A 57,671-nucleotide genomic window follows, 5' to 3' on the forward strand; every position below is an offset into this window, starting at 1 on the left:
TCTTTAGTAGGGTAAGCCCTGTTGAAACCATCAAGGTTATCACCATCAACATAGTTTTGAGTGTAACCCAAATCTAAGGCAACAGCGTCGCTTAAACGGAATTTAACACCTGCACCTACAGGGATAACCAATTCTTTTACGTAGTGGGTTCCATCAGTACCGTTGTTTTTAAAGKGAGCTGTAACGTTACCGCCACCGTTATTYCTTGTAATTGTTGGGTCATAGATAGCTAAACCACCACCTGCTTTGAAGTAGAAGTTAACAGCATTTTTACGACGGATGAAATCGATAGTAGCAACGTTAACAACCGCGCTTAAGCTTGCCTGCCAAAATTTGGTRTCGTAGCTAACATAAGTATCACGGTAAGTACCAGCATCCGAAACAGGGTTTTCACCTTTAATTTTACCACCGTTCAGGTCTAATTGTAAAGCAAATGAATGAGCTAATTGCTCTTTCAATGAAATACCGTAGCCAAGGCTGATCTTTTTCTTTTGGAAATCRGAAGAACCACCGGTTGCCAGCGACTGTGAAGTTGCGCCGCCATTGATACCGATGCTAAATTTCCTGTACTGGCCTAAACCACCAAATACCTTAGCGCTGCCGTTAGTTAAGGATTGTGTAGAATCGGTTATAGCTTTAGTGGTGCCGGGTTCACTTTGGGCATATGCTGTTCCAAAGTAAGCCAATGATAATATCACTGTGGTTAGGTAGGTTTTTATCATGATATGCCCGGGTTGTTTTTTAGCTAAGTTATTATTTTTTTATATATTTAAAAATCTGAAAATAAGGCAATTGTGTTTAATTGTGGCGATAAATAAATAATCTGTAGATAAAAAATATGATGAAGAATCCTTTCGGTTTCTTGAAAAGATTAAACTTTAAGAATAACAGTCTCGAGAAATTTAAACTCTTGAATCGGGCCGTTTTTATGCTGCTCATTTTAATGCTGGTTTTTTATTTTGTAAAGAGCGCTGTAAGTTACCGGTTCGATACAAAAAATGCCCAAAGCTACCTGGGCATCTTAAAACAGAATTATGTTGCAAAATCAGGCGCTGCTCCCGGCGATCCTCTGACAATAAGCTGGGCCGACCTGAAAAAGCTCGATACCGCAGTAAATAACCCATTAACAAAGGCAAAATATGCTCCTGTATCTGTAAGTAATATTATAGATAGCAGCGGCCGGGATTCGGCAAAAATCACATTTCCGGAAATCGCTAATGATAGTTTTGCAGGCCTTACAGGTGTTAGCAGTGTATCATACAAATGGCTGGCCGATACCGCGAGTCGGCAGGTGCAAGGCTATTATGCACTTAATTTTGATCAGTTCGTACTGCGCGGTGCTTTTGCCAGCGATGCCCAGGTTAGCATTATTTGGGCAATTACCTTCATGTTCATGCTGTTTTTAGTGATGAACAGTATTCATTACTATAACCATATTATTGATCAAAAGAAAATTCAAGCCGAGCAGGATAAATTAAGGTAAGATGTATTGGAAGGAACCCAGGCTTCGCCGGTTTGGGAGCTTGCGCAGATTACACTTAATAAATACTATCAGCGAAACCTGCTTCAAAACAATTGGATATTTTATGTAAGCGTAGTTGTAATGATAGCAGGCTTCGGGTTGATCATGTACGGGGTTGGCAATGCCTACGGTCCCAAAAATGATAAAACAGCCGAATTTATAGCAGCAGGATCAGGCGTTATAGTTCAGTTTATTGGGGCTACTTTTTTAGTGGTATACAATTCAACTATTACTCAGGCTGCCCAGTATACCACTTCGTTACAAAAACTGAGCACTATAGGTACATCAATTAAGATATTGGATAGTATCATATTAGATAATGCCAAGAAAATGGAAGGCGATATAGAATTTATAAAAACCATCACCAACGCAAAAATAGACCTGGCCAAATCTCTCATAGAACAATCGAAATCATAAAAAAATTTGATTGCGATAAGCAGCAGGTTTATTTATCCTGACATTTATTGCTTATCAAATTCAAATAATGGTATTGTTTGAAATAGAAATGATATTCTTAATCTATTGATTTTTAGCTAATTTTTAATCTGATGTTATTGACATTTGTTTATCATATTCAATAATCGGGCTGTTTTTGTTTTCGGTTTATAATTAGCTTTGTTAGTAAAGAGGTACGGCTATGAAAACAGTAACTGTTGAAGATTTTTATAAAAATGCTGCCAAACATTCAGATAGCGCGGTAGCAGATCTGCTTCCGGTTGATATCAATAAAGAAATAGGTCACTTTAACGTATTTAATGTTAGTGAGATATTTAATAAAGTGAAAAAAGATCCTTCATACGTGCCTTATAACAGGAGGCTATACTATAAGATAAACCTGGTGAGGGGCCGCAACGTTGCCGAATATGCAGATAAGGTGATCAATATCGAAAAAAATGCTTTGGTATTCGGTACGCCAAAAATTCCTTATGGCTGGAAACCGCAGGATATGGATCAGTCGGGGATGTTTTGCATTTTTACTGATGCTTTTTTAGTGCAATCGAAAAGCGGTGTGGTATTGGATGCGCTGCCAATCTTTAGCCCCGGCGGCTGCCCTGTGTTCGAGCTTACCGACGAGCAGGCAGATGAGTTATCTTCCATTTTTAAAAAGATGCAGCAGGAATTAGCATCAGATTATCTGTATAAATATGATCTGATCAGGAACTATCTACTGGAGTTGATTCATTATGGTCAAAAGTTGCAGCCCTTTACCAACTACAGTAATAGCCATAATGCATCGGCGAGGGTGTCATCGCTATTTATTGAGCTGCTGGAAAGGCAATTCCCCATAGCATCGCCCGATCAAAAGATCATCCTCCGTACTGCTAAAGACTATGCCGACAGGCTCGCTGTGCATAGTAACCATCTTAATAAGGTGTTAAAAGAAAGCACCGGGAAAACCACAACCGAGCACATAGCCGGCCGGCTTATCCAGGAGGCCCGAATCCTGCTCAAACAAACTAACTGGAATATCTCAGAAATAGCCTACAGCCTGGGCTTTGAACAGTTATCGCATTTTTCCAGCTTCTTTAAAAAGCAAACATCATTATCGCCAGTAGAAGTTAGGAATTTGGCGGGGTGAGGTTAGTTATTTTGTATATAGGCTTTTATTTGAAATTTGTATATTTACGTATATGACTACAATAACATTAGAGGTACCGGATAGTCTTGGAGAGCATCAGTATGATACTGTGCGGTTTATTGCGGCTAAATTGTACGAATCGGGGAAGTTATCTCTTGGGCAAGCAGCTGAAATGGTTAGTTTATCAAAGCGTACTTTTGCCGAGTTGTTACCTGATTATAATGTTGCATTATTAAACTACCCTGTATCTGAAATGCTAAGCGATGCAGATAACATATGAGATTGTTATAGCGGATACTACCTGTTTTATATTACTTGATAAAATTGGTGAATTAAATCTTTTAAAACTGTTATTTGGTTCCGTAGTGACTACAACAGTTATAGCTTCGGAGTTTGGGGAGCCATTGCCTGAGTGGGTTCGAATAAAAGAAGTTAAAGATGTTGTCTTTCAAGACACGCTCGATGTTGATAGGGGCTAAGCCAGTGCAATTGCTCTCGCTATTGAATCTCTTCCTTCATTAATTGTCCTGGACGATGACAAAGCACGAAAAAAAGCCAGAAAACTGCAATTGAATGTTACCGGTACATTAGGCCTTTTTTTGAAAGCAAAACGAGAAGGAATTATCCCAGACGTAAGATCAATGCTCAATAAAGTTCAGGAAACAAATTTTCATTATTCTGAAAATGTTTTTAATGAGATCCTAAAATTGGCTGGGGAGTAATTATTGCTATTGCTGCGTTAAAACTAAGTTCATCACTTTACAAATCATCATCCTGCGTTAAAAGAAAAAGCTTGTCATTGTTGATAATGCTGATCTTTTTGCCATTGGTACTGATCAGTTGTTCCTGTATCAGCTCATTAACCACCCTGAAAACAGTTTCGTAGGTAGCGCCGGCGTATGAGGCCAGGTCCTGGCGGGTAAGTTCTACATCAATATGGCCATCGGGATTTGTACCAAACTGGTCCTTCAGGCTTATGAGGGCCTGGGCTACGCGGCCCTTTACCGGCATGTGGGCAAGGTTGCGCATTTTACGTTCGGCTTCCTGTAGTTCATCGGCAAAAAATAACATTAACTGGTAGGTGAACTGAGGGTTTACTTTTAAAGTAGCCTCAAAAAACTCCATATCAATGTAACATATAATGCCTGCTTCTAAAGCCGTAGCCGAAATAGGGTAGTGGGTGGCATGTTTACCCAATACGCGATGGCCAAAAATAGCTCCCTTGTTGGCAAAGCGGATAATAAGCTCTTTATCAGCCCCCCATTTTTTATGAACTTTTACATTGCCTTCATAAACAAAGTAAATCCCTTTCACCGGGTCGCCTTCACTGAAAATAACCTGCCCCTTTTTTACGCTAAAGTTTTTTTTGTTGGCTGCAATTGCCGGCAGCCATTCTTTTATACAACCCTTACATAAAAAACAGGTGTTATTATCGCACTGGATATTTCTTTTCATTCAAATCTTTGTCAATCAGTCAACGTCTGTTGTAAAAATATCAATGAAAATTGTATTTTTTGTTAAAATATTGAAATTTCTATAATTTTTTTTGATGATTGTTAATTTTTTGTGTTTTTGTTATGTTTTGTTGGAGGGTAAAACGCGTGTAAGTTGATTTTTTTATTCGTTATGTATTTATGAAATGCTTTTTTTTAGATAGGGATAAATTTTTTCTGTTTAAATTGATTTTTAATTAGGTAGTTATAGCTGTTTGGCTGTTTTTAATGAAAACTAAAAATAGAATGTACGGGGCTTAAACCGGATTGCCTTATATTATCCCATTCTTTACAGCAAACATTACCAGGCCTGCGGTATTGCGTACCCCCACTTTATCAATCAGCCGTTGCCTGATGCCTTCAACCGAACGTGGGCTAAGAAAAAGTTGTTGTCCCATTTCGTTGGCTGTTTTTTCGGCACAAATCAGTTTCAACACATCCTGTTCCCGTTCGGTAAGTTCAACCCCCTCTTTAAATGATGGCTTGATGTTGCCCTTCATTACCAGTTTTTTTAACAATGCGTTACTTACAATATTGTTAAAGTAGTAGCCTGTTTCGTGTACCGAATATATTGCTTTCCTGATCTCTTCAGCTTCGGCATTTTTTAACAGGTATCCGTTGGCGCCAATCTCCATTAAGTGGATCACAAACTTTTCGTCGTCGTACATGGTTACCACTAAAATTTTCATATCGGGATATTTTTTTTTAATGACCTTGGTGGCCTCCATGCCATCCATAACAGGCATTTTAAGGTCCATGATAATCACATCGGGCATATCGGTTTCTATACCCTTTATCAGGTCTTCACCATCCGCTGCCTCAAGCATTACTTCCAGGTTCTCATCCTGGGTAAGGCCTATTTTAAGGCCGTCTCTGTATATGGTGTAGTCATCGGCTATGGCAATTTTTATAGGTTTCATCGCCTTGTTTTTGAAGTGTTATAATGGTTAAATAGTTGTTGCCCGCGGAATACTGATGTTAATGTAATATCCTTCGGGTTTGTAATTAAATGATACTTCGCCTTTCAATAAAATGATACGGGTTTGGATAGCTTTCAGGCCAAGGCCTTGTTTATTAAATTTCAGTTCTTCATACTGGGCATGGCTTAATCCTTTTCCGTTATGAAAAATACTGATGTTCAATGCATCCTGATTGTAGACGGATGTAATATGTATTTTTTGTGGCCTGGCGTGCTTAAGTATATTGTTCATTAGCTCCTGCACCATGCGATATATGCTGATATCATTTTCATTGGTTTGGGTTGTATATGAATTATCAAGATCTGTGGTAATAAATATGAGGTCGTTGTTGGCAATTTTTTCGGTAAAATGCCTGATCGCTTCATTTAGCCCAAACTCCTTCAGGATACTTGAATGCAAGTTGTGCGAAATGCCGCGCACCTGTTTGATAGCCATATCAAGCAGTTCCTGCCCTTTTTCATACCTTGGCTCGTTGTTTTTATCAATAACGTTGATCTTTACCCCCTGTAAATGCAGTTTTGAGGCCGATAAAATAGCGCCCACCTCATCATGCAGCTCTTCGGCAATACGATGGCGTTCGGTTTCCTCGCTGCGTACGGCTGCCTCAATAAGCTGGTTTTGCTGGGTTTGATGCAGTTTTTGTATTTTTTGCTGGTACTGGTATTTCTTACGCTGAAAAAATATAAAGATGAGTAAAATACTTGCGAATAAGGAAAGCATAACCGCAATGCCCATAAAGAGCAGGAGCCTGATGTCGTCATTCGTTTGTTTCATACAACCCCTTCGCTATAAATACACATAAAATGGTATACGTGAAATTGTGGATGTTCCACAGGTTTATGGCAAAATTGTGCAGGCGTATCGTAAATTCGTTATACAGCAAAAAAATGAAAAAATTTACCGTGTAGTAAATACCCAGGCCGGTAACTATCCAAAAGTCGGGCTGTTTTTTGCCTGGCTCTTCATCTTCAGTTATTTTAAACAAGTAATACTGCATACAATAAAACATCATAATTATTGCCTCAAATGATAGTAGCCTGCTGCTCAATTGCCCGTAATCAAAAAAGTTTTGATAAAGGCTAAAATTGATGAGCACAAACCCTAAGAAAATATATGGCGCTACCCTTTTTGTTTTGGATAAAAACTGTTGGTTTAGCTTTATAAAAAATGAGCTGAACAATAACAGCCTGATTACAGAATGTACATTATACAAATAATTATTGGTGTTATATGGACGCGGCAGAACCGTTTTTAACTTCCATATTACATCAATAATTATATTGATTGCCAATGCAGCCCATAAATAAGTAATAACAGGTTTATTAAAAACAGGCTGTTTTTTTTTAAAACAGAGAATGGCCAAAGGAATGAGCAGTGCCCAAACCTCCGACCAGTCAGATATGCCTTTAATTAGCTGTTCCATTTGCAACAGTTTTTTGGCTGTAATTACATTTTTGCCGGGGGGGATGGGTTCGAATCGATATCCTTTGTATCCGCATCAGCATAATTGATCAGTTTATCATCCTTTACCAAACCTATGGCATATACAAGGTGCTGATTTGAGGCCAGTATCTTGGGTGTAAAAACAAGGTAATCATAATCCCGCTTCCCGCCACTATCTGTAGATATTACGGCAATTATAGCTTTTTTGGTAAGATACGTATTGCCTAAAACTACGGGGCCGGTTAAGTTAACCAGCGTATCTTTTGCAACAGCAAGTGTATCGGGATGCAGCGGGTTAAGATAGTTGCCGGCGGTATCAAGAATGTACGATACAAGCTGATATGATTTTTTAACATCATCAACCTGCGGGCTGTAAAACTGGAAAATGAAGCTGTCAGTTGTTGATGAATCAAGCCAGTGATTAACCTGCGCGGCGGTATATTTTACCTGGGCAAATTTGGTAGACTGCTTGCATGATGTCATAGCAAAAAATAGGCAAATGACGCTTGCCACCGCAATTGGTCGCAAAAAGTTAAGGGGTCGTTTTTTCATGATATTATAGGTTTAATATTCAGGTAATATAGTAGTATTATTTGTACTTTGTATTGATAATAATAAATTATATAAGTGAGAAATTATTTATACTACTGTGAAAAAATTTCTCACTAATTATTTAATGTTCGCTTTGATTTTTGCATGATTTCTTATGAAGCAAAGTTAGTAGGTGTGAAATTGTGTGAAAGGGTGTTTTTATGGTTTGTATACGTATAAATACTTATTTTTTTTAATCGGTATTTATTCGCTAATAAGCCTGTTTAAATAAGCGGAGGTTTGTATTGTGATAAGCGGAGAAGAAAAACCGGTTAAGAGGCGCTCGGTCTTTTTTGCTTTAACACAAGGAGCTAACCCGAAAATCCTTTAAAGAGTAGGGGCATTTATTTATCCTATAACCCTTTTAGTCATGGCAATTAACAGTGAATTTCTCTCCACCTCGCAGGAGATCATCAACATCCAGGTAGTTATCGATACTGATGCTATCACTACCGATTATCCAAAGCCAAGCCAGGATCCTAATAATCCTACTGGCCTGCCTCACAGCTACATGTATATGGTGGCTACCCGCGGCAATACCATTACCGGTTCGGGTGGCGCTGACTTAAATATCAAGGCTGACGTAGGCGATGTTATACGCTGGTATGCGGTATCAGAGTATGGTAACTTTGATTCGGCTGTAGTTATTTACAAATTAGCATGGTATGCACAAGATGTTGTATTTGATGGCGAAACGTTCAATGTATACAATCGTACAGGTATTTTACCAACCAATGGTACTGCGCTTCCTGTTGGTTTTTCGGATCAAAACTTTTGGTTTAACCAGGCCAACGTTGTTAAAAAAGGTACTGAACAATACAACGTTCAGTTTGCTCTTTATGTGCGCCAAAGAGGGATTGCTAACCCGGTATTATTTGGTTACTACTACTGGGATCCAACCGTTACCGTACAAAGCTAATCCTTTGCAAACCTGAATTTAAAAAAGGAACAGGCATAGATCCGGTTTATCATGAAATGGTAACGGGTTTGTGCCTGTTTAGCGTTTTACAGAATTGATTATAGAGTAATTTACCATGAGTGGTATAAATCATAATAAATGCTGTTATATTAGTTTGGCCAAAATCAAGCTGATATGGAAGATACAGTACAAATTATAGAGGTTAAAAACCCAATACGGGTTATTGGAAAAGCATTTACAGGAAGCTATGCAGACGCTTCATTGTACGTTACATCTGTGCAAAATGAATTGGCGTCGGCCGGGGTTCCTTTTATTCCGTATAAAATTTGTGGCATTTATTATGATGATCCGCAGGTTATACCAGCTGCCGAGCAAAGGAGTTTTCAAGGAGTAGTATCAGAAGGGAATACGGATCTTTCAGCAACATCACTTACCGCTATAGATATAGCCGGGTTATTTGTATACACTAAAGTTACCGGCGACCCAATGCAATCTATTATGAAAGGCTACAGCGATTTGTTTGCTTATATCCAGGCGCACCAAACCCAATTAAAATCAACCGCAGGCTATCAGATCCTGACCTTTGCAGAAGGACAGGTAGTTACTGAGATCTACATGGCAATTTAGTAAGATGTCGGAGAACTAAGTTCCTTATTTGGTTTTATCCTCTGCGCCTTTACTGTCATCTCCGTTGTTGTTTTCATTTCCAGCGGTGGTTGAATCATGCTGCTCTGTTTGTTGGTCTTTGGTGGGTTCGGTAGCTTTTAAGCCTGCGTAAGTACCTGCGCTTATACCCATCATCAACAGAATATTATTGTCAAAATCGGCCAACAGGTTTGATGATACTGTTCTTTGGATAAAGATTAACCCAAACAAAACATTGAACATCACATTTTGAAGACGCTGAATGTTGATGCTACTCCTATCAGACAGGATATCGTGAAAAAAGCCTTCGCTGTGTGCTTTGGGATCAATTTCTGTTTTGGGCTTCTGATCGTTTTCTATAACCTTGCCCGCGGCCATAGTTGCGGCACTGATACCCAGGATAGCCAGCAATGAACCCGGAATATCGGGTAGCGCCCCGGTTTCGTTGCAGATGTACAGATAAGCCCCGGAAAAAATCACCGTCCAGTACAAAAGTTGTGTGCGACTGAGGCTGTAGTACATATTGGCATCGTCTTTTAAAATGTTATTCTTCAGGCCCATCGCCAGGAAACCGGCCATAACAACGGCCATTATCCACACCCAAACCCGGTTTATTTTTTGTTTAACCTCAAGCTGGGTTTTGATCAGGCCTTTGGTAATATAACCATGCGAATCACCTACCGAAAAATATACAGGGATACGCGCTTTGTCGATAGATTTACTGGCCAAAAACTGAACGGCAAGGTTTTGTACTGATTCATCTATCTTAAAATAAATTATCTTTTCATACTCATTACTGCTCCAAAAAGCTGTTTCCCCAACTTTTATATCGTCTACATAAAGAGTTTTGAATGAATCAATAGGAAGCTTGGTTTTTATCCTGATAGCAATGATCTCATTGAGTCGGGCGGAGTCTTTTCGTCCGCTCAAATTGGTGATACTTATAATTGAATCGGGAAGGTGGGTAGTTTTAGCAACAGAATCAGTTTTCGGGATGTCTTTTTTTATACTATCGCCTGCTCCCGTCTGAGCATAAACCCATATAGGAGCTATAAATATAGAGGCACTTGCCAATAATTTAAAAAGATGCTTTTTAAAAGAAGGGGGCAGCAACAGCAGTGAAACCATTACCGCAAAAAGTAGAAACAAGGCCATGGGTTTAAGATTTGTTGCCTACTCTTTGATCCCTTTTTCGGCACACAGGTATTAATTGGAAATCAAATTTAATTATTAAATGAATAAAATGAATACCTGATGGTAGGTATTTTTAGTTTTAATTAATTGACAGTTAGTTTATTGTGCTGCTGATTATTGGTGTTAAGCAATAGTATTAATGTAAAATCCATGTTATAGTATAGAATCGGCAACAAAAGGTTAATATATCATTATACCATGCCCTTGCCGCAGCGTTATTTTTAGCCATGCAAGTATAGTATTGCGTATTACCGGTTAACCACTATCCTGATGAGATCTAAATTTAACTTCGCTGCGTTTATCGCCGCCTGCTGTTTATTACCATGCTTTTTGTATGCCCAGGTTAAACCTGCCGCTAATTTAATGAAGCTTAACGCGCAGGAATATCTTGAATATAAAGGTGTAAATGTGATGCTTGCCCATGATTTTTATCCCGAAGGGCACCAGGGCGGGGTAGGTATTATTCAAAACGGGCAGCGTGTTGGTACCAATGGCGATATAAGGTTGGAACCTACGCCGGGCCAATGGTCGCCCATACCCAAGGTAGGTAAACGGGTAATTAATAAAACTACTGGCGAGGTAAGCGTACGCATGGAATTTCCCAACCCGGATATGAACCGTCACGGCTTCAACCCCATTATTTATCCCGATCTCAACTTTGCTTACAATATCAGGGTAATCCCAGCAGGTAAAGCATTTAAAATTATAGTTGATTTAGATAAACCCTTACCCGATAACTGGATTGGTAAAGTAGGTTTTAACCTGGAATTATTCCCGGGGATCCTGTTTGGCAAATCGTACTATATGGATAAGCAGTTCGGCATTTTCCCACAGCAGGCAGATGGACAAACTTATATCGATAAAGAAGGCGAAACCCAGGTAACACCCATGGCAGAAGGTAAAAAGCTTACCATCGTCCCTGAAACCGATTTGCAACGCATGACCATCGAAAACCTTTCGGGCGGTAACCTGCAACTGCTCGATGGCAGGGCCAAACACAACAACGGCTGGTTTGTGGTACGCTCATTAGTAGCTAAAAGCGCTTCAAAAAATGCGATAGAATGGCTGGTAACACCAAATGCAGTAGACGGCTGGCAATCACAGCCGGTAGTACAGGTATCGCAGGTTGGTTATCACCCCGCCCAGCAAAAAATAGCTGTAATTGAACTGGATAAAAACGATAAAAAAGTATTGCCGATTTCTTTGATGAGGGTAGATGAAAACGGCGGACTGGTAACCGCTTTAAAAACCACACCCAACAATTGGGGGAATTTTTTGAGATACCATTACCTTCAATTTGATTTTACAAAGATCACCAAACCCGGTATGTATGTGGTAAAGTATGGCAGCTATCAAACTGAACCATTCCAGATCAGTACCGATGTATTTAAGAACGACGTGTGGCAGCCAACACTTTCCTACTTTTTGCCGATACAAATGTGCCACATGCGCGTTAACGAAAAGTACCGCGTATGGCATGGCCTGTGCCATATGGATGATGCCCGCATGGCGCCCATTGATTCTAACCATTTCGACGGATATATCCAGGGTCACAGTACACTTAATAAATATAAACCGGGAGATAATGTACCTTTCCTTGACCGTGGTGCCTGGCACGATGCCGGTGATTTTGACCTGAGGGTTGAATCGCAGGCCGAAACGGTGCATGGACTTACATTAGCTTACGAGGCTTTTGACGTAAAATATGATAATACCACTATCGACCAAAAGAATCACATTGTTGAGATCCATCAGCCCGACGGCAAGCCGGATATGCTGCAACAGATTGAACATGGCTTGCTCGCCATTACAGGTGGTTACCAGGCTATGGGTCGGTTTTACCGCGGTGTTATTGAGCCAACTATCAGGCAATATACCATTTTGGGCGATGCCGCTAACATTACTGATAACAAGCCTTTTGTAACCAACGCTTCAAATACCGATCCGGTACTGAAAACCCCTGCCGCTGCTGATGACCGCTGGGTATTTACGGAGGATAATCCCGGTCGTTCATTAGAAACTGCCGCAGCGTTGGCCGCAGCCAGCCGTGTAATGAAAGGTTATAATGATACGCTTGCCACTCAGTGCCTGCAAATAGCACAGGAGGTATGGAAAAACACGGCCGATCAAAAGCTATCTCACCGCATAGCATTAGCAGTTGAGCTGTTCATTACCACAAAAGATAAAACCTATGCCGACTATTTGGTTAACAATACCGATGCAATAGCTAACAGCATTGATAACACAGGCTGGCTGGTTGGCCGTACCATGGGACTGATCAGTGATGCAAACTATCGCAGCAAAATAACTGAAGCTGTAAAAAAACTGTATACCAAAATTCAACAGCAGGGAACCAAAACCCCTTATGGCGTTCCGTACGAACCTAATATTTGGGGCGCGGGCTGGGGCATTCAAAACTTTGGCTATAAACAATACTTTTTATATGCCGGTTTCCCTTCGGTTTTTAGCGATACCTATATGCTGCATGCTATTGATTTTGTGCTGGGCTGCCATCCGGGTTCAAACACGGCTTCGTTTGTATCGGGCGTGGGCGCGAGATCAATGACCACGGCCTACGGATTTAACCGGGCCGACCGCTCGTATATTCCCGGCGGTATCACCTCCGGTACAGCGCTTATTCGTCCCGATTTTCCTGAATTGCTTAACTGGCCTTACCTATGGCAGCAAGGCGAATACGTTTTAGGCGGGGGCACAACCGATTACCTGTTTTTGGTTTTGGCGGCCGATCATGTATTAAATAAAAAGTAAGCTTATGAAATTGAAGATCACTTTGCTTTCGGTTTTAATAAGTATTGCGTCTGTTGTGTTGGCGCAAAACAGTAAGAGCGAAAAGCAGAAGATAGCCCATGAAATGCAAAAATCCATGGTTGATGAGCTGCTTAAGCCCTGGTATCCTGCCGCTATTGATACTGCCGATGGTGGTTTTTTGAGTGCGTTTACCTATGATTTTAAACCCACCGGTAACCAGGATAAAATGATAGTGACCCAGGCGCGCCATATTTGGAGCAACAGTAAGGCCGCCGAGCTTTTCCCCGGCAAAAAATATTACATAGCAGGGGCCCGCCATGGCTATGAATTTTTGCGGGATAAACTTTGGGATAAGCAGTACGGAGGCTTTTACATTTTTACGGATAAACAAGGCAACCCGAAGCAAGGCGGCTTTGCGCCTAAGGAAGCATATGGCAATTCCTTTGCTATCTACGCGCTTGCTGCGTATTACCAGGCCTCGGGCGATACCAGCGCGTTAAACCTGGCTAAACAAGGTTTTTGGTGGCTGGAGAAACATGCCCACGACCCCATGTATAAAGGTTACTATCAGCACATGCAACGTGACGGTACGCCTATTGTTAGGGATGCAAGCATAAACTCCACTGCCGAAACGGGTTATAAAGATCAAAACTCGTCCATTCACCTGCTGGAATCGTTTACCGAGCTTTATGGTGTATGGCCTGATAAACTGCTAAAAGAACGTTTGGAAGAAATGCTGCTGCTGGTGCGTGATAAGATCACCAATGACAAGGGTAACCTCATCCTGTTTTTTCAACCAGACTGGACGCCGGTTTCCTACCGCGATTCGAGCCTGGCGGTTTATAAACAGCATCATAGTCTTGATCATATCTCTTATGGCCACAATGTAGAAACGGCTTACCTGATGCTTGAAGCCTCACATGCTTTAGGCATAGAGAATGACGCCAAAACTCTACAGGTCGGCAAAAAAATGGTCGACGATGCGTTGGACAACGGCTGGGATAATAAAGTAGGTGGCTTTTATGACGAGGGTTATTACTTTAAAGATAAGCCCGGACTTATCATTACCGAAGATACCAAAAACTGGTGGGCACAGGCCGAGGGACTTAACACGCTGCTCATCATGGCTGCTAAATATCCGCAGGATAAGCACCAATACTTTGACAAGTTTAAAACCCTGTGGCAATATACCCAAACCTATCTCATTGACCACGAGCATGGCGACTGGTATCAGGGCGGTATTGATAAGCAACCTCAATATAAAACAGCCCTCAAAGGTCAGATCTGGAAAGGCACTTACCACACTTTCCGCGCGTTGATGAACTGCGTTATGCAGCTCGATCCGGATAAAGCTCTGCCCACTGCACCGAAACAAGTTAAATTGGTTAAAGCTACCGGTACTTTAAAATGGCAGGCTTCAACTGATAATAAGCGGGTGCTGGGTTATAATATTTACAGAAACGGGAAGCGAATAGGTTTTACACCGCTTAATCATTTTGAGGTGGATAAAGGCTTAACGAGTGGGCTAACAGTGAGGTCGGTTGATTTGGCTGGGAATCGGTCTGTTTTGGGTAAATGATCTAAATTAAAAGCTACAACACTTCAATAATGGTACAGATAAATAAATCGATTATTAGTTATAAAACCCTGTTATTGGTTTTGCTTTTTCTGGGGATGTTTGCCCGTGAGGCATCCGCCCAAACAGAGGTTGAGCCCTGGGGTAATATCACCGGTATCAGGGTACAAGGGCAGTTATTTGAGTTTGAAACCAGTTTGAGGGTTGTCGGCAAAGATTGGACAAAGCTGCACGCTACAGCCAAAGAAGAACAAAGCCCCAAATACCATCGGGAGGGTAAAACACAATTGGTTACAACCCGGATAGATAGCCTTTATTTTAATGAGCAGGTAGCCGATGGTGAACGTGGCAGTGCCATTGTGACCATTAATTTTATGCCCCATGCCGATACTACGCTTGCGGGTGTTTATTTTGTAGTGCGGATTCCCAAAGGGGATTATACCGGCGCTTCGATAAAGGTAAATACCGGTTGGGTTAGCCTGAGTACCTTGAAAGCCAACTCCGAAAACGAATACCTTAACGGCAATACACAGGCTGTCGAAATAAAATCGTTAAACCGCTGGCTTAAACTCACCTTAGATGAAGCTACGGAAGTATCGTTGCGGGCAGATACCGGCAAATTACATAAGGGGGATTACCTGCTGTACCTGCCCATTGTATCGGGCGATATTAAAAAAGGGCAGGGTATTGTTAAAACATATAATCTGACTGCATCAGGCAAAATTGATAACGCGCCGGTTACTTTAAAGCTCAACACGCTGCAAAGCGGCAGGCTTTTTGCCGGTTTCGGTGGTAATTTCAGGATCCAGAACCCCAAAACCGACCCGCAGGTGATTGACTACAGTCTTAATAACTTACGTGTAGCCTGGGGCCGGGTAGAAATGCCATGGCGCTTCTGGCAGCCGGAAAAAGATAGTGATCCAACTGAAAACTCGAAACACAACAAGCTGCACCCGGCAGTTCAAAAAGCCATGGAAATGGCGCAGCGTTTAAGTAAAATGAATATCCCGGTGATCCTGACGGCGTGGTCGGCGCCGGACTGGGCCATTGAGGGTAAAGCCCGGTTCAGGCACCAGCCCGGTGAGCCCTGGGGTAACTCGTTAAATTACAGTAATATCGATGCGGCTTATAAATCCATTGCCGATTATATCGTTTACCTGCACGATGCCTATGGTGTTGATGTAAAACTTTTTTCGTTTAATGAATCAGATCTGGGTATCAACATCCGTCAAACCGGTCTGCAACATGCCGATCTGATCAAGGGCCTCGGCGCTTATTTTGTATCAAGAGGATTAAAGACCAAATTGTTGCTGGGTGATAACTCTGATGCCACTACTTACGAATTTATTTACCCGGCCATGGCCGACCCGGCTGCACGGCAGTATATCGGCGCTATTTCTTTCCATTCGTGGCGGGGATGGGAAACGCCGATATTGCAGAAATGGGCTGATGCTGCCAAAAAAATGAACCTGCCGTTAATAGTAGGTGAGGGGAGTATTGACGCCGCCGCCTGGAACTACCCCGCCATTTTTGAAGAGCAAACCTACGCCCTTGAAGAAATTAACCTTTACACCCGCCTGCTGGCTATCTGTCAGCCACTCACCATACTGCAATGGCAACTCACTGCTGATTATTCGCCGCTTGTTGGCGGCGGTATTTTCGGCAATAATGCACCTTTAGCACCAACCCAACGCTTTTGGAACCTGAAACAATTAGCTTCAACACCTGCGGATGTTTACGCCATGCCTATCAGTACCAACGGTAAATACCTTTCGGTAGCAGCCCAAGGCAACAACGGTAAACATACCTATGTTGTGCATATGGTAAATAATGGTGCAACAAGGCAGGTTACCCTTAGCGGTTTGCCTCAAACGGTAAAGAAAGGTGTATTGTATTTAACGGATAAAGGGCATCAAATGGAGAAAACCCCGGTTGCGATAAGTAATGGCATAGCTAAGTTTAAGGTGGAGGCTACAAGTTATGTGACTTTGGTAGTGGGAAAATAGGATCCGGTTTCTGAAATCCCCGTCGTGCCGAATTTATCTTGGCATCTGGTATACCGAGTAATTGTGAAGCAGGTCGTTTCTTGTGGGCTCCTGAAACAAGTTACCTATAAGATAATTAAAAATGGGGTCATGCTGAGCTTGTCGAAGCATGGTGGGCAGGCCTCTGCGCGCGACCCTTCGACAGGCTCAGGGTGATCTTTTTATTTACTTTATTTATATTTCAATATTTTTTGAAAATTCAATAAAATAAGTACATTTGTTCATCATGAACATTCAAGTATTCATTCGTCTTGCAGGCCTTGCCCAGATTGCGTTGGTGATAGGCAGTCTCGCTATCCCGCGCATCCTTAACTGGCAGGGCGAATTAGCAAAAGTCCAAACCCTCATCAGACAAATGTTTTGGACGTATGCGGCATATATACTGGTCATTAACCTATGTTTCGGTGTGGTTTCAGTATTCTGTTACAGAGAATTAAGTGACGGTTCAAGGCTGGCCACGCTGCTTGATGCTTTTATTGCCTTGTACTGGATCTCAAGGGTATTAATTCAGTTTTTTTATTTCGATAGGGCAGCTTTTCCTAAGGGTTTGCGACATAAATTGGGCGAGGTGGTGCTGGTTATCCTTTTTATTTTTCTGAGTATAGTATACAGCTGGGCTGCATATATTAATTATATTAAAAGCTGAGCCATGCAAAACACATTGATCCACATTGTTTACTTCGCGGTTATAAACCTTGCATTGGTGCTATTGGGATATGTTTTTGTAAAACGTGAACTGGTTTGGCCGGCCTGGTTATTAATGCTGCTGGTTATCCCTGTAGTGTATTGCATTTTTAACCACGAGCACCCGGTACTTAAAATGCTTGGCATTATTGCTACAACTTTTACAGGTATTAAGGTGATCACTGTCACAGTTGATTACAGCGGTAAAAAAGTAAAACTTAAATTTATACCCTGGCTGGCCTTTGCCGGGGGCTGGGCAGGCATGCGGGCACAACCCTTTGAAACACTCGGGCAACAGGCTTTGCCAAATGCCTGGCCCATGATCAGGTTTGGCATCAGCAGGATTATGGCTGGTTTACTGCTTATTATACTGGCACACGGTATTGTGGCTTTATATTTTGATAAAGGTTTAACTTATTTTTTGGTAAGCCCCGTACTGCTGGTGGCTTTGAGCCTGATATTGCATTTCGGATTACTGAGCATAGGGGCAGGGCAGTGGCGCTTAATGGGGGTTAATACTTATTACCTGTTCAGGCAGCCGGCAAAGGCCATGAGCCTCACTGAATTTTGGGGCAAACGCTGGAACCTTGCTTTTATTGAAATGACCACCGTAGGTATTTTTCGCCCGCTTAGGGGTGAAATTGGGAAGGCTGGGGCCTTGGCTGCAGCGTTTTTGTTTTCGGGTTTACTACACGAGCTGGCATTGAGTGTTCCGGTAAACAGCGGCTACGGTTTGCCGATGCTATACTTTGTTATCCAAGGTGTTGTGTTACTGGTTGAAAAGAAACTGATCAGCCGCAATACAGCGTTTTTGAAGCATCCGGTAATGGCAAGGCTATGGGTTTTCTTTTGGCTGGTAGTGCCGATGCCTTTATTGTTTCATGCGCAGTTTATTAAATTGGTGGTATGGCCGTTGACTGGCTTTTAATTTATTTCTGAACCCAGGATTAAACGAATTAGAGAAGTTATTGAATTGGCTTTCAATTCTGTAATTCCTAAACCCTGTTAATTTTGATTCAGACAGCGTTAGTGATAGTAGCGGATACCGGCCAAGAGCGTAATGCCTGCAGGCGTATGAGCGAATATCCCGGGCCGCAGGTAACGCCATCGTCTTAGAGTTTGTTTAAAAATAGAGTCATAAAAATATTATAACAAAAAAGCGTCATTGCTGTAGGGGTACGAAGCAATCCCAAACTATACAGGGCGGCTCTGTAAGCAGAGGATTGCTTTGTCGTTCGTCCTCGCAATGACGCTATTTTTAATCGTTTTTTAAACAGCTTGTTAGTTTTAGATAAATCATATCGAGATTGAAACCTCCTCCACAAGATATATTACAATAAACTATACCATTTCTGTTTCGCCAATAACGGTATTTTAACCCATTCAGCAGCAAAAAAACTTATTTTGTGTCAATTTACAGTCAATATAAATCTGCATAAAATTGAAAGAACCCAGGATAAAATCCCGCTCTTTATACTGTAAAATCAACATTACTGCTTGATTATCTCATTGTGTCAAAGCAACATAATAAAGGTTTATGTTAAAAGTATTACAATTGGCGGCTTGTTAGTTGCCTTAATTATTTTCAGTTTTGCCAATCATTTAACATTAATTGCCACGTTATTTAACAAATGACCGATTTTACCAAGCTGACTGAGGATGATTTGATGGGGTTGCTACAGCAGGATAAGCTTAGTGCGTTCAGGGAGATCTACCAGCGGTATTGGAAAAAGCTATACAGCGATGCTTACAGGCGATTAAAAAACAAGGAGCTGTGTGAGGAAGTTGTTCAGGAGATATTTTCAAATCTTTGGCATAAACGTCACACGCTGCAAATTAATACTACCATTGGCGGTTACCTGCACCTGGCCGTTTTAAACCAGGTGGTTGACCAATACCGCAAGCAAACCATCCGCGCAAAACACACCGAAGCACTTAAGTTGTTAACTACCGAGACCGATACCGGTACTGAAGACACAATCATGCTGCGTGATCTCACCCACACGCTTGAAACCGAAATAAGTCACCTTCCTGATAAATGCCGGTCGGTTTTTGAACTGAGCCGTAAGGAATACAAATCCAACAAGGAGATAGCCCAGATGCTGGGTATCTCCGAAAAAACGGTTGAAAACCAGATTACTAAAGCAATTAAACGGCTGCGTTTAAGCCTGAGCCATCACCTGCTGATCACGGTGGCGATGTACCTGCATAAATTTTTTTAAAAAAGTTCATATGTGTGTAGGGGGTACACTATCTCTCATACGTCATCTCATTTATAAACCGGAATTATTTTCTTTTCATGAAAGAACCTATACGTATTGATTTGCTTGAAAAATACATTAAAGGCAATTGCACCGAAGCCGAGATCGCTTTGGTAAAGCAATGGTATTTGAGCTTTGAGCATGAAAACGATCATGTTTCCGATCTGTCGCCCGCGGAGGAGAAGCAACTGGAAGAGAGGATCTATTTCAATATTATCAGTAATCTTGATCTTATACAGCTGCAAACACCTCTGGAGCAGCCGAGAGTTGTGCTGTTTCGTAAATGGTATGCTGTAGCAGCAGCTGTTGCAGTTTTTGCATTATCGACAGTTGCAATTTTTTATACCCAAAAATCAAAAGATCAGCACCTTGTAGTATCAGCAACAAGCAATGTGCGCTTGTTTAACGTTACCAATAATACCGGTCATATTTATAAAGTTACCCTGCCCGATAGCAGCGCTGTTTGGCTTAACCCATCAGCAAAGATCAGCTACCCTAATGCATTTGCTGCCGATTCGAGGCAGGTGAGCATATCGGGCGAATGCTTTTTTGAAGTGACCAAAAATCCTCAGCGTCCTTTTATTATCAGCAGCCGTTCCATCGTTACCAAGGTTTGGGGCACCAGTTTCCTGGTACGCGATAATGAGCAAAGCAACATGGCCGATGTTTCTGTATTAACCGGTAAAGTTTCGGTAAGTGCCAAGGTTAACGGTAACAACGCCATTACAACAAAGCTTACCAAAGATGAGGTGATGATCTATCCGCATCAAAAGGCGGTTTATCTGAATGATAAGCATACACTTACATCGCAGGCGGTTGAAGTAAAATCAACTGTGAAAAAATATCAGCGCACACACCTTGTTTTTGATAATAAACCGCTAAAGGATATCATCCCGGTGCTCGACTCCAGCTTTAATGTAAATATCAAAGTAACCAGCGAGAAGCTGAACCACTATATCCTGAATGCCGATTTTGAAGGGTTTAACTTACCTGATGTGCTTGACGCGCTGAAGAAATCGCTTAACATTGATTACGCTATTGTCAATAACCATATAGAACTAAAATAACCAACCATATTAAACACTCAAAAATTATAAGATGTACAAAAAACTACAAACCTAAAAGAAGAAAGCAAAGCAACCTCCGAAAATGATCTGCATAAAAAAAACTTAGAAGTGTTGCGAGCACCCCTAAGTTTTAAGGATCAAAAAGCCCGTTCCGCTAAGAACACCTCTGGGAGGTGTGCGGGCTATTAATTGTCTCATTTTTAACAAAGAAACATAACAAATATATGAATTTTCGTTTACGAAGGCCCATACCATGGGGTAAAATCATGAAGATCACTTTTAGCCAGATCCTGATAGCAATAATGGTAAGCAGCATAGCTTATTCAAGCCCAATTAAAGCACAGGGTATACTTAACAAAAAGGTAAATGTTACACTCAGCAATATAACTATGCTTGAGGCTTTACAGTACCTTCAAAAAAATAACAATGTAAAGTTTATTTACAGCGCCAGCTCACTGGATGCCGATAAACACTTTTCATTAAACGTTAATAATCAAACATTAAAAATCGTACTTGACCAGGTGTTTAAAGATAATGGCATCAATTACGATGTAATGAACGATAGGGTAGTACTTGAAAAAAAGGCACCTGCCGCACCATCTGTTAATAATACTGCTGAAGCGGGTGTTGTAATTGAAGAGCAGCCGGCAGCTAATGTTACTATTACCGGTAAGGTAACGGATAATACAGGCCAGGCGGTTCCGGGAGCTACGGTTACCGAAAAAGGTACTACTAACGGTATTACTACTGGTGTTGATGGCGGCTACAAATTATCGGTTGCCGGTCCGGCTTCGGTTATAGTAGTGCAGTTTATTGGTTATGCTAAACAAGAAATTGTTGTTGGCAGCCAAACAGTTATCAATGTTGTATTAGCTGAAGATATAAAGGCAATTAACGAAGTTGTGGTTGTAGGTTACGGTACGCAGAAACGCACCACGGTTACCGGTGCTATCAGCAGCGTTAAAGCAAACGATCTGCAGGATCAGCAGGTTACCCGCATTGATGATGCCCTGAAAGGCCGCGTTACCGGTGTTAGTGTTGTACAAAGCTCTGGCTTACCTGGCTCTACACCACAGATCAGGGTGAGGGGTATTACCTCGAGGCAAAACAGCGATCCGTTGTATGTAATTGACGGTATTGTGGTTGATAACGGTGGTTTGGATAACGTTAACCCTAATGATGTTGAATCAATAGATGTGTTGAAGGATGCATCTGCAGCTATTTACGGTTCACGTTCATCAAACGGTGTAATTATCGTTACTACTAAAAAAGGTAAAAAAGGTGATGCCCAAATTACTTACAATGGTTATGTTGGTATCCAGTCGCCGGTGAGCAAGCCTAAACTGACTGATGCATCTCAATATGCTACGTTGAGGAACGAGTCATTAACCAATGACGGTAAAGCTGCCCCTTTTTCCAATCCGGCATCATATGGTACAGGTACTAACTGGCAAAATGAGATTTTTGAAGGTAACGCTATTATCCAAAACCATAACCTGAGCATCAGTGGTGCTTCTGATAAAGCTAACTACTATACTTCATTTGGCTACCTTGATCAACAGGGTGTGGTTATGCCTTCAATTTCGGGTTATAAGAAATTTAACTTTACAGTTAATACTTCATACAAGGTTAAAAAATGGCTTACTGTAGGCGAAAACTTTACTTATACGTATAGCAAAAACAAAGCTTTCGGTAATACCAACAGCGTATTCGGCGGCCCGTTAAGTTCTGCTTTAAACCTTGACCCTATTACTCCGGTTACTGTAAACAATGTTAGCGGTCAGCCAAACCAGAGTGATTACAACAATGCCAATATCATTCGCAACGCCCAGGGTTTACCTTATGGTATTTCGGGCTATGTGGGCCAGGAAATAACTAACCCGCTTGCTTATGCGCAAACAATTACGGGTAACTACAATGATGCTACCAACCTTTTAGGTAGCGCTTTCGTTGAGGTTGAACCTATCCCCGGTTTAAAGATTCGTTCACAGATCAGCGCTAAACAGGCTTATTACGGTTCAGATGCTTTTACACCATTGTACTACCTTAATTCAAGTAGCTCAAATACCACTACATCGCAGGTAACCGCTTATAACAGGAACCTTAGCTGGAACTGGGATAACACCGCTACATACACGCGTTCATTTGGTAAAAACAACCTTACCGCTTTAGTAGGTACCAGTGCACAGAAAACTACTGCATCTGGTTTACAGGGAACATTTTTGGGCGAGCCTGTAAATTCACTTGATGATGCTTCTATTAACTTTGCGTTACCCGCAGCTAACAGAATAGCAGCAAGCGCACTTGCTTTAGATGCCGTACAGCCGCATACCTTAGCTTCATACTTTGGCAGGGTAACTTATGATTACGATCAGAAATACCTTTTCTCTGGTATTATCCGTCGTGATGGTTCATCAAAGTTTGGTAGCAACAATGTTTATGGTGTTTTCCCGGCCGGTCAGGTTGGTTACGTAATGAGCCGTGAAGACTGGTTCCCTAAAAACTCATTTGTTGATTTCTTTAAACTGCGTGCTTCATATGGTTCGGTAGGTAACGAAATGGCGCTTCAGCCGTTCAGGTATGCAGCAACAATCGGCAGCGGTCGTAACGCGATATTTGGCGATCAATTGATTGTTGGTTATAGCCCTAACGCACCAGCTAACCCTAACCTTAAATGGGAAGAAACCCACACTACCGATATTGGTTTTGATGCAACCCTGTTAAACAACCTGAGTGTAACTGTTGATGTGTACCGCAAGCTTACTAAAGGTATGTTACAGCAGGTATCCCTGCCTGCATACGCGGGTTTCTCTGACCAGCCTTTTGATAACGTAGGTAACATGGAGAATAAAGGTATTGAGTTAAGCCTTGGTTACAATAACAAAATAGGTGATTTTAGTTATAATGTAGGTGGTAATATCTCTTATAACAAAAATACTGTATTGAGCTTAGGTAACCAGATTGATCATTTTGTACTCGGTACCGTACAAAGTACTACTTATGAAATTGGCCGTATCACTCCGGGACAACCTTTGGGCGAATTTTATGGTTTCAAAGAATTAGGTGTATTCCACTCGCAGGCCGAAATTGATGCTTATTCAAAAAATGGCCAGTTGATCCAGCCAAATGCTAAGCCTGGCGATTTCAAATGGCAGGACACTGATGGCGATGGTAAAATAACCCAGGCCGACCGCCAGTTTTTAGGTAACCCACTGCCTACTTTTACTTACGGTGTTAACTTTAGCGCCAACTACAAAAACTTTGACCTCAAATTGTTTGGACAGGGTGTTTGGGGCAACAAAATTTACCAGGCTTACCGCAGGTTAGATATCCCGGCTGCCAACTATCCAATTGATGCGCTTAACGCCTGGACAACTGCTAATGCAGGCAGTAACTATCCGCGTTTAAGTGATGCCGACCCGAACAACAACTTCAAAAATCCATCAAACTTTTACCTGCAAAGCGGTGCATACTTCCGCATTAAAACTTTGCAGTTGGGTTACAGCTTACCGGCAGCATGGTTAAAAGCGGCCGATGTTAAAAGGGTTAGGGTATTCCTGAGCAGCAACAACCTGGTAACTATTACAGGTTACAAAGGATATGATCCTGAAATAAGCGGTGGTATTGATATGGGTATTTACCCTCAGGCACGCACATTTATGGCAGGTTTGGATATTACTTTATAACAGAAATTACAATTATCATGAAATCGAAATATTATCTATATACAGGGATTGTTTTATTGGGGATAGGTACGATAGTATCTTGTAAAAAATCATTCCTGGAGCTTAACCCTAAAGGGCAATTCTTAGAGTCAAACTATTACGCTACTCCTGATGAGGCGCTTACCGCTGTTGTAGCAGCGTATGATCCCCTGGTTACCGAAACCGGTGGTATCGATAACACTTACTCTGATCCGCTTGGTGCCCTTAACTCAGCATCTGATGATTGTTATGCAGGCGGCGGCAGCTCGTCTGACGTACCACAGTGGCAGGCCATCAACAACTATACGCTTACGCCGGCATTAGGTCCGCAAAACCAGTTTTGGGCAATTAATTTTCAAGGTGTTAACCGTGCCGACGTGTTACTGGAAAACTTGCCTAAAGTACCAGGCATGAGTGCAGACCTCTTAAAACGTTATACCGCCGAAGGTCAGTTTTTACGTGCACACTATTACTTTGATCTGGTTAGGTTATTTAAAAATGTGCCGTTGATCCTTAATTCATTAAATTTAACCAACGTTTACAGTCAGCCGCAGGCAACGCCCGAAGCTGTTTATGCACAGATTGAAACCGACCTTAAAGCTGCAATAACAGGCTTGCCAACTACTGTTCCGGCAACCGAAGGCGGTCGTGTAACACAAGGTGCAGCTAAAGCTTTGTTAGGTAAAGTTTACCTGTACGAAAAGAAATGGGCCGATGCTGCAACTACGTTACAGGATGTGAACACTAACTACGGGTATAAACTGTTAAGCAATTATGGTGCTATTTTCAGCCCAACAAACAAGTTTAACAGCGAGTCGATATTTGAATTAGTACACTCTGGTACACAAAGTTATACCTGGAATAACTGGGATCAGTTTAAATCAAATATCTACACACAAATGATTGGCCCGCGTAGCTATACCGGTCCGGTATATTATAGTGGTGGTTATGGTTTTAACCCGGTTACAACAGAACTGGCTACGGCTTTAAAAGGCGATCCACGTTATGGCTATACCGTTGTGAATATCGATAGCCTAACAAAAGCTACAAAAACTTCTTATTCGCCAAGCTACCAAAATACAGGTTACTTTATTCAGAAATATGCGCCTGTATTAGCTAATAAAGTAACTACAGGTACTACCGATCTGAACTGGCCTAATGATTACATCGAGATTCGTTTGGCAGATACCTACCTGATGGAAGCCGAAGCTGAATTGAACGGCGGCGGTGATCAGGGCCGTGCGCAAACTTTACTTAATGCAGTACGTGCCCGTGTTGGTTTGGCTTCAAAACCTGCTACACTTCAAAACATCTATGATGAAAGAAGGCTTGAGCTGGCTACTGAAGGCCACCGCTGGTTCGATCTTGTACGCTGGGGCCAGGCTCCATCTGTATTGGCATCTAAAGGCTTTAAAGCTGGTGTTAATGAGATTTTGCCTATCCCGTTAAATGAAACGCTTAACGGCACAAAGCTTAAACAAAATCCAGGTTATTAATTTAACCCAGATAGTTAATAAAAAGGCTGTCATGTTACATGGCAGCCTTTTTATCTTTATATGGAGGGGCATTACATTGGCTCCTCAAATTTAGCAGGTAATATTATGCTTAAGCAGCGCACATTTTTTTTGGCTTTATTGCTATTGATACCTTTGAGCTTTTTACTGGTACAGTGCCTGAGTGATAAGCCGCAGGACCCAAGGGCAGAGATCTTTGCCGGATCGGCCAGTTGCGAAAAATGCCATAAGGATGTATATGACAGCTACCTGCACACGGCACATTATCTTTCATCGCGACCAACCACTCCCGAAATTGTACATGGAAGCTTCGACCCTCATAATAACACCCTGCAATATGCCGATGGCGCGGCGGTTAAAATGGAAAAGCGCAACGGCGAACTTTACCAGGTAAGTTATACCAATGGCAAAGAAAATCTTGCCCATAAAATGGATATTACTTTTGGTGTAAGCAAAGCTCAAACTTATATGTACTGGCAGGATAAGCAACTGTTTGAATTACCTGTATCTTATTTTAGCGCCGTACATGGCTGGGCAAACAGTCCGGGTTATGATGGCGGGAAACCGGATTTTAACAGGCCAATTTTGCAAAGATGTTTTGAGTGCCATGCATCATTCATTAAAAAGGCTTCGCAGCAAAATGTAGACATGCAAAACCGCAAGGTTGAGTTTGAGCCTGCATCCATTATTTACGGGATTGATTGCGAACGCTGCCATGGCCCTGCTGCAAACCACGTAAACTATCACGAGGCGTATCCCGAAGAAAAACAGCCGAAATACATCACCCGTTTTGCATCGCTTAGCCGTGCCCAAAAAATGGATGCCTGTGGGGTTTGTCATTCAAGCAGCAAGCAGGCTTTCCAGGTATCAACGTTTAAATTTAAAATGGGGGATACCCTGGCACGCTTCAAGGAGCCGGATTATTTAAACATACAAACCAATGCGGCTTCGCTTGACGTCCATGGCAACCAGAACGGCCTCCTTACTGCCAGCAAATGTTTTATGATGAGCAATATGGATTGCAGCACCTGTCATAACACCCATGTAAATAATGGCGGCAACCTTACCCTGTACTCCAAAAAATGTATGAGTTGCCATACCGAAGCTAATCACAACCTTTGCAAAGTAGCGCCAAAACTAAGCGCGTTAATGCAAAATAATTGTATCGACTGCCACATGCCGCTTAAGCCTTCAAATACGATTGCCGTAAATGATACTTTGGGTAAAAAGTCCTCGCCATATTTGGTGCGTACACATCGCATTGCCATTTATCCAAATGAAACTAAAAAGATCCTGGCTTTTTTAAGAGCTAAAAGCCGATAAAGCTAAAAGCTCAAGGCTTAACGCGTAAAGCTAAATAGAGCGCCTTTTTTCATGATAACCGCGTATGGGCTTTGAGCTTTTGGCTTTAGGCTCAAATAAATGTGACCACAATCACTTTTTTTACGTGCCATAGTCATGGTACAGGTAAGCCGTACTAGCCATCTTTGTATCATTAAAAGATAACAATCATGGCAACTTTAAAAATAAATGCTCCTGAATGGACCGCTGCAAATACCAATACTGTTAATACTGCCAATACTAAAACAGGTAACAATATCTGGAATAAATTAATAGCCTTTGCCGATACCCAGGCTCCTAACAGAACTGTTTGGTTCATGTTTTCATTGATATCACAGGGTGTACTTTTTTTACCGGTGCCTGCTTTTCTGCTTTACTATTATAATGCCCCTATAGCCATATTGGCAGTAACCCTTGTATTATTCTTTGCCAACATCATAGCGGGTATGGGCGGCTTAGGTATCCGTACACTGCTTGGCCTTTTTGCATTCAGCGTTCTGGTACATATCACCATGCTGCTTGTATTCATGTTATAAAACAGCTTATTTAACCCCTAATTTAATAATGTGCTGAAAGGCCGCCGGGAGCGAAACCGGCGGCTTTGTTTTGTTAGGATAAACAAAAAATAGATTGTGTTTTTTCACAATCCATTTTTGTTTTAATGTTGTTAAGTGTAATTAAGCGTAAGTAACTTCTAAGGTAATTGGCACGCTTAGGGCTTTTGAGATGATGCAATTAGCTTTAGCACCTTCTGCAATTTCTTTAAACTGTTCTTCAGATACACCGTCAATTAATGCCCCTTTTAATTGTAAAAGGATGCCTGTCACCTCTAATGCCTGCATGTCAAGGTCAAGGATAGCATCGGTGGTTAAATCATTTGGAGTAAAACCTGCCTGGGTTAAAGCAGCGCCAACAGCCATAGTAAAGCAGCCTGCGTGAGCAGCGGCTAATAACTCTTCCGGGTTGGTGCCAATGCCATCGGCAAAGCGGGTTTTAAATGAATACTGGGTTTTGTTTAATACTGTGCTCTGGGTAGTGATCTCTCCCTGACCAGCCTGTAATGTACCATTCCAATGGGCGTTTGCTGTACGTTTCATAGTTTGCGGTTTTTGTTTTATAGTTGTTTAGTCCATAGACCATAGTCAATGGTCCATAGTTTTATTTGTTTTGATTTAAGTGCAGCATCTATGGACTATCGACCATAGACTATCGACCGCGCCAATTAATGCCATTTAGCGCGCTCGTACTGTACAGGCCATTTTATTTCCTCGCCAAGCTCATGTGCTGCGCGTAAAGCAAAATGTGGGTCGCGGAGCATTTCTCTTGCGAAAAATACCAGATCTGCGCGTTCGTTTTTTATAATTTCGTTAGCCTGGTCGGCTTTGGTGATCAAGCCTACCGTACCTGTAAGTATACCGCTTTCTTTTTTAACTTTCTCAGCAAATTCAACTTGATAACCTGGCGTTAATGGAATTTTAACATTTGGTATGTTGCCGCCGGTTGAGCAATCAATAAGGTCAACGCCTTTACTTTTTAAAATGTTGGCTAAGGCCACTGAATCGTCAGCAGTCCAGCCGCCTTCTACCCATTCTGTAGCTGAGATCCGTACAAACAGCAAATTTTCTTCAGGCCAAACTTCTTTAACACTTTCAATCACCTCAAGCAATAAACGAATGCGGTTCTCAAAGCTGCCGCCATATTCATCCGTACGCTTGTTGCTGAAAGGCGACAGAAACTGGTTGATCAGGTAGCCATGTGCACCATGTAATTCTATCACCTGAAAACCAGCGGCGATAGCTCGTACGGTCGCTGACTTAAAATCCGCTTTTACTTTTTCAATCCCTGCCTTATCCAAAGCTACGGGTGGCTCTTCATTTTCAGAAAAAGGAACTGCACTTGCCGAGAAAGTTTGCCAGCTGTTAGGCTGATCTGCAGGGATCTGTTTACCTCCTCCAGTCCATGGTTTCTGGTGACTTGCTTTGCGGCCTGCATGTGCCAGCTGCGTACCCGGAACAGCGCCCTGTGCCTTTATAAAATCGGTGATCTGTTTTAGCTTTTCAATGTGTTCGTCTTTGTATAAACCCAGATCGGCAAAAGTAATACGGCCTTCGGGAGATACTGCTGTGGCTTCGGTAATGATCATTGCTGCACCACCTGTAGCAAAGCTGCCAAGATGTACGAGGTGCCAGTCATTAGCGAAACCGTCCTCGCTCGAATATTCGCACATAGGTGATACTACAATACGGTTTTTTAGTTCAATATTTTTTATTTTAAGGGGAGAAAATAGTGTAGACATATTTTTTGTTTTTACAAATATGCTCAGTAACAAGCAGTGCGCAAATACTGTTTTTGTAAAATAACAGGTACGATAATAAAATGATATTACGGTGAGTTTGGCGGCGGAAAACTCGTCTGAAATCAGAATTTGCAGCATTACTGAATTTTTAGAATAAAGTCATTCTTAAGTGCCGAATTTTGCGGGATGCGGTAAAATATTACTTTTACCGCCATGTCTACTATAACAACACGCTTAGCAATTTTTAATGATATCCCCGAATTGCAGGAACTGATAGCACTTTCTGTTCGCGGTTTGAGTACCAATTATTATGATCAGCAGCAAATTGAAAGTGCCATCAAATATATTTTTGGTGTGGATACACAATTGGTTACGGATGGTACCTATTACGTGGCCGAAATAGATGGTGTTACTGTTGGCTGCGGAGGCTGGAGCAAACGCAACACCCTTTATGGAGGCGATCAGCACAAAGAAATGGAAGATCCATTGCTTGATCCGGAACATGAAGCCGCAAGGATCAGGGCATTTTTTGTCCATCCTGATTATGCCCGCCGGGGTATAGGAAGTTATATCATGAAGGTTTGTGAAACCGCTGCACAAGATAACGGTTTTAAAAGCCTGCAATTAGGGGCAACATTGCCCGGTGTACCGCTTTATGAGGCTATGGGGTATAAAGCAATGGAAAACATAGATCAGCCGATGCCCGATGGTGTGATATTGCCTTTGGTTAAAATGTTCAAGGTTTTATAGCTCAGGGACTGATTCAGGTTAATATTAAAGTGTCCTTTTCGGCGTTATAGCTAAAACTAAGCCCGCAATCATGTTCAGGAAAATACTGGTATCCATGATTTTATTGATAACCGTAACATCGGCATACGCCCAAACTGCCGAAGATACTTACAATAAATACCTCGATTTTAATTTGGCACGCTTACAGGGGGAACAGGATAAGGCAATGGACCTGTCCCGGCAGATTATGCAGGATACAGCCAAGTTAGTTGCCAAAGTGAAGATCAATTTTTTTAATTCGCTGGCTAAGCTTTATGAAGATGATAATCAAAGTGTAAATGCAATACCTCTATACGAGCGCGTTGTTGCTGCCGAACCTGATTATTATGTAGCTCACCGGGCTTTGGGATATTTGTATCTCAAGAACTTCCCGGATGGTGATAAGTCTTTGAATAATCCATCCACAGACACTGAATATATTAAGGCTGTAAAGAAAGCTTTGCCCCAGCTGGAGAAAGCCCAGGCCTGTGATGCTGATGACAGTACGCTTTCGCTGATCAAAACGCTCTATAAAAATATTGGAGATGATACCGGCTTAAGCGGGCTGGATAAACGTTTGAAAGTTTTGAAAGGGAGGTGTGAGGATATTTTGAGTGATTGAAAATTATCGAGCGTCATTGCGAGGTACGAAGCAATCCCCTACCAACAGAGCGGCTATTCAAATCCCCCTGTACAGTTCGCGATTGCTTCGTGCCTCGCAATGACGTTTGTTTAGCATTAGTTACGTACCTACTTCTGCCTGAAACTATCACCAATAAATGCCAATGCATCGGTAATGCCGGTGCGCCAGTAGGTCCAGGTGTGGGCACCATCGCGGATGCGGAATTCATGGGGCACTTTCTTTTCTGTAAGGGCAATATGCAGCAGGCTGTTGCCTTTGCTCAGGGCATCATCGTCACCGCAATCTATCCAGTAACGTACATCATTTAAATCTGTTGTTTTGCTTTGAACCAATCCCAGTATGGAGTTGGCTTGCCAGGTACTATTAAGGCGCTCCTTACCTTTAAGATCGGGGCCAAATACTTTGCTATAAACTTCTTTCCAACGTTCATCAGTCACGGCCATAAAATCATCGTCACTGCGTACCGCGGCGCTCAAGGCTGCCGCTGCCGAAAACATATTGGGGTGTTTAAGGCTGTATACCAACGTGCCAAAGCCGCCCATGGATAAGCCGGCTACACCGCGATATTGTTTAGTGCCTTTTATGCGGTATTCCCTTTCTATAGCCGGTATAAACTCCTGAAAAAAGAAATCTTCATAGTTTAATTTGCCATTGTAGGCATTGATATAAAAGCTGGTGCCCCCATCGGGCATAACAATGATCATCGGGGGGATGGTGCCATCGGTAATGGCTTTATCAGCATAGCGATTAATTTCACCAAATTGTAGCCAGCCGGTATGGTCATCGCCGTAACCATGCAGCAGGTACACTACAGGGTAGCTGCGGTTTGAGGTTTCATAATCGGCAGGCAGGTAAACCGTGTATTTTACGTTATGATTTAAAATATCGCTTTTTACGTATTGCTCTTCAATTACCTTACCGTTAGTTTGCGCAAACGTATTTGCAGAAAATAACAATAAGCAAACCAGCAAAATTCTTTTTATAATACTCATATTCTAATTTATTCAATCAAATTATCATTTGCATATCTGCACATCTGAAATCTGCACATCCAAAAACTACTTCTGCCTGAAACTGTCGCCAATAAATTGCAGGGCATTGGTAATACCGGTGCGCCAGTAAGTCCAGGTGTGTGCCCCGTCACGCACGCGGAACTCATGCGGTACATTTTTTTCGGTAAGGGCGATGTGCAGGAGGCAGTTGCCTTTACTCAGAAAATCGTCGTCACCGCAATCTATCCAGTACCTTACAGATTTTAGCTCATCGGTAGTTTTGGTTTGTACCAGGTTTAAAACCGAATTGCTTTGCCATGCACTGTTCACCCTGTCTTTACCCTTTAAACCACGTCCGTAAAGCTGCGCGAATATCTTGTCATAGGTGTCATCAGGAGTGCCAATAAGCTGATCGTCAGGAAATACAGCAGCGCTTAAAGCCGCGCCGGCTGCAAACAGGTCGGGGTGTTTAAGCGTGTAGACCAGCGTTCCATAACCACCCATTGAAAGGCCTGCTATACCGCGGTATTTTTTTTCGGCCTTAATGCGATAGGCCTTTTCAATATGTGGCATAAACTCTTTAATAAAAAAATCTTCATATTTCTCCTTGTCATCGTACGAGTTGATGTACCAGCTTGAATCAGCATTGGGCATTACAATGATCATGGGGGGGATAGTTCCATCTGCAATGGCTTTATCTGCATAGCGGTTAACTTCTCCAAATTGCAGCCAGCCGGTATGATTGTCGGAGTAACCGTGCAGCAGGTAAACAACAGGGTAAGTGCGATTGGCTGTTTCATAATCGGCAGGGAGGTAAACAGCGTAGTTTACGTAACGCTTTAAAATTTTGCTTTTTACATTTTGCTCTTCAAGCACCTTGCCTTGCAATTGTGCAAACGAGCTGAAACTGCTTATCAGCAGCAGGAATAAAAAAACAGGTTTTAATATTTTCATAGTGCAGATTTTTCAGGTTTAAAAATTAAGTGCTTTGCCCTGTTGCGGGTAAATTAGGTTTAACTGTAATTTATTAGCTTTCTTTAACTGAACTTTAATTTTGCTGATACTGGTTGCAGGAGGCTTCAAATGTGTTACTACAATGTTTAAGCCTTTAACAGCATCGGTACCGGTAAAAGAAGCCAGTTTGTCCATTTCGGTCATTAGCCATTTCGGTGTAAGATGACCAAACAGCGTTTTGTCCGGTTGCTCATTAGGGAAGGATACCTCTATTAAAATAGCTTTCAGCTTTTTGCCTTTTACCAACGGAGCAACAGCCTGCCACAGGTTTTGCATATTGCTGCTTTTTTCTATTTCATCCGGCCCGGTATCGCCCAGGTAAAGCAAATAGTTATCATTACTGTTCACCAAAAAGGCAGTACTCGTTAAATTGGAATGACTAAGCGGGAAAGCCTTTACTTTAAGTTCGGTATTTTCGATAGCGGTTTCAGCGCCGGGGTCCAATACTTTATAGTGATACTTTTTTAGGGCCGGTGTCTCGCCCTGATCGGCAAAGTTGGCCCAGCTTTTCCAGGTAAAATAATGGGTTTTTATGGTTTCGATGCAATCATTAAGCGCATAGATGTTTTTGGTACTATCTTCCGGCGAGTTGATAATAAGCCCTGCGATATGGTCAAGGTGCGAGTGTGATATGAAATAACCTTTAATATATTGCCTGAGTACAACGCTTGCGGGCACATTAACGCTTTTATTGGCCACTGCTTTTTCAATACCGTAATGTAGTGTGCCCGCGTCAAGGCAAATATAATTATTGCTGCCGGCGGGAGCAAGCATATAGGCCGATAGGTTACTTTCATCAATGCCGCCCAATACACCTAAAGGCACCAATCTGAAAGCCGTGCCCTTTGAGCCTTGCGCTAAAGCAATTAAAGGAAACAGGAAAATATATAAAAACGGCAGTAATTTACGCTGGAGGTTCATTTTAGGCAGACTTAGCTTTAATATGCTACGGTACTAAATTAAGGATATGCCTAAATAATCAAAGTAAAATGCTGCCTGTTTTTATAAACACTTACATTACGTAACGTGTTTTAAGGCACCGTTCACAGAAGAATTTCCTGATCGGAAGCCAAAATAGAGTGGCTTTTAATAACAGGCTGCGCTTACGCCTGGTTTTTAAGGGCTCATTACATTTTTTACACCGGTGAACAGCGCGTGGTGTGTCTCTTACAATTTCCATTGTTAGGGGGTATCAATAGTTTTCTGTAAAATTAAAAGTTTAGTTTACTTAAACGAAAGTTTACAGATTTTGGTTAGCCCCTTTTTGAAAAAATTATTCGGTTTTCATAGCCTTAGCAGCCGATTTTTTATACTCGTAATCTCCGCCTAACAAATACCCCCATGGTTTAAGCGTTTCAATGCGGTCAAATATGATCTTGAATATGGCAATAACAGGAATAGAAAGAAACATGCCCGAAAGCCCCCAGATCATTTCGCCCAAAATTATGCCTATAAACGAGATGAGTGCATTGAGCCTAACCTTCGAACCAACTATGGTAGGCAGCAAAAAGTTAGCGTCGACAGCGTGGATGCCGATAACGCTCACGGCTACTGCAATGGTATTGCTGATACTGCCGGTAGCAAAAGTTATCACAGTACTTAATAGCAATGCAGTGAAAATGCCGATGTACGGAATGATGTTGAAAAGTCCCACGATAATGCCCAGCAATGCAGCATATTTAATACCGATCATCCAAAAAACAGTAATGGCTACACCGGCGACTATGACCATCTCCAGCAGCAGACCTAATATGTATTGCCTTAAGATGCTTTGAATATTTTCAACAATATCCATTACCACATGCTCATTTTCATCTCTGAAAACCCATACTATAAAACGGATAAGTAAACGCCTGTATAGCAGGATGAAAAAGGTAAAGATCAATATAAACACGTAAAACAACATAAGCGACGAAATCGCGCCGAAAGTTGTGCCCAACACATCTGTACCTGATTCCATCAGTTTTTTTGCTGTATCGTCAACATAGGCCATTTGTTTGGCTGCGTTAACATGAAAAGCATGCTGGATCCATTGCTGCAAATCCTGTATTGATTGCTTAACCTGTTTTTGAAGCATAGGCCAGTCATTAGCCATGTTCGAGATCTGTGACCCTACCAGATACAGGATTCCCCCAATAACACCAATCAATAATAATATGGAAACCAGCGATGCCATGCTGCGGGGCAGCCTTAGCTTGCTTTCAAGAAAATTACAAACAGGCAGCAGCAGAATAGCGAATATGAAACCGAAGATCATTGGATCAAGAAGGTCTTTACCCAAGATAATCAGGTACCCGAGGGCTATAAAGCCAATAAGTACTAAAGCAAGACGTTCGTAAAAAGGAGCTATGAGTTTTTTTGTTGGCATATGGGCAAGTGTTGGGGTATTTTATGATGGCTTAACACGTAATGATTTCAGATGTTTTGAAGATAAGTAATAATTGGAAACAGATCGGGTGAAAAATACGAAACATTTAGTTTATCGATACTGCCAGATTTAGCAGCGGCTGCAGTTTTAAGTAGAATAAATTGACAACAAACTGCCGCTCGCTCCTGCCACTGTGCCTATTAAAACTGCCGCTTGTTTATGTTTGGCAAATATTTTGCATTGTAATAATATCATTTACTTTGAAAGTAACATTATGGCAAAGTATTCAGAAAAAGCCGGTGAAAAGGTTGAGAAAACCATTCACGAAATGAAAGAAGGGAAGCTGAAAAGCGGCAGCGGTAAAAAAGTAACCAGTAAAAAGCAGGCAATAGCAATAGGGCTTTCCGAAGCACGGAAAGAAGGGGCCAAAGTACCCAAAAAGAAAGGCTGATAAATTGTGACCAGAAAAAATCGCCCCTTGTAGAAACTCAATACATGTGCTTCGACAGGGGCGAATTTGATATCTTATTTTTTTAACGTGAATGCGTCGATGATATCCATCAGCGTTACTGCTTCCTCAATTGGGCAGGGGTTTGGCCCTTCGCCTTTAAAGTAAGCCACTATTTTGGTTATAAAAGGCTGCTGGATATGTTCGGGGTGTGTAAACGTTATAGTTTCTTCTTCTGTATCAGTTTTCCAGGTTATGTAATTGCCAAAAAAGGGAAAAGTTATTTTTCCTTTTGTACCGATGATCTCGCAGGTATCGATCGTTTCGCTTTCGGCTACATTGAAGCACCAGGAGCCATTAACTACTACCTTGTTTTTAAACAGGATCTGCCCGCAAACGTGATCGTCGGCAGGTGTTGTGTTTGATTGGTTGAGCGAAAACCCATGGCACATTTTGGGCTCACCGAAATAATAAAGCATCAGATCAAGCTGATGAGGTGCAAGATCATGAAAATAACCGCCGCCTGATAGCTCGGGCAGTACACGCCAGTTGGTTTCCACATCGGCAATAAGGGCAGGTTTACGGCTTTGCCACATCCTGATCTGTACGGTTCGGATCTCGCCTATCAGTTCGGTATCAATCAACTCTTTAACCTTCAAAAACATCGGTAACGCCCGGCGATAATGAGCAACCGTAAGTTTTGAAGTGCCTGCCTTTACAGCTGCTGCCATAGCTTTTGCCTCGGCCGAATTGCGGGTTACCGGTTTTTCAACGTAAACATTGAGCCCCTTTTTTAAGGCTGCAATCGCGTAATCGAGGTGAGAAGCCGGAGGGGTAGCTATATAAACGGCGTTGAGCTCGGGATCGCCCAGCAGTTCATCGGCATCGCTGTACCATTTGCCTACGCCATGGCGGGCAGCATAATCGGCCGCCTTTTCTGCATCGCGGCGCATAACGGCCACAAGGTTACTTCCTGTTACTTTTTTAAATGCCGGTCCGCTTTTTTTTTCTGTTACGTTGCCGCAGCCTATAATACCCCAGTTTATTGTGCTCATATTAGCTTTTTTTCCGTGAAATCAGTCGTTCCCTCAGGGTCTCTCGCAGAGGGCCCTTAGGTATCCGCCATATTTTATAGTTGAATTAAATTCGAGTTAAAGTTGATCATAAGATAATTATCAGCATCAGGGTCCTCTGCGAGAGACCTTGATGGGGACAAGATAGGCACAGTTAAGGGGCCAAAATTTCCTCAACCCTCGCTAACTCTTCTGCCGAAAACTGCAGATTATCTAGCGCTTTTAGTGAATCAGATAATTGTTCCGGTCTGCTGGCGCCTATCAATACCGATGTTACGCGTTCATCTTTCAGGATCCAGGCCAGTGCCATTTGCGCCAGCGACTGACCGCGCTGTACGGCCAGGCTGTTCAGGTCCCTGATCTGGCTCAGGCGTTCATCAGTGATGTGGCTTTTTTGCAGAAAGCCGGTTGGCCTTGCCGCTCTTGAATCTTCGGGGATGCCATGCAGGTATTTATCAGTCAGCAAACCCTGGGCTAAGGGAGAAAAGGGGATGCAACCAACACCTTCATTACCTAAAACATTCAGTAAACCGCCTTCAACCCAGCGCTCAAACATGGAATACTTGGGCTGATGAATTAGACAAGGGGTGCCGAGATCTTTAAGTATCTTGATAGCTTTTGAAGCCAGTTCGGCGGGATAGTTGGAAATCCCAACATATAACGCTTTTCCCTGGCGAACGATAAGATCCAAGGCAGCCATCGTTTCTTCGAGCGGCGTGTTTGGATCAGGGCGATGGTGATAAAAGATATCTACGTACTCAAGTCCCATACGTTTAAGGCTTTGATCAAGGCTGGATACCAGGTATTTCTTTGACCCCCAGTCGCCATAAGGGCCCGGCCACATGGTATAGCCGGCCTTGCTTGATATGATGAGCTCGTTACGGTAATCGCGAAAATCCTCTCTCAGGATCTTTCCAAAGTTTTCCTCAGCCGAGCCCGGAGGCGGACCGTAGTTATTTGCCAAATCAAAGTGGGTGATCCCGCTGTCAAATGCGAGATGTAATATCTTGCGGTAATTATCGGCAACGTCAACGTGACCGAAATTGTGCCAAAGGCCCAGTGAAATAGCCGGAAGTTTGATGCCACTGTTGCCACAGCGACGGTATTGCATAGTTTGATACCTGTTGGCAGATGCGGTGTATGTCATATTTTAAGGTAGGGATTGGGGAAGTAAAAATAGATCAGAATTTACAGAATTTAAGAATTTACAGAATGTTTTTATTGTAAAAAAGATGACTCAATATTTGTAAAGTGTCTATAAAATTCTGAAAATCATAAAATTCTATAAATTCTGATTCAGACAACCTCTGCCACCACAAAAGTACTCCCGCCAACAAATACAAGATCATCGCTGCCTGCGTTTTTTTGTGCCGAGAGCAGCGCTTCTTTTACCGATGAATAAGCTTCACCAATTAAACCATGAGCTTCTGCCTGGGCTTTCATGACCTCCGCGTCAAGCCCTCGGGGGATATCAGGTTTGCAGAAGTAGTATGTAGCATCTTTCGGAAACATCGGTAATACCTTTCCGGTATCCTTGTCGTTCACCATCCCGATCACCATATGCAGGTGCTTGTATTTGACAGATTCGATGTTTTTCATTACTTCCTCAATCCCATCCGGATTATGCCCTGTATCGCAAATAGTAAGTGGATCATGGCTTAAAGTTTCCCAGCGACCATGTAAGCCGGTGAGGGTTTTTACCTGTTTGAGGGCTGTTTGAATATGATCATCAGAAATTATAAAAGCCTGTTCCCGTAGTTCATCAACGGCAGATAGTATAGTTTTTACATTTTTAAGCTGATAGGTTCCTGTTAAGTCAAGTCCGTAAGTCCGTAAGTCCGTAAGTCCGGGTGAGATTCTTTGTACAACAATATCAAGTAATCCTGCTTTTTTTTTCGGACTTTCGGACTTTCCGTCCTCCGGACTTGAAACAATCCACTCTTCAGATGCAAACCGGAGCTTACTATTAGTTTCGTTTGCTTTTTCAATAAAAACATCAGCAACTAATGTCTGTTTCTCTCCGATAACAACAGGAATGCCCGGTTTAATAATTCCTGCTTTTTCGCCGGCAATAAGCGGGAGGGTGTTACCCAGCATATTCATATGGTCCCAGCCTATGTTTGTAATTACTGAAAGGAGCGGGGTGATCACATTGGTTGAATCCAGCCTGCCACCTAAACCTACCTCAATTATGGCTATATCTACCTTTTCCTTTGCAAAAACATCAAAGGCCAGCGCTACGGTCATCTCAAAAAAGGAGGGAGCTATTTCATCAAAATCTGCCTTATGATCCTCAACAAAATCAATTACCGTTTGCTCGCTAATCATTTGCCCGTTAACGCGGATGCGCTCGCGGAAATCTTTAAGATGGGGAGAAGTATAAAGCCCTGTTTTATAACCAGCTGTTTGCAAAACAGCAGCCAGCATGTGCGATGTTGATCCTTTACCATTGGTGCCACCTACATGTACACTTTTAAATTTATGCTGAGGATTATCCAGTCGCCTGCAAAGTTCAAGCGTATTAGTAAGATCTTTTTTAAATGCCGAAGCCCCGTCACGCGTAAACATGGGGAGCTGAGTGTATAGGTATTGGAGGGTTTCGTTGTAGTTCATTTAGCAGTTTGCAGTTGCCTGTTTGCAGTAGGCAGTCGCCTATGCAAAGCTATCAATTTGGGTATGCTAACTGCAAACCTAAAAACTGCAAACTGAACTTAATTTACCTTAAATACAAAAACTACCGTTCCCTGCTGTTGATCAGGTGCGTTATCGAGCGGGTTTAATTTGGAATTGCGTACAGCATCCTCACATTTCTGAAGCAATGCATCATCGGATATGGTGGTACCGCGGGCACCGGCACGTGCATAAGTTACGTTACCATCTTTATCAACCCTGATGTCAACTACAATTTTACCGCTTTGACGGTTGGCATCAGTTACCGACGGACGGCTTACAAAGTTACGCTGTGCCATGTTCAGGCTACCGCCGTTGCCTGATCCTGTTCCGTTATAGTTATTGGTAAGCGTAGTACCTGTAGTTTTACCCTGGTTACCCGGAACTTTGCCTGTGCCATCGCCTTCACCGGTACCGGTTGAGGCTTTGCCTTTGTACAACGCGTTTTGGTTGACACTGGGTTTGGCCGGCGGTGTTTTCACGGGCGGGGTAGGAGCTACATTTTGACTTGGCTTTTTTGTTGGGGCTGCCACTTCAGGGGCGTCTTCGGTATTTTGCGTAACGACCGTTTTTTCGCTGCTTTCGGGCGTGGGCTTTTCTTCAGTAGGTTTGGCTTCGGTAACTTTATCTGGTTTGGTGTGGTTGGCTTTTTCGGCTACAGATGGTTCTTCCGTGCTCATATAGTCATCGCCCATACCTTCATCAACCGTACCATAGTTCACAAGGATACCGCCTGTTCCGTTCTCTTCAACCGGCGGATTTTTAAACACAATAAAATAACATGCCGCTATCAGCACAGTCATAATAATGCCTGTTGCTATAAATGCTTTCGGATAGTTATTTTCTTCCCTGTACTCCATTTTTGTTCAGTTTGCAGTTTGCTTAATTTGCAGTAAGCAGTTGCAGTTATTTTATATTATTGCAGCTGGCAAAGTTATTAAGTTTAGCATTAAGTATTAACTGCCTACTCAAAACTGCCAACTGCCTACTTTTATAAATAAGTGGCAGTTTGTTTATTGATCACAGTAAATTACTGCAATAAGCTCCTGCAAACTTTAAACTGCAACTGCCACTGTTATCCCTTAGGCTCTGTTGCCAAAACCAGTTTAATATTCAATTTTTGTGCCACGTCCATTACCTGTACTACATCCTGTATAGCTACTGTTTTATCAACATACAAAACTATGGTAAGTTCTGTAGCCAGGTTTTTATAGCCTGCCAGTGTGGTCTGCAGGGCATCTACCGGGATCTCTTTTTTATCAACGTAGTACTTAAGATCTTTGGTTACTGATACCGTTATCGTTTTTTTAGATACAGACTGCCCCGTTGATGATTTAGGCAGCACCAGCTTAATAACGTTAGGGTTGGTAACCGTTGAAGCTATGAGGAAAAACAGCAACAGAAAGAACATAATATCGTTCATTGCCGATGTATGTACCTCTGCCGATGCACCCCTGTGTCGTTTTCTTAAATTCATTTGCTCGGCTCCTCTAACAGGTCAATAAATTCAATAGCATCGGTTTCCAGTTTCAGGATCACCTTATCAACCATCATATTTAAAACATGGTAGCATACATAGGCAACGATACCAACAAATAAACCGGCGGCAGATGTTACCATTTTTACGTATAAACCGCCCGAAATTACACCCATGCTTATGTTATCTGTTTTTGAGATATCATAAAAGATCTTGATTACACCCGCAATGGTACCCAGGAACCCAAACATTGGCGCGATACCGGCTACAATACCTAAAATACCAATGTTTTTTTCCAGTTTGGATACTTCAAGCTTACCAACGTTCTCAATAGCACCTTCAATATCTTTTATAGGCCTGCCAATTCGCAATAAACCTTTTTGCAGCATGCGGCCAAGGGGGGTATTGTTGTTACGGCAAATAGCAATGGCCGATTCGAGGTTACCTGAGTGGATGCTTGACCGAACCTGTACCATCAGATTTGATTCGTCACGTGATGCTTTACGGATAGTAAAGTAACGTTCAAAAAATATTACCAGCCCCAGTACAGCTAAGATGCCTATCGGGATCATTACCCAGCCACCTTTGATCAGCAGGTCGCCAAAGCGAAGTTCTTCAGTTGGCAGGGCTGCAGTTGTTACGGCGTGGTTTGCGGTATCTGCCAGGTGCTTGGCGGTATCTGTAAGTTGCTGTATTAATAATAAAGTCATTTCGTGGAATCAGTAATTTGTTTTGAGTATGTGTCTTTAGTTATTTTTCCTTGTGATACGAGTTTTTTTCTCGCGGTTTCTGCTTCATCAGATGAGGAAAATCCCCCAATTATTATCTTGATACGCGGACCGGTTCCCGGGCCTTTCAATATTCGGGCATCAATGCCTTTTCTTTGGTAATCTTTAACCGCCTCTTTGCTTTTAGTTTCGGTTTTAAACGATCCTAAAAATATCGCGAACTCTGGCTTTGTTACGGTATCAGTTTTGGCTGCCGGTTTATTTAACGCTTCAACAGGTTTGGAAATTGCCTTAGCGGTATCAGCAACAGTAGGGATCGAGTCTTTTTTTATACTATCCGGTTTAACCGCAGGCACCGCTCGTGGCTTTTCAATCCGTGGTTCTTCGGTTGTGTCCTTGTCATTAAGGTGCAGCAATGCCGGGTTATATTTATAAACTCCAAATACCGCGGCAGCAAGTGCAACTATTACCAATGCTATAATGATCCATATGCTTCCACCACGCTTAATTTCCGGCTCATCATCAATGTATTCTGGCTGATCATTAACCGCAGTTGTTGTAACCGGCGGTGGGGTATAGGTTTGCTGCAAAGATATTGCAGTAGGTAAAGGCGGCGGCGGTGGGGGAGGTGGTACGTAATTCACCTTGTTAATTGCAACCGGTGTTAACCCGAAAAACAATGGGTCGCTGCCGGCTGCCTGTTCCTGCGGCCTGAAAGCAACTTTGCCTTCCTGCATATAAAACCAGCCTAATTGGGCAAAAGGTACTTCATGCAGCGCCAGTTCCTGCTTAAGGCTGTTAATGTATTTTTCGGTGAAATACTTGGATGATGCCAGCGAAATCTTTTTCTTTTCGGCAATATATTGCGTCAGGATCTCATCGTCTTTAGGCTGATGATCAAAATTTAACTTTTGACCGGGCGGATAAAAAGTTGCCTGCACCTCATCATAATAGCCATTTACACGCAGGCGCGAAAAGCAGCCCAGGCCGGGTACACTTACTTCAGTGTACCGGCCAAGTAGTTCGCTTAAATAATTGGCTATATCCATCCGGTAAAAATACAGTTAATTTTAAAACATCAAACAGGGCTTAAAACGAGTATCCTACGCCGCCAAAGATATTAAATCCGTAGTTAGGGTAATATAGCCAATTTTGGTATGAACTGCTCAGGATATTATTAGCCTGCGCAAATACCGAAAACTTCCTGTTGATCTTGTATTCTACGCTGCCGCTCAGGTCGCCAAAGCCATTTATTGACTGCTTTACCTGGTTATAACCAGGAGTGCCACCCGGTGTAGTGGTTGGTACTAATACCAATAACCTGTCATTAGTTGCACCGCGGATCAGTAACGAGCCGGTAACAGTCAATTTACTGTCGATATGTATTGCTGTACCTGCAGTTAATAAAAATTTAGGCAGGTTCCATGGTTCTTTTTCTGAAGCCAGCTGATAGTCTTTTATTTCAACGCGGCCAAAAATATTAAAGTCATCGGTTGCTTTGAAATCCAGCTCACCATTAAAGCCGTTTACGCGGGCTTTGCCATCATCATAAATAACGGTGAATTTGTTGCCTTCGGCTAAGAAATTGCTCACCATTAAAGGCATGTTTTTAATGCTATTGCGATATATGGCGGCTTTAAAGCTCAAACCGGGAGCCAGAGTGCCTTTTAAACCGGCACTGATATCCAGCTGATCAACCGAATTTTTGATGTTGATGTTTTGGCCGATGAAGGGGTTGGTCATGGCAAAATCGTGCAGTGAAGAACGGTTTACATCTCCTTTGGCTTCAACAAACAGGCGTACATATTTAGGCACTACCTGTACCTCAAGCTTTGCTGCCGGGAAAATGTAAAACTTGCCAAAGTCGCCAAACTCTTTCACAATGTTAACGCCTGCATCTATCTTATAGTTAGTGCCCTGAAATTTGATGTAAGGGTTAATCCTTGCAATGTTATTGCCAAGACTGTAAAGGCTGTCTTTCTGGCTGGCCAGGTCTAACGAGGCGCTTAAACCCGCATAAAACTGCTTAACAGTTTGGTTTAAAAAGCCTGAGATAACTACATTGTTTTCACGGGCCTGGTAAGCATTGCTGAAAGCATAACCTTTTAGTTTTACGGCATAGGTGAAATCGTTTTCAACATCTTTATAGTTTTTGGCCAGCTCAACCTCACCGCTTATGGTGTTGAAGTGTTGTTTGGTTGGCACAAAGCTGTTGTCGGGCGCATCCCCATTATAACCGTAAAAATAGGTGCCTAAACGGTTGTAGTTTATTCTGCCCGATATGTTATTATCGCCGATAATACTTTTACCAAATACGCCAACATCGTCACGGCTTTGAGTTTGTTTTTGTAACGAGCCCGACTGAGATAAATGTTTAACAAAACCACCAAATTGTAATGCCTGGTCGCGGCCATTGGCAAAGTACCCTTCGCCATAAATAGTTTTTAAGTTACCGAAGCCAACCTTTGCAAAGTTGTTGGTTAAAACCGAATCCTGCTCTGCCGGCCTTTTCATTGGGTCAAGCTGCCTGATCTCCGAATTTTGTTCCTGGCGTTTATCAAGCGGCGCATAGGTTAAAGGTGCTTTAAAAGGCACTTTATCTTCCAAATCGGGGTTACGACGGATCTTTACGGCGTCCGCCAGTACCGGTTTATAAGCCGTGGTTACTACAATTTCTTCGGATAAGCTACCACCGTTGGCAGAGGTGTTAGCATTGTTGCCGCCTCCTTTTTTTGTGGTATCCTGTACTGCTTTTGCAGCAGCATCACCTAAGCTTTTGCTGTCGGCAGTTTTTTTAGTTACAGGTTTGGGCGCAGCCTTTTTTGGAGCCGGTTTAGCGGCAGGCTTTTTAGTGGCAGTTTTTACTGTTGCTTTTTTGGTAGATTTCTTTGTTTGTGCCTGGGCAGGAACAAAGTATAATGCTATTAATAAGGTAAGCAGCGTATATGTGTATCTTGAGTTCATTGCTTGTCTTTTTTTATATTACTCTTTGTTACTGTTTGTTAGTGGTATCTGGCTGGGTTGTTTCCTTGGTACTTGCAGCAGGGGCTTTGGTTTTGCGGCCGCTCAGTTTATCCAGCTTTTCTTTAGCAGTAGGTAATATGTCGTCATCGGCTTTATAGTTATCAATGATACTTTGCAGGGTAGCTTTTGCCTGGAAGGTATCTTTTAAGCCTACGTAGGTATCGGACAATAAAATGTATGTTTTGGCTACCCAGTAATCATAGTTTGGCATTTCCTTGGCCAGGTCAAAACACATTTTTTGCGCCGTTTTGTAGCGGCCTTTTTCGTATTCAATAAAGGCAAGGTTGTAACGGGCTTCGGCTGCAGCAACGGTTTTAGTATTGGTTGCTGTATAGGTAAACTGTTTTATAGCAATGGCGGTGTCGCCGGTTGCCAGGTAAGCTTTACCCTCGTACAGGCCGGTTTTGAATTTATCTTCCTGCGATGTTTTATCGTTGGTTTTAACCAGTTCGGCGTACTTGATGGCATCGTCTGTCATTAACATTTCCGAGTAGCAATACATCAGGTTAGTGATGGCGAAGGTATAATCAGCTTTGTATTCGGCATTGGTCTCCAAACGTTTCAGGAACACTACCGCTTCATTATATTTCTTTTGCTGCATATATAGCTTAGCCATGCTGATCAGTGCTTTCTCGCTGTAGGCACTTGTCCAGTCGTTCAGGATCACGTTGTAATCAACAACAGCTTCCTCTGTACGGCCTAAGTTAGCCAGGCCTTGAGCTCGGATAAAGCGTGCCTGTTTTTCGTAGATCTGTTTGCTTGGGAACTTATCAAAATAAGCATTAACACCGCTTACTGTACCCTGCCAGTCGCCTTTGAGATAAAGGTTATTGGCGGCGGTGATCATGATGCTTTCCTGGTCGGATGTGGTATAGTTACCGATAGGAGTAGTACCTGCATAGTTGATGAATGTTTGCGCATCACCTTTATCAGTGTAGATCTTTTCGATCTGTTTTAAAGCTTGTTTAGCTTCATCGGTTGAGGAATAATCCTGCACCACTTTTTTAAATGATTCAACAGCAAGGTCATCATTGCCTGCATTGTAGTCGATCAAACCAATAGTAACCAGCGCACGCGGTATATAGCTGCTGCGCGGATATTTCTGGATCATGGCATTCAGATCGGTTTTAGCTTTATCACCATCCGTTTTCAGGAAGTAGGTATAAGCTATCTCAAATGATGCATCATCAGCATAATCAGAGTTAGGGAACTTGTTCAACACATCGTTCAGGGTACTGATCTTGGTATCTAACGATCCCTGTAAGCCCTGGATCATACCACGCTGAAACAAGGCGTAATCTTCGCCCTGGTTGTGCATGGCTATGATACGGTTGTAGTAGTTCATGGCGTTGCCATAGCTTTTCATAACGAAGTAGCTATCGGCCAGGCGGGTTATCGCATCGTTTTGAGTGTTTACGTCTTTTACATCGCCCTGTAAAAATTTCTCGAAGTAATTAGCGGCTTTTTTATACTGCTCGTCGCCAAAGGCTGCGTAAGCTAAAGCGTAATTTGCATAATTGGCTACATCGGTTTCTTTAGCCTCAGGCATGCTCAGGAATTTCTCGAAATTCTCTACTGATTCACCGTATTTACGAACCTCGAACATGGCTTCTGCCATCCAGTAGGTAGTTAAAGCTTCGGTTTTACTATCAACCGGATCTTTTAATGAGCGAAGGAAAATACCAATGGCATTCTCAAATGCGCGCTCATTATAAAACTCTAAACCACGATAATAAGTTACCTTTTGATAAGCTAAACGGGCACTTTGATTTTTGTTAGGGATTGGCTCTAATATCTCAACCGCTTCTTTATAGCTGCGCGAGTTCAATAACTCTTCGGCTAATAGCACCTTCACTTCATCAATACGTTTTGAACGCGGGTAGGTAGCTAAGTACAATCTTGTAGCACCTAAGGCCTGCAGGTTAAAGTCGAGCTCATATGATAACTTGGCGTACTCGTAAAGAGCATCCTCCTGCAATTGCTTATCGTAATCAAGTTTTGATGCATTAAGGAACGCGTTACGGGCGCTCTGTTTATTGTTCATTTTTAGGAACACATCGCCCAGCGTATAGTTACCGCTTTGGCTGTAAACATCGTGCTGTTCAACCAGTTTTTCCAGTTCGCTGGCAGCTTTGGCGTAGTTGCCTACTTTAAAATAGGTATAACCCATTTGGTAGCTGTCCTGCGTATTTTGGGTGCGGCCCTGGTCGCGGTCTTCAAAGCGACCGTAGTATTTAACCGCGTTGTCATAATCAGACTTGGCAAAGTATGATGCAGCAATGATGCGCAGCATTTCAGTTTCGTTTTGCTGATGGGTGCTGTTTACAATAGGCACAGCGTAATTGATCACATCATCGTAACGTTTATCTAAAAAGTAAACAGCCGAGATATAATAAGGATAGCTGTTTTCGTATTTTTTAGAGTTTTTAAGCTTTTCAAAGTTTACCAGAGCAAGGTGATAGTCCTTGTTTAGGTAAGCTATGTAGGCAAAGTAATAGGTAGCGTCCTCGGTAAACTCAGTGCGTTTATTTTTAACCTCACCAAAAAGCAATTGGGCGTTCTTGTAATCCTTTAATTCAAAGTAGGCATAGCCTTTACGGAATTTATATTCGGTATTGTCATGGCCGTTAAGCTCGCCTGCCTCAACTTTATTGAACCAGCGAATAGCATCTTCATATTTACCTTGTTTAAAATACGATTTACCTATCTGGAAAAAAGCCTGCTTGGTAAGCGGGTTTTCAGGGTGTTCTTTTATAAAGCGAAGGAACATGCTTTCGGCATCATCATTACCCAGATTAAGGGCGCAGAATGCTTCGTAATATTGGCAGTTTTCTTTGGTGAGCGATAGCTCAGTTTCAAACTGCGGCTGGGTACTTGTTTTAATTTTGTAAGCCTCAACCAAACGGAATTGTTCGGCCGCCGAAGCAAATTTCCCCTTGTCCATCAGGTCGATAGCCGCGTGATAGGTGCGGTAAATTTGAGTGGAAGGATTTTGCTGGGCTCGTGCAGCTGAGAATAAAAATACGGGAATGAGCAGGGTGATGTATCTTGTTTTGATCATAAAGCGCATACTAACGATAGTGCGAAAATAGCTAAACCAAAAAGAGGCTTTTCACATTAGAAATTAACAATTGTGGATAACACTTCTTTTAACGAAGGTAATACTTAAGATTATATCCGTGTGGAAAACTTTAAAATTGTTGAGTATTACCGGGGCTTCGGCGGAGGGTGCTCAAAGGTAATGATTAAGCGTGCAATGGTACAATTTATTTGTATTTTGAACGCTATTATAACCTGGGGGCAATGTTCCCTGTCTTTTATTTTTATCAGTTATGAGTATTGTTTTTAACAGGGCGGAACTGTGGTTACCGGTGATTTTGTACATGCTTGTGTTTTGTCCGTTAAATTCTAATGCACAAAAAACAACTGCCGAAATTGTTTTAACAAACAAACAGTTAACTGAAAAAGCAAGCGAGTTTTACATAGCCAATGTTGTTGATGAGCGGCCCGACCGAAGTGCCATAGCCTGGCTATTGCCTGCCCCCGATAATTTGGATGCTGTGAAATATAAAGCTGATTTACAAGGCGGAGTAGCGGTTGCGGTAAAAAAAATTGCCGATTATGCGATCCCCGTCAATAAAACGCTGCGACCGGTAGGTATCCGCATAAAAAAACTAAAACTTACTGAAACAGCTATGACGGATGGCAGGGTAGAAGGCCTACTTGAAGTACACTTATGGTTTGAATTGAAAAAGGATGATGGTAACGTTCATTTGATTGACTACCCCGCGTCCACAACGTACTACCGCAGCGCAACGCAGCTATATGATACCGGGGTGCTGATAAGCCGTGCGCTTACGGCCGGCCTTGATTTTTTTAATAAATGGATAAACCGTGAAGCGGATATCAATATTAAACTGGCTAAAGGAGTAAAACTAATTTTCACCGATTATTCGGAACAACCCGAAGGCGACACCATCTACTATTCGGCAAAGCGGCCCTTAAGCTGGAATGACTTTCAGGATAAAGCCCGCGGCGGGAAATACATTGCCGAGGTGCTGCCTGGTTTCGGCTACACCGAAAAGGTAGATGTCGTAAAATCGGTAATTGTTGTAAGGATAAGTATGCGGGTGTTTTTGCCTAAAAGTGCAGCCTGGGTAAAACCGGAGGAACGTAACACTTACGCGCTCAACCACGAGCAACGACATTTCGATATTGTAGCGATAGTAGCCCGGCATTTTAAGCAGGCACTTATGGCCATGAAACTACCGGTCGACAATTATGATGGCTATATTAATGTACAATACCTCGACTCGTACCGCGAAATGAACCAACTGCAGGAGCAATATGATAATGAAACCAATCATGGCACGAACCAATACTATCAGCGGGAATGGAATATGAAGGTAGATGGGTTGTTGTTGAGAGATTAGAGGCTCCACCCGTCATTGCACGAAGCAATCGCGAACTTTACAAGGCGATTTGCTTGGCCGCCCTACACCTCCACGTCATTGCGAGGTACGAAGCAATGACGTGGAGGTATGACTAAGTTATAATCAAAATAACCTCTAATTTTAAATTTTCATTTTTTTTTGAAAGTTTAAAAACTTGTTTATATTTGTGCATGGAATTGGCAGAGGCAAAGTTAAAGTTCATTGAGGCGTGGGGTAAGCTGGGATCGGAGTGGGGGATAAACCGCACCATGGCCCAGGTCCATGCTTTGCTGATGATTTCGCCGGAAGCTTTAACTACCGAAGAGGTAATGGCCGAGCTAAGCATCTCTCGCGGTAATGCCAACATGACCCTGCGCGATTTGATTGACTGGGGGTTGGTTGAAAAGCAACACAAAACCGGCGAACGTAAAGAGTTTTTTTACGCCGAGAAAGATGTGTGGACTATTGCCCGCCGTGTAGCCGAAGAACGTAAAAAGCGCGAGCTTACACCTATTATTAAAATACTTGATCAGCTGGGTGCAGTTGAAGGTGATGCAAAAGATCCGGCTTATAAAACGTTTAAAACCACGGTTACCGATATTAACAAGCTGGCTAATAACGTAAATAAAACATTGGACACCATGCTTAAAGCCGAAGAGAACTGGTTTTTTGGTTCGATACTGAAAGTGTTTAAATAAATTTTTTTATATCAAAATTTCATTTTTTACTGAAAATTCTAAATAATTAATAATAACTGAATCTTTAACATCATGAACTACTTTATTTTAACCTATGTTATTTACCTGTTGCTAAGCATAGCATTAACCGTGTGGGTTGCCAAGGTGTTGTTTAAAAACGGGCGGATTTTTTTAGTGGATATTTTTCACGGCAACAATGAACTGGCCGATTCTGTAAACAAGCTGCTGGTGGTGGGCTTTTACCTGGTAAATATAGGCTATATGAGCCTGGCGCTTAAAGAGTATGGCTCTATTGCCAATATGCAGGTAGTAGTTGAAGTACTTAGCTATAAAGTGGGCTGGATAATTTTAATATTGGGCGGTATGCATTTCCTAAACCTTGTCATTTTCTTTAAGCTGCGTAACCGCGCTAAACGGGAAAGTGCATTTAATATAAGTGCTTAATTTTTAGTTTTTGTTTTGATTTGGCGGGGTAGGCAAACATTTGTCTGCCCCGTTTTTTATGGGCGATATTGTGTATCAGGCAGCAGCACGTTTTAATTGGTTGCTTATCCTGTTTAATAAAACATCAATATCAAAGGGCTTGGCAATAAAATCATCGGGAGATCCGTCCTGGTTAAGCCGGCCCGGATCATGGCTGGCCGAAATTAATATCACAGGTATATTTTTGGTTTCCTGTTGGGTTTTAAGCGTTCTGCAAAGTTCACGGCCATCTAAATTGCCAAGCATAATGTCAAGCAAAATCAAATCGGGTTCATGCTGTTTCACGCGGTCGAACAGGCTTTTACCCTCTGCTAAGGTGTCAACCTCATAACCTGATTCTTCCAGGATATATTTTATTATTTCTAAAATGTCTTTGTCATCGTCAACCGCTAATATCCGTCGCATAGGTAAAGTGTTAAAAAATGTATCGGCAAAAAACTTGTGCGATATTGCTTATCCAATACCGCACAATCTCAAGCAATTACTATACCAAGTATTATGCTGACCAATTTCAGGCCTCAATCGCTATTTTATTCGATTTTATTTAAGGAGATTCTATTGTTATGTGGATATTACGGGTATGTTATTGTATACAAATGAGGTCGGAGTTCTAAAACAGCGGAATGATGCTGTATAAGAATGGATTGTTTATACGCTGAAAGGGACAGAACATCAAGCTTCTGAAAGAAGTTACGATGGATTGTACATTATTTTATAATAACGAGGGCCGACTTTTTACACTTCGCACAAAAGTATTTCCTTACGGGTATAAAAAACAGAATGTTTTTTAAAAACCAACTCCTTCGCATCTGGAAATGATAAGGGGCACCGCATTTTGAACAAAAATATTTTTTTCTTGACCTGGCTTCGTTTTCTTCCACAAATTTTAAAATAACAGGAAGCCAAAATACAATATCTATGCTATCGGTGGAGAAGAAATAGAAGAAAAATACTTTTAAGTAGGCATTAATTTCTTTTTATGAAAAAAAATAAATTAAGCTATCGTAGGATATACCGCTTGCGTTGGCATCTGTAGCACATATACCTTTTCAGAGGAAGGAAAAACAGGAATTTTTTTACGAAAAAGCCTCTGGGTACGCGGTTGTCAAGTTCAGATTTACACCTGGGGCACACGGGGGCCTTTTTTATTTCCGCTTTTTCTTGTTCGTTTATCGATAGTACCATAATACAATCAGGGGTTATTGTATTTAACTAATTTGTTTTGTATTAACTTATAAAACAAAGTTAATATAATTATCAATATTTCATTTAGGTTGTTAAAATATTGATAATTATAAAAAAAAACCTTTGGAAACTGGGTTTATTTGTAAGTATGTGTCATTTTAAGTGTTTTTTTTATTTTATTAATAATCACCATTTATAACACGCAGGAAAAAAGTCTGTAATTGAGGTTTAAAAGTTTTAACGTAAAGGTGAGGTAAGCCAATTTTGGTTGCGGAGGAAGGAAATGGCGTTGTTTTTAAAGCAGGTTGTTGACCTTTTCAACAAGTTCAGTCAAATCAAAAGGTTTGTTGATTATTGCGTCGCAACCGTAGCTAATAAGCTCACTTTCGTTACTTACGTAAGCTGAAAAGATAATTACCGGAGTATTACCAAACCGGGGGTGCACTTTTATACTGCGGCAAATCTCGCCACCGTTTGTACCAGCTACACGATAATCAAGAATAACCAAATCAGGTTCAAAACTTTCAAGCAGCGGAAGCACATCAGCACTTATCGCCGTGCTTCTAACTTCAAATTGTTCATAAGTAAGGGTTTCATGAACAATATCAAGGATGTCCTGATTGTCATCCAATACCAAAATACGCTTTACCATAATAAAAATGAAAGAAATAAATGCCGAAAAGGTATTAAAGTATGCTCGTTAAAAATACAGTGTCCTGTAAATAATGGTTTGGGCTTAAATCTTAATCGGATAAAACTTTAATGCAAAATTAAAACTATTTTTTATAAAATTAATGAAACAGCCCCTTAAATAGCAAAACGTTGTGAGTTAGTTACACTCAATAATTTATCTATTAGCATGTAATATACATTAAAGCTACTTAAATGTTTTAATATAAAATCAAAGTAATTAAATGCTTTTACCATTAAAAATCCGAAACTCAAATTTTGTTATTACTTTAGTTGGCAGCAGCGGGTGTCCAATACTCAGGTTACATACCACTGGCCATACATAAACATATAATTTAATGGTACTGTTAACTATCTTTTTTTGTATTGTTCTACTGGTTTTGCTGGTGAGCCTCGTAAAAGTAAATCCTTTCATTGCGTTTCTGATCGTTTCAATAGTAGCCGGGTTATTATTGGGTATACCTATTAATAAAGTGACAGCCTCGGTGCAAAAAGGAATGGGTGATATTTTAGGCCAGCTGCTCATTATTATTTGCCTGGGTGCTATGCTGGGCAAACTTGTTGCTATAAGCGGGGCCGCGCAAAAAATAGCGGGTGTGCTTGTTGATGCTGTAGGCGAAAAGTATATCCAGTGGGCGCTGGTTGTCGCGGGGTTTATTATAGGCATTCCGTTGTTTTATGGGATTGGCTTTGTGCTTATGGTTCCGCTTATATTTTCGGTGGTTTATAAATATAAGCTGCCGGCTGTTTATATAGGTCTACCTATGTTGGCCTCGCTATCGGTAACGCATGGCTTTTTGCCTCCGCATCCATCGCCCTCGGCATTAGTGGCCTTATTTCATGCTAATATGGCCACAACCTTTATTTACGGGCTCCTGATTGCTATTCCGGCCATTATACTGGCGGGGCCGGTGTTTGCACAGTTTCTTAAAAAGATCCCATCAGAGCCGCTGGCTACTTTCCGGGCCGAAGAGTTGCCTACAGAAAAATTGCCCGGTGCGTTCAACAGCTTTTTTACCGCCTTATTGCCCGTTTTATTGTTAATGCTTACGGCGTTTTTTCCATACCTTAATATAAAGGATCCCGGCGTGGCTAAGGTTATTACATTTCTTGGCGATCCGTCAATTGTTATGTTGATAGCACTTATGGTTGCCACTTATACTTTAGGTATAAAGCAAGGTAAAAGTATGGGTATGCTGGCTGGAAGTTTTACCGATGCTGTGAAAGATGTAGCACTGATATTATTGATCATAGCAGGTTCAGGCGCTTTTAAAGAAGTTTTAACCGCCAGTGGGGTAAGCAGCCAGATAGCGTCGCAGCTACAGTCTTTTAATTTGCCTCCTCTGTTGCTGGGGTGGGTAATTGCCGCAATTATCCGTGTCAGTTTAGGTTCGGCAACAGTAGCCGGATTAACGGCAGCGGGCATTGTTGCGCCGCTGGTTTTGCAAAATCATGTTAATCCCAATTTGATGGTGCTCTCGATCGGGGCGGGCAGCCTTGCGTTTTCGCATGTAAATGATTCGGGGTTCTGGCTATATAAAGAGTATTTTAATTTAAGTATTAAGGACACCATCAAGTCCTGGTCGTTAATGGAAACGCTTGTTTCTGTTATTGGGCTTGTAGGTGTAACTGTTATTAATATGTTTGTTAAATAAAACGCCACTTATTATGAAGAAGCTGTCGGTAGGTTTGTGCCTGTTGATTTTTATGCTGATTGCCGGCCATTGTGCTTTTGCGCAGCAGGTTAGCGCCGCGGGTAGCTATTACAATTCGCTCGATGGCGTTAAGATATATTACGAGATAAAGGGCGATGGATTTCCGGTGATACTGGTACATGGCTTTTCGGGTACCGGCGAAGGCTGGAAAAAAGGACAACTTTATACTGTTGACAGCAGGCTACAAAGTGATCATATTGGATCAGCGGGGCAACGGGCGGTCGGACAAGCCACATACCGACGCAGGTTACGCCAATGATGCCGAAGCCAAAGACATTATGGGTTTAGCCACAAGCCTTGGCCTTAAGCAATATGATATTGTTGGTTATTCGCGCGGATCGATCATTACTTCGCGTGTGTTTGTGCTGGATAAACGGGTTAAAAAAGCTGTGATGGGCGGCATGGGCGATGCTTATACCAACCCCGAATGGCCCCGAAGGATCCATGCCTATAAGGCTTTAATGGGCGATACCAGCTATCATGATGTTGACGGAATGATTAAATACATTCGCAGTAACCCCTTTGATGAGCTTGCTTTGGCCTATCAGCAGAAATGGCAGCCGTCAACCAGTAAGCAGGAATTAGCTAAAGTGAAAATCCCGGTATTACTTATAGATGGAACCGAAGATCATGATAACGGCGATGAGGTTACGCTCAACAAACTTATTCCCGGCTCAAAGCTCGTCCACGTTCCGGGAGATCATAACAGTGCCAGCCGCACCCCCGAATTTTCAAAGGCGGTTTTAGATTTCCTGAAATAACATTGTCAGCTAACCTTCTTTTGTTGAAATTTTGAACAGCTATTTTCAATAACGGCCTGCTATTTGTATAAGTGTTTGTGTTAACACTTATTAAATACATACCAAATGAAAAAGCTAATGTTATATATGTGCTTTTTAATCGGCCTGATGTTATCCATCAGTATTAATGCCGGCGCACAAACTACAAAGAAAAAGGGAATCAGTAAACAAGGCAAGGGTGCTATAATAGGTGGCGCCGGTGGTGCCATTGCGGGGGGCCTCATTACCCATAGTGCAGGTGGTGCTTTAGTTGGCGGCGCACTTGGTGCCGGCGGCGGTTATATTATAGGTAACGAGGCCCGCAGACGTGAAGAGAAAAGAAAACGTGCTGCTCGTATTGCCTGGCGCAGGGCTCATCCCCACCATCATTATACCACCACCAAAACAACTGTAACCAAACAAACAACTTACCATTAATTTAAACAGTGGTGATTAAGGCCTGTAATTGTTTAAAGTTACAGGCCTTTTTTATTTTAATTAAAATTTAACTAAATTGAAGCGATCGCCCTGTTTTATTCGTTATGAATATTATTAACGGTCAAACTGCATGGTACTATTTTCTGTTTAAAAGCGATGGTGAAAGGGTTATCTGTAATAATATTATGTTTAATTCCGGTCATAGTGCTGGCGCAAGGGCAGGTTACCGACACTATAAACATAAAAAAGGATACGGTACCCCAAAGAGATGTTATTGATATAGTACGTTCAATCTTTAAAATACAGCCCCGGCAGCAGGCAACTGTAAGAAAGAAGATCTACTTTTCTGTTTTTCCTACGTCAACAAGTGATGGTCGAAGTGGGGGGAGGGCGCTGTTTACTTCAACGACAGCCGGGTTTTACCTCGGCGATGAGGCTACTACTAATTTATCAAGTTTTACTTTTACCCCTTATTTTAATTTAAAAGGGAGATATGGTTTGCCCATCAGGTCAAATATCTGGCTTAACAATAATGAATGGAATATCCAGGGCGATACCCGGCTGATGGTTTATCCGCAGTTTACCTGGGGTTTAGGCGGCAACCAGGGTTCCGGGGATAAGTTCCTGGTAAACTATAATTACCTCCGCTTTTATCAAAGTGTGTTAAAGCAGGTGAAGCCCTACTTTTATGCAGGTTTAGGGTATAACCTGGATTACTATATGGATATAGAAAGCAATGGCGATCAAAACCTGCGGAAGTTTACAGGCTATAAGTATGGCACCGCGGCCGACCAGGATGCTTTTTCATCGGGTATAACACTCAATTTATTGTATGATTCGCGCAGAAACTCCATCAATCCCTTACCCGGAGCTTACGCCAATGTGGTTTACCGGGTTAACGCCAAAGCATTTGGAAGCCATACCGATTGGCGCTCATTATATGTTGATGTGCGTAAGTATCTGCAGTTAAGCAATTCGGGGCCTAAAAACGTGCTTGCTTTATGGGCCTTTTTTTGGACAACGCTTACGCCACGCACACCCTACCTAAACCTGCCGAGCCTCGGTTGGGAACCTTATCAGCGGTCGGGCAGGGGATTTCCGCAAAGCCGTTACCGGGGAGACAGACTTGCATATTTTGAAACAGAATATCGCCGCGATATTACCCGCAACGGATTATTGGGCTTTGTTGTATTCGCAAATGTAAACTCCGTTACCGAGCCCGGAAATCATGCCTTTGTATACTGGCACCCAGCCGGTGGCACAGGGCTGCGGTTCAAGTTCAATAAAAAAGCCGGCACCAATATTAGTCTTGATTATGGAGTGAGCAAAAACTTCTCATCAATAAGTCTTAATTTAGGCGAGGCGTTTTAGGGAGTCCATAGTCGATGGTTCATAGTCCATAGACAATTGCCTGGGCTTTAAAAATCACTAACATACAATAAAACCCAATACTACCATCGACCATGGACTATTGACTATGGACCAAATACATATGACCAAACAAAAATATACTGTACTCATCCTTATATTGGGTTCACTCACGGCACTTGGCCCTTTTTCTATCGATATGTACCTGCCTGGTTTTAAGGCGATAGCCAAATATCTTCATACCAGCACTGATGAAGTTGCGTTGTCGTTATCAAGCTATTTCATTGGTATTGCCGCCGGACAGTTGCTTTATGGTCCTTTGCTTGACAGGTTCGGCCGTAAAAATCCGTTGTACTGGGGGCTGGGGCTTTATATTGTTGCATCAATGGGGTGTTTCTTTTCTTCATCGCTCGAAATGCTCATTGTGCTTCGTTTTTTCCAGGCGGTAGGCAGCTGTGCGGCCAGTGTGGCGGCCATGGCCATGGTGCGCGACCTGTTCCCGGTTGAAGATAATGCCAAAGTATTTTCTTTGCTGATACTGGTACTGGGTGCATCGCCCATGCTGGCACCTACCATAGGGAGCTATATCACAGCAACTTTTGAATGGCAGATCATTTTCCTGGTATTAACCATTATAGCGGTGTTGATATTGCTGGCCGTAATATTCTGGCTCCCCGAAAGCTACCAGCCCGATCCAACATACTCCTTGAAACCAGGGCCAATTATAGGCCATTTCATAACTGTTTTAAAAGATGCCCAGTTTGTAACCTATGCCATAGGGGGCGCATTCGCGTTTGCCGGTTTGTTTGCTTATGTATCAGCATCGCCCATTGTATTTATTGAAGGGTTTAAAGTAAGTGAAACGCAATTCGGGTGGATCTTTGCCGGTTTGTCAGTTGGTTTTATCGGCTCGAGCCAGCTAAACAGTGTCCTGATCAAAAAATACAAAAGCGAACAAATGATAGGTGCATCATTGATTTTGATGGTTATTATATCGATCGTGTTTTTTGCAGGCTCATTAAATCATTGGTTTGATATAGGTGGAACTATAGCT

Annotated in this window: 52 protein-coding genes and 2 pseudogenes (1 of these 54 running past the window's edge); 30 read left to right on the forward strand and 24 right to left on the reverse strand. The window is 42.1% G+C overall.

Going from position 1 to position 57,671, the window contains the following annotated elements; all coding sequences use genetic code 11:
• Positions 1–722: pseudogene (locus AC1DUD_RS29270) on the reverse strand (OmpA family protein); the annotation flags it as partial.
• Positions 723–838: 116 nt separating this feature from the next.
• On the opposite strand from AC1DUD_RS29270, the gene AC1DUD_RS29275 reads away from it, so the two are divergent.
• The 5 genes and pseudogenes from AC1DUD_RS29275 to AC1DUD_RS29295 all read left to right on the forward strand — a co-directional run bounded on the left by AC1DUD_RS29275 (position 839) and on the right by AC1DUD_RS29295 (position 3,823).
• Positions 839–1,483, forward strand: a complete 645-nt coding sequence (locus tag AC1DUD_RS29275) for a hypothetical protein (protein WP_477381179.1) — start codon at positions 839–841, stop codon at positions 1,481–1,483.
• A gap of 6 nt (positions 1,484–1,489) precedes the next feature.
• Positions 1,490–1,939 carry a TRADD-N-associated membrane domain-containing protein gene (locus AC1DUD_RS29280; protein WP_477381181.1) on the forward strand — a complete coding sequence of 150 codons (450 nt, stop codon included), beginning with the start codon at positions 1,490–1,492 and terminating at the stop codon, positions 1,937–1,939.
• 220 nt (positions 1,940–2,159) lie between these two features.
• Positions 2,160–3,101: a helix-turn-helix domain-containing protein gene (locus tag AC1DUD_RS29285; RefSeq protein WP_477381183.1), complete on the forward strand. Its 942-nt coding sequence runs from the start codon at positions 2,160–2,162 to the stop codon at positions 3,099–3,101.
• 52 nt (positions 3,102–3,153) lie between these two features.
• Positions 3,154–3,381, forward strand: coding sequence for a UPF0175 family protein (locus tag AC1DUD_RS29290; protein WP_477381185.1), 228 nt, complete (start codon positions 3,154–3,156; stop codon positions 3,379–3,381).
• Positions 3,365–3,823 (forward strand): annotated as a pseudogene (locus tag AC1DUD_RS29295) (PIN domain-containing protein). The gene AC1DUD_RS29290 and the pseudogene AC1DUD_RS29295 overlap by 17 nt, the downstream one beginning before the upstream one ends.
• Positions 3,824–3,860: 37 nt before the next feature.
• On the opposite strand, the gene AC1DUD_RS29300 reads toward AC1DUD_RS29295, so the two are convergent.
• The 5 genes from AC1DUD_RS29300 to AC1DUD_RS29320 form a co-directional block, all read right to left on the reverse strand.
• Positions 3,861–4,556, reverse strand: a complete 696-nt coding sequence (locus tag AC1DUD_RS29300; protein ID WP_330858807.1) for a Crp/Fnr family transcriptional regulator — start codon at positions 4,554–4,556, stop codon at positions 3,861–3,863.
• Positions 4,557–4,866: 310 nt separating this feature from the next.
• Positions 4,867–5,514 (reverse strand): response regulator transcription factor, encoded by a 648-nt coding sequence (locus tag AC1DUD_RS29305; protein ID WP_330858806.1) that lies wholly within the window; start codon positions 5,512–5,514, stop codon positions 4,867–4,869.
• A gap of 27 nt (positions 5,515–5,541) precedes the next feature.
• Positions 5,542–6,348, reverse strand: a complete 807-nt coding sequence (locus tag AC1DUD_RS29310) for a sensor histidine kinase (protein ID WP_477381188.1) — start codon at positions 6,346–6,348, stop codon at positions 5,542–5,544.
• Complete coding sequence (locus tag AC1DUD_RS29315) at positions 6,332–6,997, reverse strand: hypothetical protein (RefSeq protein ID WP_477381190.1); 666 nt, start codon at positions 6,995–6,997, stop codon at positions 6,332–6,334. Before AC1DUD_RS29315 ends, AC1DUD_RS29310 begins: the two co-directional genes overlap by 17 nt.
• Positions 6,998–7,020: 23 nt before the next feature.
• Positions 7,021–7,569 (reverse strand): hypothetical protein, encoded by a 549-nt coding sequence (locus AC1DUD_RS29320; RefSeq protein WP_477381192.1) that lies wholly within the window; start codon positions 7,567–7,569, stop codon positions 7,021–7,023.
• A 409-nt stretch (positions 7,570–7,978) separates the two neighbouring features.
• On the opposite strand from AC1DUD_RS29320, the gene AC1DUD_RS29325 reads away from it, so the two are divergent.
• Entirely contained in the window at positions 7,979–8,527 is a 549-nt protein-coding gene (locus AC1DUD_RS29325; RefSeq protein WP_477381194.1) for an inclusion body family protein, read from the forward strand.
• Positions 8,528–8,701: 174 nt separating this feature from the next.
• A complete protein-coding gene (locus AC1DUD_RS29330) occupies positions 8,702–9,154 on the forward strand; it encodes a hypothetical protein (protein WP_477381196.1) in 453 nt (150 codons plus the stop codon).
• Between the two features lie 24 nt (positions 9,155–9,178).
• Here AC1DUD_RS29330 and AC1DUD_RS29335 read toward each other — a convergent pair whose 3' ends face one another.
• Entirely contained in the window at positions 9,179–10,327 is a 1,149-nt protein-coding gene (locus tag AC1DUD_RS29335) for a hypothetical protein (protein ID WP_477381198.1), read from the reverse strand.
• Positions 10,328–10,636: 309 nt separating this feature from the next.
• Here AC1DUD_RS29335 and AC1DUD_RS29340 point away from each other — a divergent pair, with 309 nt between their 5' ends.
• From AC1DUD_RS29340 to AC1DUD_RS29390, 11 genes are all read left to right on the forward strand, one after another.
• Entirely contained in the window at positions 10,637–13,135 is a 2,499-nt protein-coding gene (locus tag AC1DUD_RS29340; protein WP_477381200.1) for a glycoside hydrolase family 9 protein, read from the forward strand.
• 4 nt (positions 13,136–13,139) lie between these two features.
• Positions 13,140–14,714 carry an AGE family epimerase/isomerase gene (locus AC1DUD_RS29345; RefSeq protein ID WP_477381202.1) on the forward strand — a complete coding sequence of 525 codons (1,575 nt, stop codon included), beginning with the start codon at positions 13,140–13,142 and terminating at the stop codon, positions 14,712–14,714.
• A 29-nt stretch (positions 14,715–14,743) separates the two neighbouring features.
• Positions 14,744–16,717: a glycoside hydrolase gene (locus AC1DUD_RS29350; RefSeq protein ID WP_477381204.1), complete on the forward strand. Its 1,974-nt coding sequence runs from the start codon at positions 14,744–14,746 to the stop codon at positions 16,715–16,717.
• A 265-nt stretch (positions 16,718–16,982) separates the two neighbouring features.
• Positions 16,983–17,402: a hypothetical protein gene (locus tag AC1DUD_RS29355; protein WP_477381206.1), complete on the forward strand. Its 420-nt coding sequence runs from the start codon at positions 16,983–16,985 to the stop codon at positions 17,400–17,402.
• A gap of 3 nt (positions 17,403–17,405) precedes the next feature.
• A complete protein-coding gene (locus AC1DUD_RS29360; protein WP_477381208.1) occupies positions 17,406–18,368 on the forward strand; it encodes an MBOAT family protein in 963 nt (320 codons plus the stop codon).
• A gap of 703 nt (positions 18,369–19,071) precedes the next feature.
• On the forward strand, positions 19,072–19,662 hold the full coding sequence (locus tag AC1DUD_RS29365; RefSeq protein WP_477381210.1) for an RNA polymerase sigma-70 factor: 591 nt from the start codon (positions 19,072–19,074) through the stop codon (positions 19,660–19,662).
• 77 nt (positions 19,663–19,739) lie between these two features.
• Positions 19,740–20,768, forward strand: a complete 1,029-nt coding sequence (locus AC1DUD_RS29370) for a FecR family protein (protein ID WP_477381212.1) — start codon at positions 19,740–19,742, stop codon at positions 20,766–20,768.
• A gap of 266 nt (positions 20,769–21,034) precedes the next feature.
• A complete protein-coding gene (locus AC1DUD_RS29375) occupies positions 21,035–24,454 on the forward strand; it encodes a TonB-dependent receptor (RefSeq protein ID WP_477381214.1) in 3,420 nt (1,139 codons plus the stop codon).
• A 17-nt stretch (positions 24,455–24,471) separates the two neighbouring features.
• Positions 24,472–25,968 (forward strand): RagB/SusD family nutrient uptake outer membrane protein, encoded by a 1,497-nt coding sequence (locus tag AC1DUD_RS29380; RefSeq protein ID WP_477381216.1) that lies wholly within the window; start codon positions 24,472–24,474, stop codon positions 25,966–25,968.
• Between the two features lie 105 nt (positions 25,969–26,073).
• Positions 26,074–27,309: a cytochrome c3 family protein gene (locus AC1DUD_RS29385; RefSeq protein WP_477381218.1), complete on the forward strand. Its 1,236-nt coding sequence runs from the start codon at positions 26,074–26,076 to the stop codon at positions 27,307–27,309.
• Positions 27,310–27,497: 188 nt separating this feature from the next.
• Positions 27,498–27,863: a hypothetical protein gene (locus AC1DUD_RS29390; protein ID WP_477381220.1), complete on the forward strand. Its 366-nt coding sequence runs from the start codon at positions 27,498–27,500 to the stop codon at positions 27,861–27,863.
• Between the two features lie 141 nt (positions 27,864–28,004).
• On the opposite strand, the gene AC1DUD_RS29395 is transcribed toward AC1DUD_RS29390, so the two are convergent.
• Positions 28,005–28,424 (reverse strand): OsmC family peroxiredoxin, encoded by a 420-nt coding sequence (locus AC1DUD_RS29395; protein ID WP_477381222.1) that lies wholly within the window; start codon positions 28,422–28,424, stop codon positions 28,005–28,007.
• A 125-nt stretch (positions 28,425–28,549) separates the two neighbouring features.
• On the reverse strand, positions 28,550–29,623 hold the full coding sequence (locus AC1DUD_RS29400; RefSeq protein WP_477381224.1) for an NADH:flavin oxidoreductase/NADH oxidase: 1,074 nt from the start codon (positions 29,621–29,623) through the stop codon (positions 28,550–28,552).
• Positions 29,624–29,836: 213 nt separating this feature from the next.
• Between AC1DUD_RS29400 and AC1DUD_RS29405 the strand changes: the two genes are divergently transcribed.
• Entirely contained in the window at positions 29,837–30,373 is a 537-nt protein-coding gene (locus AC1DUD_RS29405) for a GNAT family N-acetyltransferase (protein ID WP_477381226.1), read from the forward strand.
• A gap of 70 nt (positions 30,374–30,443) precedes the next feature.
• A complete protein-coding gene (locus AC1DUD_RS29410) occupies positions 30,444–31,013 on the forward strand; it encodes a hypothetical protein (protein WP_477381228.1) in 570 nt (189 codons plus the stop codon).
• Positions 31,014–31,141: 128 nt separating this feature from the next.
• Here AC1DUD_RS29410 and AC1DUD_RS29415 read toward each other — a convergent pair whose 3' ends face one another.
• The 4 genes from AC1DUD_RS29415 to AC1DUD_RS29430 form a co-directional block, all read right to left on the reverse strand.
• A complete protein-coding gene (locus tag AC1DUD_RS29415) occupies positions 31,142–32,026 on the reverse strand; it encodes an alpha/beta hydrolase (protein ID WP_477381230.1) in 885 nt (294 codons plus the stop codon).
• A 66-nt stretch (positions 32,027–32,092) separates the two neighbouring features.
• Positions 32,093–32,980 carry an alpha/beta hydrolase gene (locus tag AC1DUD_RS29420; RefSeq protein WP_477381232.1) on the reverse strand — a complete coding sequence of 296 codons (888 nt, stop codon included), beginning with the start codon at positions 32,978–32,980 and terminating at the stop codon, positions 32,093–32,095.
• An 18-nt stretch (positions 32,981–32,998) separates the two neighbouring features.
• Complete coding sequence (locus AC1DUD_RS29425) at positions 32,999–33,961, reverse strand: MBL fold metallo-hydrolase (RefSeq protein WP_477381234.1); 963 nt, start codon at positions 33,959–33,961, stop codon at positions 32,999–33,001.
• A gap of 352 nt (positions 33,962–34,313) precedes the next feature.
• Complete coding sequence (locus tag AC1DUD_RS29430; RefSeq protein WP_477381236.1) at positions 34,314–35,408, reverse strand: AI-2E family transporter; 1,095 nt, start codon at positions 35,406–35,408, stop codon at positions 34,314–34,316.
• A 274-nt stretch (positions 35,409–35,682) separates the two neighbouring features.
• Between AC1DUD_RS29430 and AC1DUD_RS29435 the strand changes: the two genes are divergently transcribed.
• Positions 35,683–35,859, forward strand: coding sequence for a DUF6496 domain-containing protein (locus AC1DUD_RS29435; protein WP_477381238.1), 177 nt, complete (start codon positions 35,683–35,685; stop codon positions 35,857–35,859).
• Between the two features lie 74 nt (positions 35,860–35,933).
• Here the strand turns inward: AC1DUD_RS29435 and AC1DUD_RS29440 are convergent, their stop codons facing one another.
• The 9 genes from AC1DUD_RS29440 to AC1DUD_RS29480 form a co-directional block, all read right to left on the reverse strand.
• Positions 35,934–36,911: a Gfo/Idh/MocA family protein gene (locus AC1DUD_RS29440; protein ID WP_477381240.1), complete on the reverse strand. Its 978-nt coding sequence runs from the start codon at positions 36,909–36,911 to the stop codon at positions 35,934–35,936.
• A gap of 172 nt (positions 36,912–37,083) precedes the next feature.
• A complete protein-coding gene (gene mgrA / locus AC1DUD_RS29445) occupies positions 37,084–38,076 on the reverse strand; it encodes an L-glyceraldehyde 3-phosphate reductase (RefSeq protein ID WP_477381242.1) in 993 nt (330 codons plus the stop codon).
• Positions 38,077–38,225: 149 nt separating this feature from the next.
• Positions 38,226–39,542, reverse strand: coding sequence for a bifunctional folylpolyglutamate synthase/dihydrofolate synthase (locus tag AC1DUD_RS29450; RefSeq protein ID WP_477381244.1), 1,317 nt, complete (start codon positions 39,540–39,542; stop codon positions 38,226–38,228).
• A gap of 98 nt (positions 39,543–39,640) precedes the next feature.
• On the reverse strand, positions 39,641–40,459 hold the full coding sequence (locus AC1DUD_RS29455) for an energy transducer TonB family protein (RefSeq protein ID WP_477381246.1): 819 nt from the start codon (positions 40,457–40,459) through the stop codon (positions 39,641–39,643).
• Between the two features lie 215 nt (positions 40,460–40,674).
• The gene (locus tag AC1DUD_RS29460; protein WP_091219820.1) at positions 40,675–41,076 is read right to left on the reverse strand and encodes an ExbD/TolR family protein; all 402 of its coding nucleotides are present in this window, start codon (positions 41,074–41,076) and stop codon (positions 40,675–40,677) included.
• Positions 41,073–41,786: a MotA/TolQ/ExbB proton channel family protein gene (locus AC1DUD_RS29465; protein ID WP_121228312.1), complete on the reverse strand. Its 714-nt coding sequence runs from the start codon at positions 41,784–41,786 to the stop codon at positions 41,073–41,075. The genes AC1DUD_RS29460 and AC1DUD_RS29465 overlap by 4 nt, the downstream gene beginning before the upstream one ends.
• Positions 41,783–42,853 (reverse strand): HU domain-containing protein, encoded by a 1,071-nt coding sequence (locus AC1DUD_RS29470; protein WP_477381249.1) that lies wholly within the window; start codon positions 42,851–42,853, stop codon positions 41,783–41,785. The genes AC1DUD_RS29465 and AC1DUD_RS29470 overlap by 4 nt, the downstream gene beginning before the upstream one ends.
• A 40-nt stretch (positions 42,854–42,893) precedes the next feature.
• Positions 42,894–44,768: a hypothetical protein gene (locus AC1DUD_RS29475; RefSeq protein ID WP_477381251.1), complete on the reverse strand. Its 1,875-nt coding sequence runs from the start codon at positions 44,766–44,768 to the stop codon at positions 42,894–42,896.
• A gap of 28 nt (positions 44,769–44,796) precedes the next feature.
• Positions 44,797–47,889 (reverse strand): tetratricopeptide repeat protein, encoded by a 3,093-nt coding sequence (locus AC1DUD_RS29480; protein WP_477381253.1) that lies wholly within the window; start codon positions 47,887–47,889, stop codon positions 44,797–44,799.
• 271 nt (positions 47,890–48,160) lie between these two features.
• Here AC1DUD_RS29480 and AC1DUD_RS29485 point away from each other — a divergent pair, with 271 nt between their 5' ends.
• From AC1DUD_RS29485 to AC1DUD_RS29495, 3 genes are all read left to right on the forward strand, one after another.
• Complete coding sequence (locus AC1DUD_RS29485) at positions 48,161–49,261, forward strand: DUF922 domain-containing protein (protein ID WP_477381255.1); 1,101 nt, start codon at positions 48,161–48,163, stop codon at positions 49,259–49,261.
• Positions 49,262–49,452: 191 nt separating this feature from the next.
• Positions 49,453–49,959, forward strand: coding sequence for a GbsR/MarR family transcriptional regulator (locus AC1DUD_RS29490; RefSeq protein WP_112567846.1), 507 nt, complete (start codon positions 49,453–49,455; stop codon positions 49,957–49,959).
• A 72-nt stretch (positions 49,960–50,031) separates the two neighbouring features.
• The gene (locus tag AC1DUD_RS29495) at positions 50,032–50,403 is read left to right on the forward strand and encodes a hypothetical protein (RefSeq protein WP_121228302.1); all 372 of its coding nucleotides are present in this window, start codon (positions 50,032–50,034) and stop codon (positions 50,401–50,403) included.
• Positions 50,404–50,478: 75 nt separating this feature from the next.
• Here the strand turns inward: AC1DUD_RS29495 and AC1DUD_RS29500 are convergent, their stop codons facing one another.
• On the reverse strand, positions 50,479–50,847 hold the full coding sequence (locus tag AC1DUD_RS29500; protein WP_477381257.1) for a response regulator: 369 nt from the start codon (positions 50,845–50,847) through the stop codon (positions 50,479–50,481).
• Positions 50,848–51,922: 1,075 nt separating this feature from the next.
• Positions 51,923–52,279, reverse strand: a complete 357-nt coding sequence (locus tag AC1DUD_RS29505) for a response regulator (RefSeq protein ID WP_477381259.1) — start codon at positions 52,277–52,279, stop codon at positions 51,923–51,925.
• A 376-nt stretch (positions 52,280–52,655) separates the two neighbouring features.
• Between AC1DUD_RS29505 and AC1DUD_RS29510 the strand changes: the two genes are divergently transcribed.
• The 6 genes from AC1DUD_RS29510 to AC1DUD_RS29535 all read left to right on the forward strand — a co-directional run.
• Positions 52,656–53,972 carry a gluconate:H+ symporter gene (locus tag AC1DUD_RS29510; protein ID WP_477381261.1) on the forward strand — a complete coding sequence of 439 codons (1,317 nt, stop codon included), beginning with the start codon at positions 52,656–52,658 and terminating at the stop codon, positions 53,970–53,972.
• A 13-nt stretch (positions 53,973–53,985) separates the two neighbouring features.
• Positions 53,986–54,291, forward strand: coding sequence for an alpha/beta fold hydrolase (locus AC1DUD_RS29515; protein ID WP_477381263.1), 306 nt, complete (start codon positions 53,986–53,988; stop codon positions 54,289–54,291).
• The gene (locus AC1DUD_RS29520) at positions 54,203–54,793 is read left to right on the forward strand and encodes an alpha/beta fold hydrolase (protein ID WP_477381265.1); all 591 of its coding nucleotides are present in this window, start codon (positions 54,203–54,205) and stop codon (positions 54,791–54,793) included. The genes AC1DUD_RS29515 and AC1DUD_RS29520 overlap by 89 nt, the downstream gene beginning before the upstream one ends.
• A gap of 105 nt (positions 54,794–54,898) precedes the next feature.
• A complete protein-coding gene (locus AC1DUD_RS29525) occupies positions 54,899–55,249 on the forward strand; it encodes a hypothetical protein (RefSeq protein WP_477381267.1) in 351 nt (116 codons plus the stop codon).
• Positions 55,250–55,453: 204 nt separating this feature from the next.
• Complete coding sequence (locus tag AC1DUD_RS29530) at positions 55,454–56,620, forward strand: BamA/TamA family outer membrane protein (RefSeq protein WP_477381269.1); 1,167 nt, start codon at positions 55,454–55,456, stop codon at positions 56,618–56,620.
• A gap of 121 nt (positions 56,621–56,741) precedes the next feature.
• On the forward strand, positions 56,742–57,671 hold the 5' portion of the coding sequence (locus tag AC1DUD_RS29535) for a multidrug effflux MFS transporter (protein ID WP_477381271.1). Its footprint extends 294 nt past the window's final position; 930 of the gene's 1,224 nt are visible here — the first part of the coding sequence; the start codon lies at positions 56,742–56,744; its stop codon lies beyond the right edge, outside the window.

This window comes from Mucilaginibacter sp. P4_A11 (assembly GCF_056402535.1).

What these genes read in the sequence shown, in the direction of transcription:
- AC1DUD_RS29470 (WP_477381249.1), bottom strand. Translation starts at nt 42,853, where the DNA reads ATGGATATAGCCAATTATTTAAGCGAACTACTTGGCCGGTACACTGAA.
- AC1DUD_RS29305 (WP_330858806.1), bottom strand. Translation starts at nt 5,514, where the DNA reads ATGAAACCTATAAAAATTGCCATAGCCGATGACTACACCATATACAGA.
- AC1DUD_RS29485 (WP_477381255.1), top strand. Translation starts at nt 48,161, where the DNA reads ATGAGTATTGTTTTTAACAGGGCGGAACTGTGGTTACCGGTGATTTTG.
- AC1DUD_RS29405 (WP_477381226.1), top strand. Translation starts at nt 29,837, where the DNA reads ATGTCTACTATAACAACACGCTTAGCAATTTTTAATGATATCCCCGAA.
- AC1DUD_RS29290 (WP_477381185.1), top strand. Translation starts at nt 3,154, where the DNA reads ATGACTACAATAACATTAGAGGTACCGGATAGTCTTGGAGAGCATCAG.
- AC1DUD_RS29310 (WP_477381188.1), bottom strand. Translation starts at nt 6,348, where the DNA reads ATGAAACAAACGAATGACGACATCAGGCTCCTGCTCTTTATGGGCATT.
- AC1DUD_RS29510 (WP_477381261.1), top strand. Translation starts at nt 52,656, where the DNA reads ATGGTACTGTTAACTATCTTTTTTTGTATTGTTCTACTGGTTTTGCTG.
- AC1DUD_RS29340 (WP_477381200.1), top strand. Translation starts at nt 10,637, where the DNA reads ATGAGATCTAAATTTAACTTCGCTGCGTTTATCGCCGCCTGCTGTTTA.
- AC1DUD_RS29465 (WP_121228312.1), bottom strand. Translation starts at nt 41,786, where the DNA reads ATGACTTTATTATTAATACAGCAACTTACAGATACCGCCAAGCACCTG.
- AC1DUD_RS29480 (WP_477381253.1), bottom strand. Translation starts at nt 47,889, where the DNA reads ATGATCAAAACAAGATACATCACCCTGCTCATTCCCGTATTTTTATTC.
- AC1DUD_RS29475 (WP_477381251.1), bottom strand. Translation starts at nt 44,768, where the DNA reads ATGAACTCAAGATACACATATACGCTGCTTACCTTATTAATAGCATTA.
- AC1DUD_RS29525 (WP_477381267.1), top strand. Translation starts at nt 54,899, where the DNA reads ATGAAAAAGCTAATGTTATATATGTGCTTTTTAATCGGCCTGATGTTA.
- AC1DUD_RS29350 (WP_477381204.1), top strand. Translation starts at nt 14,744, where the DNA reads ATGGTACAGATAAATAAATCGATTATTAGTTATAAAACCCTGTTATTG.
- AC1DUD_RS29420 (WP_477381232.1), bottom strand. Translation starts at nt 32,980, where the DNA reads ATGAAAATATTAAAACCTGTTTTTTTATTCCTGCTGCTGATAAGCAGT.
- AC1DUD_RS29400 (WP_477381224.1), bottom strand. Translation starts at nt 29,623, where the DNA reads ATGTCTACACTATTTTCTCCCCTTAAAATAAAAAATATTGAACTAAAA.
- AC1DUD_RS29410 (WP_477381228.1), top strand. Translation starts at nt 30,444, where the DNA reads ATGTTCAGGAAAATACTGGTATCCATGATTTTATTGATAACCGTAACA.
- AC1DUD_RS29300 (WP_330858807.1), bottom strand. Translation starts at nt 4,556, where the DNA reads ATGAAAAGAAATATCCAGTGCGATAATAACACCTGTTTTTTATGTAAG.
- AC1DUD_RS29430 (WP_477381236.1), bottom strand. Translation starts at nt 35,408, where the DNA reads ATGCCAACAAAAAAACTCATAGCTCCTTTTTACGAACGTCTTGCTTTA.
- AC1DUD_RS29325 (WP_477381194.1), top strand. Translation starts at nt 7,979, where the DNA reads ATGGCAATTAACAGTGAATTTCTCTCCACCTCGCAGGAGATCATCAAC.
- AC1DUD_RS29435 (WP_477381238.1), top strand. Translation starts at nt 35,683, where the DNA reads ATGGCAAAGTATTCAGAAAAAGCCGGTGAAAAGGTTGAGAAAACCATT.
- AC1DUD_RS29460 (WP_091219820.1), bottom strand. Translation starts at nt 41,076, where the DNA reads ATGAATTTAAGAAAACGACACAGGGGTGCATCGGCAGAGGTACATACA.
- AC1DUD_RS29515 (WP_477381263.1), top strand. Translation starts at nt 53,986, where the DNA reads ATGAAGAAGCTGTCGGTAGGTTTGTGCCTGTTGATTTTTATGCTGATT.
- AC1DUD_RS29345 (WP_477381202.1), top strand. Translation starts at nt 13,140, where the DNA reads ATGAAATTGAAGATCACTTTGCTTTCGGTTTTAATAAGTATTGCGTCT.
- AC1DUD_RS29390 (WP_477381220.1), top strand. Translation starts at nt 27,498, where the DNA reads ATGGCAACTTTAAAAATAAATGCTCCTGAATGGACCGCTGCAAATACC.
- AC1DUD_RS29440 (WP_477381240.1), bottom strand. Translation starts at nt 36,911, where the DNA reads ATGAGCACAATAAACTGGGGTATTATAGGCTGCGGCAACGTAACAGAA.
- AC1DUD_RS29415 (WP_477381230.1), bottom strand. Translation starts at nt 32,026, where the DNA reads ATGAGTATTATAAAAAGAATTTTGCTGGTTTGCTTATTGTTATTTTCT.
- AC1DUD_RS29315 (WP_477381190.1), bottom strand. Translation starts at nt 6,997, where the DNA reads ATGGAACAGCTAATTAAAGGCATATCTGACTGGTCGGAGGTTTGGGCA.
- AC1DUD_RS29500 (WP_477381257.1), bottom strand. Translation starts at nt 50,847, where the DNA reads ATGCGACGGATATTAGCGGTTGACGATGACAAAGACATTTTAGAAATA.
- AC1DUD_RS29370 (WP_477381212.1), top strand. Translation starts at nt 19,740, where the DNA reads ATGAAAGAACCTATACGTATTGATTTGCTTGAAAAATACATTAAAGGC.
- mgrA (WP_477381242.1), bottom strand. Translation starts at nt 38,076, where the DNA reads ATGACATACACCGCATCTGCCAACAGGTATCAAACTATGCAATACCGT.
- AC1DUD_RS29450 (WP_477381244.1), bottom strand. Translation starts at nt 39,542, where the DNA reads ATGAACTACAACGAAACCCTCCAATACCTATACACTCAGCTCCCCATG.
- AC1DUD_RS29495 (WP_121228302.1), top strand. Translation starts at nt 50,032, where the DNA reads ATGAACTACTTTATTTTAACCTATGTTATTTACCTGTTGCTAAGCATA.
- AC1DUD_RS29395 (WP_477381222.1), bottom strand. Translation starts at nt 28,424, where the DNA reads ATGAAACGTACAGCAAACGCCCATTGGAATGGTACATTACAGGCTGGT.
- AC1DUD_RS29455 (WP_477381246.1), bottom strand. Translation starts at nt 40,459, where the DNA reads ATGGAGTACAGGGAAGAAAATAACTATCCGAAAGCATTTATAGCAACA.
- AC1DUD_RS29275 (WP_477381179.1), top strand. Translation starts at nt 839, where the DNA reads ATGATGAAGAATCCTTTCGGTTTCTTGAAAAGATTAAACTTTAAGAAT.
- AC1DUD_RS29505 (WP_477381259.1), bottom strand. Translation starts at nt 52,279, where the DNA reads ATGGTAAAGCGTATTTTGGTATTGGATGACAATCAGGACATCCTTGAT.
- AC1DUD_RS29360 (WP_477381208.1), top strand. Translation starts at nt 17,406, where the DNA reads ATGCAAAACACATTGATCCACATTGTTTACTTCGCGGTTATAAACCTT.
- AC1DUD_RS29285 (WP_477381183.1), top strand. Translation starts at nt 2,160, where the DNA reads ATGAAAACAGTAACTGTTGAAGATTTTTATAAAAATGCTGCCAAACAT.
- AC1DUD_RS29490 (WP_112567846.1), top strand. Translation starts at nt 49,453, where the DNA reads ATGGAATTGGCAGAGGCAAAGTTAAAGTTCATTGAGGCGTGGGGTAAG.
- AC1DUD_RS29380 (WP_477381216.1), top strand. Translation starts at nt 24,472, where the DNA reads ATGAAATCGAAATATTATCTATATACAGGGATTGTTTTATTGGGGATA.
- AC1DUD_RS29320 (WP_477381192.1), bottom strand. Translation starts at nt 7,569, where the DNA reads ATGAAAAAACGACCCCTTAACTTTTTGCGACCAATTGCGGTGGCAAGC.
- AC1DUD_RS29355 (WP_477381206.1), top strand. Translation starts at nt 16,983, where the DNA reads ATGAACATTCAAGTATTCATTCGTCTTGCAGGCCTTGCCCAGATTGCG.
- AC1DUD_RS29335 (WP_477381198.1), bottom strand. Translation starts at nt 10,327, where the DNA reads ATGGCCTTGTTTCTACTTTTTGCGGTAATGGTTTCACTGCTGTTGCTG.
- AC1DUD_RS29375 (WP_477381214.1), top strand. Translation starts at nt 21,035, where the DNA reads ATGAAGATCACTTTTAGCCAGATCCTGATAGCAATAATGGTAAGCAGC.
- AC1DUD_RS29330 (WP_477381196.1), top strand. Translation starts at nt 8,702, where the DNA reads ATGGAAGATACAGTACAAATTATAGAGGTTAAAAACCCAATACGGGTT.
- AC1DUD_RS29365 (WP_477381210.1), top strand. Translation starts at nt 19,072, where the DNA reads ATGACCGATTTTACCAAGCTGACTGAGGATGATTTGATGGGGTTGCTA.
- AC1DUD_RS29425 (WP_477381234.1), bottom strand. Translation starts at nt 33,961, where the DNA reads ATGAACCTCCAGCGTAAATTACTGCCGTTTTTATATATTTTCCTGTTT.
- AC1DUD_RS29385 (WP_477381218.1), top strand. Translation starts at nt 26,074, where the DNA reads ATGCTTAAGCAGCGCACATTTTTTTTGGCTTTATTGCTATTGATACCT.